The organism is Streptomyces sp. NPDC020379, assembly GCF_044387105.1.
In the GTDB taxonomy this organism is placed as follows: domain Bacteria; phylum Actinomycetota; class Actinomycetes; order Streptomycetales; family Streptomycetaceae; genus Streptomyces.
Map to the genome: position 1 here is coordinate 113,258 of NZ_JBIRVR010000013.1, position 56,071 is coordinate 169,328.

A 56,071-nucleotide genomic window follows, 5' to 3' on the forward strand; every position below is an offset into this window, starting at 1 on the left:
AGACCGTGCTGCTGGTCTCCATGCCCTACATGGAGCGCCGCGCGTTCGCCACTGCCCGCAAGGTCTGGCCCGAGGTGGAGGTGATCTGCGCCTCGGCGCCACTGGAGTTCGACGACTACCTGAAGACGATCGGCGACGAGAAGCTCGTCGTCGACCAGCTCGTCGGTGATCTGCAGCGGGTGATCGAGTATCCGAAGCTCGGCTTCGCCATCGAGCAGGACGTCCCGGAGGACGTACATGCCGCCTACCAATCCCTCCTCGAAGACGGCTTCGACAGCCGCCTACTCAAAGCCTGAACTGCCGCCGGGCGGGGTGTGTGCCATCCACCAGCCCAATTTCTTCCCCCGACTGGCCACGCTTGCCAAGCTGTTCGCGGCGGACTGCTGGATCGTCCTCGACGACGTCCAGTTCACCCGCCGCGACTACCAGCACCGAGCCCGCCTCGCTGCCCTGGACAATCCGGCCGACCGCCGGTGGCTGTCCATCCCCACCCACCTTCCCCAGGGCCGGAATACGCTGATTCGGGATGCTGTGATGGCTGAGCCCATCCGGTCCCGGCAAAGGTCCGCCCGTGCGCTCCAACAGCACTACGGGGCCAGCCCTCACTGGCCGACCCTCCAGCAAGCCCTCGTCCCCGTCCTGAACGCCTTCACGACCAGCGACCGAACCGCGGCCGTCGCTGAAGCATCCACCCGTGCCCTACTGGAGCTCCTCGGCTGGAAGGGCTGCGTCCTCCGCAGCAGCGGCCTTCCGGCCCGGCAGGGACGCTCCCAGCGGCTCGCCGACCTGGCCGCCGCCATCGGAGCTCAAACGTATCTGTGCGGAACCGGAGGAATGCACTACCTGTGCCCAGCCCCCTTCACGGCCCACAGCATCACCGTCATACCGTTCACCACACCGGACACCGGCGTGTGGGAAAGCGGTCGCACGATCAGCGCAGTGCGGGCCCTGATGCAGGTCGGCAGCCGCCGTCTGGCCAATGAATTACGCATGGCAACGATCTGACACGAGCGTGACGTGTCCGGACCAACGGCAGGCTGGCTGCTGGCATCGGGTCAAGGGGGCGGCTGGAGCCCATCGCATGGACGCCGATTCCGGCAATGTCTCACGAACACCCCACCGGCCACGCCAGACTCTCCCGCGAGCCCGGATTCATCGCCTTCCTGCTCGCCAAACGCACCCTCCCTGATATGCCGCGTCGAATGCGAGAGACCTGTATGACCACACCGACACTGACCGTGGTGAGCGGGCCACCAGGCACAGGAAAGACAACGCTCGCCCATGCGCTCGCTCAGGAACTCGGCTGTCCCGCGATCATCCGCGACGAGGTCAAGCAAGGGATGGTCCTGTCCACCCCGGGATACCAGGCCGGCGGCGAGGACCCACTCAATTACCCAACGCTCGACGCGTTCTTCGAGGTGGCGAGAACCCTCCTCCGCGCCGGGGTCACGATCGTCGCGGAAGCTGCGTTCCAGGACAAGCTATGGCGGCCACACCTGGAGCCCCTCATGGACTTGGCCCAGCTGCGCGTCATCCGCTGCACCACCTCTGCCGCCGTCGCCCACGATCGGATCGCTCACCGCGTGCAGCACAGCGGCCACCGCGCCGCCCACGCTGATCACGACCTTCTCGAAGCGATCGCTTCCGGAGAACACTCGCTCGAATCGTTCGTACCGATCTCCCTCGACGTACCCACACTCGTGGTGGACACCTCGGACGGCTACCACCCGGGCCTCGCGGACATCGCCTCCTTTGCCCGAGAGCCCGCAATGATGCAGCCTCGGCAGGAGTAGGGCACCACCGCAGCGATCGTCCTCAGCACGACGGAGGCGACCTGATCGACGCGCCCCGCAGCCAAGGACGCCACGGCGGGCTGGCTCAGAGAGAAGTGATCACATGGCAAGCGACGCCGACAGCATCCCTCTGTTCTGGAGCAAGGAGGGACGCACGGCCGAGGTCGTCCGGTGCCACTTTGGCCACCTGGGCTTCCGGGAGACCTTCGAGACGGTCGGCGGCTGCCCTTACTGCACCTACACACCGGGCGAACGTCAAGCAGCCCTACGAGCCCTCGGAGCACGTTCCTCCGCGCGGCGCAGAGCAGAGAAAGACGTCTGAGCAGGCAAAACAGGCGGCCCCTCTGGTTGCGGTTCTGGTTGCATTCGCCCCCGTCCAGCACCGTCCGGAGCCCGACGAGCCGGGCTCTCCGCCCCAGGTCAGGACCGCCCTGCATCCCTCCGGACCCCCAGACGAACAGTTGGAAAGCGTGTTGGGGGCAACCCCTCACGAGTTCGAATCTCGTATCCTCCGCCAGTGCCTCACCGGGCACGACTCGAAGGGCCCCACCGTTCGCGGTGGGGCCCTTCGACGTTCTCCGTCTCAGTTGGGTTCTGAGGAGCCTCCGCTCACAGGTCATGGGGCACCCCCGGTCGAAGGCTGGGGAAGGGTCGGGGTGATCTCGATGTCCGTGAATGCGGCGGCCTCCGGACCGCGTCGGTATCCGACGGAGGAAAGCGCCCCGGCGATGCAGCCGACGCGGTCGCCGCGCTCGGCCCGCTGCTCGGGGGTGGGGAGGCGTCAGCAACGGCCGCCGGTCCGGCCACCGGGGTCCAGCCCCACCGGAGATGACCTACAGAGCTCGGTCGCCTCCAGGGACCTGTGGGGTCGCCGGCGAGGCGGAAGGCCGCGTGGCGCGTCCCGTCGGGTCGGCCGGTGGCTGCTGAGGTGGGACCTGGTGGGCTTGCTGTTCAAGGGCCACGGCCTTGGCCTCCATCGGTCCCGCCATGTAGGCGAGGATGCAGGCCGAGAGGATGAAGGCCATGTGGATCGTCGTCCCCCAGATGAGCTCCTGCTGGGGGGTGTCGTGGATGCTGACGAACATTTGCAGCAGATGGATCGAGGAGATGCCCACGATCGCCATAGCGAGTTTGACCTTGAGCACGTTGGAGTTGACGTGTGACAGCCACTCCGGCTGGTCTTTGTGGCCGTGCAGGCCGATACGGGAGACGAACGTCTCGTAGCCGCCGACGATCACCATGATCAGGAGATTGGCGATCATCACCACGTCGACGAGCTTCAACACAGCGAGCATCACCATGTTCTCGTCCGAATGCCCGGCGACCACCCCGCGGACCAGGCTGCGGAGCTCACCGAAGAACTCGTAGACGTACACGGCCTGGGCGGCCACGAGCCCGAAATACAGAGGCGCCTGCAACCAACGGGTCGCAAACAGGGCGTAGCCCAGGGACGGCACGGCCTCACCAGCCCGGCCCGGAGTCCTGAACCCGTACCTACCGCGGACAGCCACTGCCTTTCCCCCCTCTTGCGGCCTTCAGCACAGCAATGCCCGCACAAGCACCACTTAGAGACCGACACCGAGGACTTCCCCCATGTGAGTGACCGGCCCCCGGCGTGGGCGAGTTCGGATCTCGTATCCTCCGCCAGTGCCTCACCGGGCACGAACCGAAGGCCCCGGCCGGGAAACCGGCCGGGGCCTTCGGCGTTCTGCGGCGCTGGCGCCCCGGAGGAGCCGGCCTCAAGCCGATCGTCGTCAAAAGGCCGGCGGCCCGCGCCCACCGCGCGGGCCCGGCAGCCTCGACGCACGGGCCCGCGCCTGGACCGCCTCGTACTCCCTTGCCCCCTACCCCTACTTCACCTCCACCCGCACCTTCCACGGCACGACGACGAGCGGGCACAGGTGTCCGCCGCCGGAGTGGCAGTGCTTGGTGGCGCTGATCGTGGCGATGCCGTCCTTCTCCACGCGGAAGCGCGCCGTGGCGCCGCCCGTCGGGGTCTTGCCGCCCGCCGTCCGGTGGAGCACGGCGGAGTCGCTCGCCGGGATGCTCCAGAAGTACGCGAGTCCGTTCTCACGGGAGCCGGTGAGGGCGACCTCGATGTCGTCACCGGTGTGCGCGGACACGGTCCGGCCGTTGTCCGCGTTGGTGAGCGTGACGCGCTCGGCACGTACGGGCTGGGCGGCCGCGGGCACCGGTGCGCAGACGGCCAGGGCCGTCAGTGCCAGTGCCGCGCTCAGGGGGACAGCCTTCATGAACACTCCCGACGAAGACGAAGAAAGAGAAGGAAGACAGAGAAGACGGAAGACAGTGGAAGTACCCCATGCTTCCCGGCAGTTCGCCCCGCCGGTGGCGAGAGTGCCCGGAACCACTCCTACGGGTCGCCGGTCGGAGTGGATTCCCGGTGCGGCCGGTGTCGCCGGAGCCTCAAGCCCGTTGTTCCAGAGGCTCTATACGGCGAGGCGCCTGGAGGAACAGCCATGGCAGACGGAACGGTCCTGTTCGCGGTACGGGAGTTGCCTGAGGGCGGAGGTGCCGCGGCCGAGCAGTTGCGCAGGATCCGCCGGGAGTTGGAGGCCCGCGGGTTCGAGGTGCGCTGGGCCGACACGAGTGACGACGCCCAGGCGGTGCTGCGCACCGAGGCGGGCCTGGCCGCCGCCGTCGTGGACTGGGATCTTCCGGGGCAGGGCAAGGGTGCCGGGGGGACGGGCGGCGGCGAGGTGCTGCGCCGGACCGGGCAGCGCTTCCAGGACCTGCCGGTCTTCCTGGTCACGGCCGGCGAGGACCTCGACAATCTGCCGCTGTGGGTCGCGGAGACGGTGATCGGCTACATCTGGCCGCTGGAGGACACGGCGCCCTTCATCGCCGGCCGGATCGCGAGCGCGGCCCGCGGCTATCAGGAGGGCCTGCTGCCGCCGTTCTTCAAGGCACTGCGCCGCTTCGACGACGCGCACGAATACTCCTGGCACACCCCGGCCCACTCCGGCGGTGTCGCGTTCCTGAAGTCCCCGGTCGGCCGGGCGTTCCACGACTACTTCGGGGAGCGGCTGCTGCGCAGCGACCTGTCGATCTCCGTCGAGGAGCTCGGCTCGCTGTTCGAGCACACCGGTCCGGTCGGTGACGCCGAGCGCAACGCGGCCCGTGTCTTCGGCGCCGACCGCACGTACTTCGTCCTGCACGGCGACTCGACCTGTGACCGCATGGTCGGCCACTTCAGCGTGACCCGGGACGAGATCGCGCTGGTGGACCGCAACTGCCACAAGTCGGTCCTGCACGGGCTCGTGCTCTCCGGCGCCCGGCCGGTCTATCTCGTTCCCACCCGCAACGGCTACGGCCTCGCGGGCCCGCTGCCGCCCGCGGGGACCGAGGCGGGCGCGGTCGCCGACCGGATCGCCCGCAACCCGCTGACGCGGGGCGCCGTGTCGCCGGAGGCGCAGTACGCGGTGCTCACCAACTCCACGTACGACGGCCTGTGTTACGACGCCGTCCAGGTGGCGCGGGCCTTCGCGCCCAGCACGCCCCGGCTGCACTTCGACGAGGCGTGGTTCGCGTACGCCCGCTTCCACCCCCTCTACGCCGGGCGCTACGGCATGGCGGTGGGCCCCGACACCTTCCCCGGGCCCGAGCGCCCCACCGTCTTCTCCACCCAGTCCACGCACAAGCTGCTGGCCGCGCTGTCGCAGAGCGCCATGGTGCATGTGAAGCCCGCGCCGCGCGCGCCGGTCGAACACGACCGGTTCAACGAGGCGTTCATGATGCACGGCACCACCTCGCCGCTGTATCCGATGATCGCGTCGCTGGACGTGGCCGCCGCGATGATGGACGGGCCGCAGGGCCGCTGGCTGATCGACGAGGCGGTGACGGAGGCGGTCCGCTTCCGGCAGACCGTCGTACGCGTCGGCCGGCGCGTCGCGGCCGCCGGTGACCGGCCGGGCTGGTTCTTCGGCGTCTGGCAGCCGGATACGGTGACCGACCCGGCCACCGGAGACCGGGTGCCGTTCGCCGACGCCCCCGCCGAGCTGCTGCGCACCGACCCGGCCTGCTGGCAGCTGGAGCCCGGTGCCGACTGGCACGGCTTCGCCGGCCTGGCGGAGGGCTACTGCCTGCTCGACCCCGTCAAGGTCACGCTCACCTGCCCGGGCATCGACGCCACCGGGCGGATGGACGAGTGGGGCATCCCGGCGCGCGTGCTCACCGCCTATCTGGCCACCCGGAACATCGTGGTGGAGAAGACCGACAGCTACACCACGCTCATCCTCTTCTCCATGGGGATCACCAAGGGCAAGTGGGGCACGCTGATGGACGCGTTGATGGACTTCAAGGCGCTCCACGACGAGGACGCGCCGCTGGACCGCGTGCTGCCCGAGCTGGTCGCCGCCCACCCGCGGCGCTACTCCGGAGGGACCCTGCGCGGGCTGTGCGAGGAGATGCACGACCATCTGCGCCAGGCGCGCCTGGTCGAGCTGCTGGACACCGCCTTCCAGGACCTGCCCGAGCCGGTGACCCCGCCGCAGCACTGCTATCAGCGCCTCATCCGGGGCGGCACCGAGCGCGTACGGCTGGCCGACGCCGCGGACCGGGTGGCCGCCGCGATGGTCACCGTCACCCCGCCCGGCATCCCGGTCCTGATGCCCGGCGAGAACACCGGCGCCCCGGACGGGCCCCTGCTGCGCTATCTGGCGGCGCTGGAGTCCTTCGACCGGCGCTTCCCCGGCTTCCACAGCGAGACGCACGGCGTCACCCTCGACGAGGACAGCGGCGACTATCTCATCGAGTGCGTACGCCGCATCCCGGCGCAGCAGGGCGGGGACGGGAGCAGCGCGCGGCAGGAGGCGCGTTCCTGAGGGAAACGGAGGGCCGGGCGGGGCCATGGGCTCCGTCCGGCCCGTACGTCAGGCCGCCGTCGTCTCGCGGTGCGGCGGTCCGATGGCCGCGCCCAGGACGGCGTTGTTGGGGATGAGTGTCCGGCCGTCGCCGGTGCGCAGCTCGACGAACAGCAGGGTCATGTCGGTGACTTCGCCCTCGATGCGGCCGCCGAGCGGTCCCGACTGCACGCTGATCCGCTCGCCGATCGTGAACGGGTGCGCGACCATCAGCACCAGGCCCGCGAAGATGTTGCCCAGCACCGGCTGCGCGGCGATGCCCAGCAGCACACCGGTCAGCGCGCCACCCAGCAGCAGCTTCCCCCACGGCACCCGCAGGAGGCTCAGGGCGCCCAGGATCACCAGCGCGTAACCGGACAGCAGGCATATCACCCGCAGCGCGGCGGAGCGGTTGTCGCTGATCCGGCCGGTGAGCAGCTTCACCAGGTCGTCCGTCGCCCCCCGGACCGCGATCAGGGCGCCCACCAGGAAGACCCCCGCGCTGACGCCGGCGATCACCCGGGAGGTCAGCGACTGGTGGCTGCCCGGGCTGCCCAGCAGTCCGCCGAAGGTGAGCGACACGACGAGCCCGCCGAGGGCGAGCGAGGTGATGACGACGGCCCGCCGCGTACGGATCACCCCGCGCCAGTGCAGCCGGTGCCCGAGGGCGACAGGGTCTGCGGTCATGCTGTCGTGGTCCACCGATGAGCCCCTTGTGGTGCGGATGTCGCGCAGCAGACTACCCACGGCCCCGGGGCCTGGAAGGCCGTGCTCCGCTCGCGCCGGTCCGGGCCGCGGGTCAAGCCTTGGCCAAACAGTTGCATGCTTGCGCAAGTAAGGGTCTATGCTTCTGGAGGTTCGAAATCAGCAGGCACCTCGTTCGGTGAGGCGTCTGCACGGACACAGGCCACTGACCCCACGACGTCGAGAGACGCCCAGGTTCAGGACAGGTCTCCCCGACTTAAGGGGTGACCCCAAGTGGCTTCCCCGCCAGCGGGGATCACGCCGTGCAGTGCCAAAGCTCTGACGAGTTGGGGTGAACCGGGCATGCCCGGTCCGCTCCTTGCCGAGTCGTCGACGCGCCCCGCGTCCCGGCCGGAAGGAGGCGAGAGACATGGATTGCGGTTGCAGTAGTCCGGGCCATAGTCGGCCCCCGTTCCGCATGCCCTCGCCCTTCTCCGGCACACGGTAACCACCTTCCCCGCGGGCACGACCGTGCCACCGCCCTCACCCGCTCGGCCACCGGCCGACCCGGGTCGCAGTGCTGCGCGCCCGCGGGTGGAACGTGGCCGCGCGCCACCGACTCCTCGCCTGCCCAGGCGCCCGGGAGGCTCCCCATGACCGATCTGATCACCGACACCACCATCCCGGCGCCGCGCAGCGCGGTGCTGGACGACGCCCACATCGGCGACATCCGCGGCGCGCTGGGCACCATCAGGCAGGACGACCACGGCGAACGCCGCGGCCTGTCCGCCAAGTTCAAGACGCTCCTCGCCATCGTCGGCCCGGGGCTGATCGTGATGGTCGGCGACAACGACGCGGGCGCCTTCGCCACGTACGGCCAGGCGGGCCAGAACTACGGCACCAGCCTGCTGTGGACCCTGCTCCTGCTGATCCCCGTGCTCTATGTGAACCAGGAGATGGTCCTGCGGCTGGGCGCGGTGACCGGGGTCGGGCACGCCCGGCTCATCCTGGAGCGGTTCGGGAAGTTCTGGGGAGCCTTCTCCGTCATCGACCTCTTCCTGCTCAACGCCCTGACGCTGGTGACCGAGTTCATCGGGATCACGCTGGCGACCGGCTATCTCGGGCTGCCCAAGGTGGCATCGGTGATCCTGGCCGCCGCGATCATCATCGCCTCGGCGTTCACCGGGTCCTTCCGCCGCTTCGAGCGCGTCGCCATCGCCCTGTGCGCGGGCAGCCTGCTGCTCGTCCCCGTCTATTTCCTGGTGCACCCGAAGTCCTCGCAGATGGGCCACGACTTCGTCGTCCCCGTCATCCCCGGCGGCTCCGGCGAGCTGGCCACCGTCATGCTGCTGATCATCGGCATCGTCGGCACGACCGTGGCGCCCTGGCAGCTGTTCTTCCAGCAGTCCTACGTCATCGACAAGCGCATCACCCCGCGCTTCATGAAGTACGAGAAGGCCGACCTGTGGCTCGGCATCGGCGTCGTGGTGATCGGCGCCGCCGCCATGATGGGCATCGCGTCCGCGGCCTTCGCCGGGACGGGGCGCTCCGGCGGCTTCACGGACGCCGGGGGCCTGGCCACCGGCATCGAGGCGCACGCCGGGAAGCTCGCCGGGGTGCTCTTCGCGATCGCCCTGCTGGACGCCTCCATCATCGGCGCGTTCGCGGTCTCGCTGTCCACCGCCTACGCCATCGGCGACGTCCTCGGCATGAAGCACTCGCTGCACCGCGGCATCAAGGGCGCCAAGGGCTTCTACGCGGTCTACGCCGGGCTGGTCGCCACGGCCGCGGCCATCGTGCTGATCCCCGGCTCCCCGCTGGGCCTGCTCACCGAGGGCGTCCAGACCCTCGCCGGGGTGCTGCTCCCGTCCGCCTCGGTCTTCCTGCTGCTGCTCTGCAACGACAAGCAGGTCCTGGGACCGTGGGCCAACGGTCCCAAGACCAACGCCTTCACCTCGGCGGTCGTCGGGGTCCTCGTGACCCTCTCGGTCATCCTGACCGCGTCCGTCCTGTTCCCCGGCATCAGCGCGGGCGCGATCCTCGACATCATGGCCGCCTGCGGCGTCGCCGGGGTGCTCGCCGCCGGTTACGCCTTCACCCGGCGGCGCACCGGGACGAAGGAGGACCCCATCGACCGCACCGGCAGGGACACCTGGCGGATGCCCCCGCTGGAGACCCTCACCCGCCCGGTCATGGCCACCGGCCGCAAGATCGGCATGGGGGCACTGCGGGCGTACCTCCTGGCGGCGATGGTCCTGGTCGTCGTCAAGCTCGTGCGGGTCGCGCTCGGTCAGTGAGCGCGGCCCCGGCGGGCGGTCACCACACCAGCGCGTCCGCCGGGTCGGACTGCCAGTAGGTGACCGCCGCCGAGTCGTCGATCCATGTGCCCTTGGGCAGGGTGAGCGTGGCGGACGAGTCGGAGGTGCCGTCCGCATCGGGGAGGAAGACCTCCAGCTTCTCGGCCGTACGGCCGTGCGCGGCGCTGCCGTCGCCGGCCGAGAGGCCGATGCCCGCGTACGCGGACCCGCCCGGGGCCAGGGTCACCACGGCCTGCGGCCGGCTGTCCTCGACGGCCTGGGTCACGGCCTGGTCCTCGTCGAAGCGCAGGAAGGGGTAGGCGTAGGCGTTGCAGGCGGTGCGGCCGGTGTTGGTGAGGGTCAGCAGGTCGTGGTTGACCGGCCTGCTGACCGTCCGCACCGACAGCTTGGTGTTGCCCGCGGTGCAGGCGGCGGTGGTCGCGCCGGACGACGGGGCGGCCTGGCCCGGGGTGGCCGCGAGGGCGACGGCCGCGGCGGCGAGCACGGCGGAGGCGGTGAGGCCGAGGGTACGCATGGTGGGCTCCCGTTCGATGTGGTGCGTGCGATGTGGTGACGTGGAACGTCAGATGAGGCCGGCGAGTAGCGCGAGCGTGGTGCTGACGGACGTGCAGAGCACGACCAGGGCCACGGCATCCGCGACTCCGAGGCAGGGGCGGATCCGGGTCCGCACGGCGACTCCTGTCCGACGGCGCGGCCCGGCCGTCCGCCGGGCGCCGCTTTCGTGTCCACAGCCTGCGAGCCGCTCCGTCCCCGCGGCAAGACCCACCGGGCGTCCGGGGACGCCGGAACGGCCCCGTATAGGCTGAGCTGGGGGGAAATCGCGCCCTGGAACGCGGTCCTGGGACGGGGAATTGCCGGTATGGCCGATGGAATACAAGAGTTCGCAGCCCGGCTCACCGAGCTGAAGGAGCGCTCGGGCCACAGCTACAGCACCCTGGGCAAGCGGCTGCACATGAGCACGTCCACGGTGCATCGCTACTGCAACGGTGCCGCGGTGCCCGCCGAGTACGCGCCGGTGGAGCGCTTCGCCCGGCTCTGCGGGGCGTCGCCGGAGGAGCTCGTCGACCTGCACCGCCGCTGGATCCTGGCGGACGACGCGCGCCGCCGGAAGACGCAGGGGGCGGGCGCCGGGACCCCGGCCGCCGGTACGACGGAGCCGGCCCGTACGACCGCGCCGCAGACCCCGGCCGGGCCCGTCGGCACGGCCGGAGCCGCGAGCGCGGACCGGGCTCCGGCCGAACCCACGCGCACGCCGCTCCCGGTCGCCGGACCCGCCCCCACGCCCCCTCCGGTCGCCGCCGAACCCGCCCGTACGGAGTCCGAGCCCGCCGGAACGGCCGGCCCCGCCCCCGCGGCCGGGCCCGGGCCCTCCGCAGGCACCGGCGGAGCGTCCCGCTCCCGCCGCCGTCTCGCGCTCATCTCCGCCGCCGTCGCCGTGCTCGTACCCAGCGCCGTCGTCGCCGGTTACGCGGCCACCACCGCTCCCCCGGCGCACCGCGCCGAGACGAACGCGACAGCGGCCGAGCCTGACTCCGACGTCACGCGCCGCGCGCCCGGCCGCGCGCCCGCCCCCTCCGGCAGCCCGTCGCCCGGCGGCACGCCTTCCACGACGCCGAGCACCTCTCCGAGCCCCGGCGGCGGGACGTCCGCGGCGCGGCGGGAGGAGACGAGGCCGGACGGCGAACAGACCACCGAACAGCCCACCGGCACGCCCCTGACCGTCAGCGTCCGCCCGTACGCCCTGCCCGATCGCTGCGACCAGTTGTACGTGTCGGGACGCCTGCCCGCCCAGGTCCCCGAGCCGCCCGCCGGGGACGACGCGCGCGACTGGGCGACCGCGCTGCGGGCCGTGCCGGGCGGCCGGATGCGGATCGAGGTGGCCGTGCAGGGAAAGACCGGCCAGGCGGTCGTGCTGCACGCGCTGCACATCCGCGTGCTGCGGCGCGCGGCGCCGCTCGCGTGGAACGCCTACACGATGGGCGACGCCTGCGGCAGCGGGATCGCCCCGTCCCACTTCGACGTCGACCTCGACCGCGACCGGCCCGAGACCCGGGCCGTGGCCGGCGAGCAGGGCGACATCACGATCCCCGCGACCGACTTCCCGTACCGGACGACCGCCACGGACCCCCAGGTGCTGGACGTCACCGCCCACACCGCCGGCCAGGACGTCACCTGGTATCTGGAGCTGGAGTGGAGCAGCGGCGACCGGCACGGGCGGCTGCGGGTCGACGACCACGGGCAGCCGTTCCGTACGAGCGCGGTCAAGACCCGCCCGCAGTACACGTACCGGTTCGACGAGAAGCGCTGGGACCTGCTCCCGGACTACGCGCGGCGGTGACGGGTCCGGCCGGCCCGGCCGGGGCTCGCGCCACAGCGGGGCCCGCTCAGGCCCTACGGCCCCGGCCCGCACGGCCGGGGACCGCTCCGGCCGTGCGGGCCTCGGGGCCGGTGCCTCACTTCTTGAGCGAGCAGGTGGCCCGGGCCGTCCTGTGCGGGTCGCTCTCGGAGCGGGCGGTGAGCGTGACCGTGCCCTTGTGCTCGGCGCCCGCCTTCGCCGCCACGGCGACGTCCACGGGAACCGGTGCGCCGGGCACGGCGGAGGTGAGCCGGCCGGGCAGCCACGCGGACCAGCCGCGGCCGGAGGCGGTGGCCGACAGGCGGTAGATGTCGGTGGACCGCGGCGAGCCGGTGTTCGCGAGGGCGAAGGTGCACAGGGCCCGCCCGTCCGCCGCCTTGCCCTTGGCCGTGCCCTTGCCGAGGCCCACTCCACGGGCCTGCGTCCCGGCGCCGTCGAGGGACTTCACGCCGACGCTGTAGGACAGCACGCCGCTCGCGTCGCGCCGCACGTCGAGGATGTAGAAGTGCAGCCGGTTGGCCTCGTCGACGTATTCGTACGAGCTGCCGCTGTCGGCGCCCGCGTGGAAGAGCGCGTCGCTGAGCTGGCGGTAGTCGCCCATGGTGATCTTCTGCGGGGTGCCGTCGGGGCGCCGGAAGTCGACCAGGCCGATGTCCTCGGGGTGCGCGTCGACCACCCAGGCGAAGGGCGCGTCGTCGGCGTTCTTGGTCTTGGTGAGCAGGACGCCGTGGTCGGGCGTGAAGGAGTCCATGCCCATGCGGTCGACGACCTCGACGGTGTAGTTGTCGTAACCGCCGCCGTCGCAGAGGGGGTCGGTGTTCCGGTCGCAGGACGGGGACAGGTCGCTGCCCATGGTGACGTTGATCCCGGAGAGCCCCTTCTCGCCGGGCGGCGCCGAGCGCGCGGTGACGCGGGCCACGACGGGGCCGGAGTCCTTGAGGGCGTCGCGGTCGAGCCGCAGGACGTTCTTGTCGTCGACGATGCCGAGCTTCATCTTGTCCCGCAGGACGTGCTCGGCGCCCATGGAGCCCCCGGCGGTGGCCGGTATCCGCCAGCGCGTGTGCGGGCCTCCCGGGCCGTTGAACGAGCCGCGCGACAGCATGCCCCAGATCCCCGTGTAGGAGCGGCTGAGCGGGGTGCCGTAGGGGTTGTTGTAGTTGTCCCCTATCCCCAGGATGTGGCTGAACTCGTGGGCGAAGGTGGCCATTCCGGAGCTCTCCGCCTGGGTGGACGAGCCGTTCCCGGCGTTGGGCCAGATGCGCGCGGCGGCCTGCCAGGAGGTCCAGGGCACATAGCGGGTCCGGGCGGTGTTCCCCCCACTCGCGACGGGCGACGGAGGCCCCCAGGCCGCCGGCACGTCCTCGGGTCCGCGGAACCTCATCTGCCCGAACTCCTGCCAGACGGAGGACTCGTCCACGCCGGCGGTGAGGTAGAAGACGAAGTCGAAGTCCGCCGTCCGGCTCTCCCCCACATCGGCGACCCAGGCGCGCCTGCCGTCGGCGCGGATGTCCTTGCCGCAGGTGTCCTGCCGCGGGCAGGCGCCGGGGTTCATCCCCTCGTCTATGCCGTACTGGTACGACTTCCCCGGCACGCGGTACGCGCCGAAGGCGGTGAGGTCCACGCCGATGCGCCCGCCGGAGTCCTCCATCCAGTATTCGTTGATGGTGTGGCCGTGGTTGAGCGGTCCGGGCTTGTTCAGGAAGTCCTGGTAGAAGGCGGGTACCCGCTCGCGGGGGACGCCGGACGCGGTGTTCTGCGGATTGCCGAACAGCGTGGAGCCCGCCGGTTTGCTGATGGAGAAGTCCTCGTCGGGGTAGTCCAGCAGCACCAGCGCGCCCTTGAACGTGCGCCGAGTGGGCTTGACCGCGGGATTCGCCCAGTCCGTGCCGGGCACCGAGCGGTATTCGGCCCACGTCATGTCATCGGGGTTGCGCCACCGCTGCGGGTCGACCGGCCGCACGAGCGGCGGCCGGTGCCCGGCGGCGCCGTCGGGCAGCGCCCGTGCGGTCCCGGAGGCCAGGGCGGCGACGACGCCGAGCAGCAGGGCGAGGATTCCGAGGCGGCGTAATCGCCGGGGACGCGTGCGACGGAAGTACATGACTCACCTCGTGTCTGAAGTCATCGGACGAGGACATGGCAAGTCGTGCGATGGATGTGCCCATCGGGGCCAAGGTAAGCCGAGGGGTCCGAAGAAGCCAGGGCGCCGGCAGAGCGGCGCGGGCCGGGCGTGCCCCAATCGACCCATGAGGGAGGGGACTTGGTCACTTTCGGGTGAGTCGCCGCATGCCCGCACGGCCCCCTGGGCATTCATCGTCACGAATCGGTCCAGCCGCCTGATTCACGCCAAGTCCCGTACGGACGAAGGGAGTCGCCCCACCCCGCGACGCCGCGGCCTCCGCCCGGCGCGCGGCACCCGTGACGCATGGCGACACGGCCCCCGGCCGATGTCCACCCATATGAAGGAAACCGGTCCGTTCTCTCTTCCCAGGGCCCCGCGGCACCAAGAATGCTCGCGCAGCAAGAGCACGGCTCCCGTGGCCGGGCAACGCCCACGGGGCCCATAGCAAGGAGAACGCATGTCTCGCGCATCGATGCGCCGTATCGCGGCCGTCACCGCCTCGGCCGCCCTGCTGTCCGGAATCGCCGCGGCGGCCGGCACCGCCGCCTACGCCGGCGAGAACCCCCAGCCGACCCCGGCCCACAGCGCCCCGGCCACGCACGGCCACAAGGGCGACCGCGACAAGGGCCACGAGCACGGCAAGGGCGGCGAGCACGGCAAGGGCCACGACCGCGACAAGGGCGGCGAGCACGGCAAGGACGACCGCGACAAGGCCGCGGGCGTCCACGCCGGCTGGGAGAAGGGCGTCGACAAGAAGAAGGACCGCTGGGACGCCAAGCACAAGTGCTGGCAGCGCTTCGACGCCGACTCCCGCACCTACGCCCAGTGGGACGACCGTGGGCACTGCTGGAAGCGCATGGTCAACGGCCGCTGGCAGAAGTGGGACAACGCCCACAAGGCGTGGAAGTAACCCCTGACGCCCGGCCGGCATGACGCCGGCCGCCGGGCGGGCCCTTCCGGCCCGCCCGGCATCCCGGGCACGGCGCCGGGACACGGGCCGCCGGGCACCGGGAAATCCGGTGGCGCGGCCATGAATGTTCCGTGATGATCCGGATATGTCGCGAACGTTCGAAGACCTGGTGGCCGAGGCCGAGGCCGTTTCCGTCGACGGCTGGGACTTCTCCTGGCTCGCCGGGCGAGCCACCGAGGCCAGGCCCTCCTGGGGCTATCAGCGCGCCATGGGCGAGCGGCTCGCGCGCGCGTCGGCCGCCCTGGACATCCAGACGGGCGGCGGGGAGGTCCTCGCGGGCGCCCCGGTCCTGCCCCCGCTGATGGCGGCCACGGAATCCTGGCCGCCGAACGTCGCGCACGCCACCGCGCTGCTGCACCCACGCGGCGCCGTCGTCGTCGCGGACGAGGACGAGCCCCCGCTGCCGTTCGCCGACGCGGCCTTCGACCTCGTGACCAGCCGCCACCCCGTGACCGTGTGGTGGGACGAGATCGCCCGCGTGCTCCGGCCCGGCGGCACGTATTTCTCCCAGCAGGTGGGCCCGGCCAGCGTCTTCGAGCTGGTCGAGTTCTTCCTCGGCCCGCAGCCCGCGGAGATCCGCGGCAAGCGGCACCCCGAGGACGCGCGGCGGGCCGCGGAGGCCGCCGGCCTCCAGGTCGAGGACCTGCGCTCCGAATCGCTGCGGATGGAGTTCCTCGACATCGGCGCGGTGATCTATTTCCTGCGCAAGGTGATCTGGATGGTGCCCGGGTTCACCGTGGAGCACTACCGCGACCGGCTCCGGGAGCTCCACGAACAGATCGGCGCCGAAGGCCCCTTCGTCGCCCACTCCACCCGGTTCCTGATCGAGGCGCGCAAGCCGGACCACAGGTGACACCGGTCGTACGGCGCGGTCTCAGGCCGCACCGTACGACCGGCCCGGACGCATCACGCGTCGGTGCCGTAGAACCGGTCCCCGAAGTCGCCGATGCCCGGCATCATGTACGCGTTCTCGTTCAGCCGCTCCTCGATCGCGGACGTCACGATCCGCACCTTCGGGAAGCGCTCGCAGACGGTGGCGATGCCTTCCGGCACGGTGATGAAGTTGACGAAGACGATGTTCTCCTCCCTCACCCCGTGGTCGAGCAGCAGCTGGATCGCGGCGAGTGCCGTGCCGCCGGTGGCCAGCATGGGCTCCAGCAGCAGCACGTGCCGCTCGGCGATGTCGTCCGGGAGATTCGAGTAGTAGAGCTTCGGCAGCTTGGTGACCTTGTCCCGCTGCATCAGGATCTTGCCGATGCGCACGCCCGGGCACACGGCGCGGAGTCCGCCCTCCATGCTCTCCCCGGCGCGGATGATCGGGACGCCGCAGAGCTTTCCGGTGAAACGCAGGCCGTGGTATTCGCGGCCCACGGGAGTCTCGACGATCCGCTCCTCGAAGGGCAGCAGGTCGAGACCGGCCTCGATGAGCATGCGGATGATCCGCTCCGCATGGAAGACGAAGTCCTCCCGGCGCGCGTGCCGGTCGCGGATGATCGTGTGCAGGGCCCGCAGCTGCTTCGTCTGCGGCAGCAGGTGCACGTTCTCGCCGAGGTACTTCTCGATCGACACGGTCGGCTCCGTCGCTGTGGTCGTGCTGGACATGATGGCTTTTCTCCCCGCAGTCGGATCTGATTTCCCGGCGCCTCTGACGGCGCCGTCCTGCCCTGTTCGCTATTCCGTCGGCGGCTGCTCGAAGGACGGGGGCAGGCCCGGGGTCACCGTGAACTGCCCGGCGGTGGCGCGGTAGACGGACCGGAATCCCGTGCGCTGCCACACCCGCCGCATCACATAGACCAGCTTCGGGTTGTGCTCCTCGTCCTCCTCGAAGGCGCGGAGGACCGTCCGCCGCCAGTCCTGGGCCCACACCTCGGGCACGTCCGCGTCGACGGCGTCCCGGAAGGCCGCGTGCAGGCCGGCCAGCTTCGCGCGGGCCGGGAAGTCGGCACCGGAGAAGATCACGCACAGCATGCCGATCCAGAAGCACTTGACCACGTGCTTGCGCTGCTCGGCGGGCAGCTTGCCCGCGATCTGCTCCATCGCGTGCAGGGAGGTGATCAGGTGCAGGAGCACGAAGTCGCCCGGTACGGCCAGATAGAGCAGGGACACGACGTAATAGAGCTGCTCCCAGCTCTCCTCGGCGTCCTGCTCGTCGATCCAGGCGGGCGTGCGGTGGATCAGCGGGTGTCCGGCGCCCAGCAGCCGTGCGATGCGGTACTGCAGGCCGGAGCGGGCGAGTTCGGGGTGGATGCCCTCGGCGATGCCGACGGCGGTGTCACCGACGAGCTCCCGGACCCAGTTCTGGAGCGCGTCGCGGTCGTCCTCCCAGGCGCCCGCGACGCGGAGCAGGGAATCCACGGCCCGCTCGCCCTCGGCACCGCCGTCCTCGGCCCTTTCCGGGTGGCACGAGACGTACGAGAAGGCCATGTACGCGAGGCCCTCGATGGTCATCCACCGGTTCCCGGCGTCGATCGCCCAGCCCAGGTGGATGGTGGCGTGCGTGAAGGCGCCGACCCAGCCGGGCAGCAGCGCGGGCACGTAACGGCGCAGGAGTTCGTCGGTGCCGAGCGTCTTCTCCTGCTGGTCGAAGAACGCGCAATAGGCGGAGAAGCTGGTGCGCTGCCCGAGGTGTTCCCGCCAATTGTCCTCGGTGATCTCGTACTTCGACTCCTTCGGCGGTTCCAGGCCGTAGCCGTACGTGGTGAGCCGCGCGTAGTTCTCGTAGTACGCCCTGATCTGCTCGGGGCTCGCGCCGAGGCCGTCGAGGGCGATGACCGCGTGCTTGACGTGGTTGCTGAGGTGACCGTTGAACTCGATGTGGTAGGTACGGTCGTTCAGCAGTTGCTCGACCACAGTGACGTCAGTCATTTCCCTTGCCTTTCTCCCGGGCCGCGCTTGTCACTCTCGACAAGTACATTCCGGCGATGACGATGACGACGCCCAGGACGCGCAGGGCGCCGGGCGTCTTGTTCTGGTTGTGGAAGTCGATGAGCACCGCGGTGACCATCTGGCCGCTGATCACCAGCAGCGCGGCGTTCATCGCGCCGAGCCTCGGGAACACATAGCTGTTCACGGCCACGAACAGCGCCCCGAAGAAGCCGCCGAGATAGGCGGCCGCGGGCGCGGAGCCGGCGTCGCCGAATTTCCAGTCGCCCAGGACGAGGAGCACGAGCGTGAGGAAGAGGAAGCCGACGACGTGATTCCACAGGGAGGCCCTGAAGGGGCCGATCCCCATGCTCAGACGGCCGTTGACCGCCCGGCTGGTGCCGATGACCATGCCGTTCAGCAGGGCCAGCAGGATGAAGGGGAGCACCGGTCACTCACCGCCGAAGATGATCAGCGCGCTGCCGGTGAGCACGGACAGCACCACAAGGAGATCGGCGAGCACCAGGCGGCGCCTGGGGGTGCCGAAGAGGCCGAAGGAGTCCGACACGATGCCGAAGAGCACCTGGCCCACGAGCATGAGCGCGATGGTGCCGGAGAGCTCCAGGCTGCTGTTCACCGCGATGGCGGCGAGCATCACGGTGAAGGCTCCGGGAATGCCGCCCAGATAGAACCGGAGCGGCATTTTCCCGCGCTTCTCCTCCGGCTTCGCGCCACCGGACCGGAACGCCTTGGTTGTCAGCAGGACGAGGACAAGAGCGGCCACGGCTCCGACACCGTGGGCGACCCACGATCCGAATGCCGACGACGTGTGCTTCGCCAGCAGGCTGTTGTAGTTGGTCATCAGCGCGAGGAGCACTCCTCCCGCGATGCCCAGGAGCCAGTCCTTCGACCGTCCGAGCACGATTACCGGCCCTCGCCCATGGCGGGGAATGCCGCGGCGACGCAGGTCAGGACGTCGGCGAAGGAGTCGGCGAGCCACGTCGGGCCGGCCGGGTTCAGCTCCTCGAGGCTGTGGATTCCGTAGGTGACGGCGATGGAGCGCATCCCGGCGGCCTTGGCCATCAGCAGGTCGTGGGTCGTGTCGCCCACCATGACCGTCTGCTCGGCGGCGACCTGGAGCTTTTCCATGACCGCGTGGCCGGACTCGGGGTCGGGCTTCGGCCTGCTCACCTGGTCGGCGCCGATCACGACGGCGAAGAGGTCGCGCAGACCCGCGGCGGTGAGCAGCGCGTCGGCGCTTGCGTAGAACTTGCTCGTCGCGACGGCGAGGACAAGTCCCTTTTCGCGCAGGGATCTCAGGCCCTCGTCGACACCGGGGAAAAGCAGTTCCCCGGCTCTGGGGAGGATGATTTCCCGGAACAGCCGCTGGTACTGCCGGACGCCCTCGGCGACCCGGTCGTCGTCCAGGGATATGCCCATGAGCTTGCTGAATGCCTGCTCCAGCGGCAGGCCGATGGTGGCGCGCACGGCCGACGGGTCGGGCGCCGCCAGATCCATGGCGGCGAACGCCGCCGTGAATGTCTCCACGATCGCGCGGGGGGTGTCGACGAGTGTGCCGTCCAGGTCGAAGACCACGACGTCTGTCATGTCAGTCAGTCCCTAAGAGTGTGAGGCGGTCCGGGTGCGGAGACGCGGGCGGTTCAGGCGCGCTCGCGCAGCAGTTCGGCGTGCGCGGCCGCGATGCGGCCGGCGGCTTCCGCCGTGCTGATGAGAACCGCCATGTTGGCCTTCGCGGACCGGCCCTCGGTGACCTTGTCGACGGCGTGCATCAGGTATTTGGTGAGGGCGTTCCCGCGCACGCCCTCCTTCTCCGCGGCGAGCACGGCGTCCTCGATGGCCTGCTCCACCTCGCGGCTGTCGATGGCGTCCTTCTCGTCGACCGGGCTGGTCACCAGGAATCCGCTGTCGTTGCCGAGGGCCCAATGCGCCTCGATGGCACGGGCGATGACCTTTTCGTCGTCGATCCGGTGCGGGCTGCGGTATCCGCTGGAAAGGCAGTAGAAGGCGGGGAAGTCGTCGGACCTGTAGGAGACCAGGGGCACGCAGTGCGTCTCCAGGAATTCCATGGTGAGTCCGAGGTCGAGGATGTTCTTCGCCCCGGCGCAGACGACGGCGACCTTGGAGCGGGTGAACTGGATCAGGTCCGAGGAGATGTCCATGGACCGCTCGGCGCCCCGGTGCACCCCGCCGATCCCCGCGGAGGCGAAGAAGGGAATGCCCGCGAGCTCCGCGGCCACGAGCGAGGAGGCGACCGTGGTGGCGCCCATGCCGCCCCGGGCTATCGCCACGGGCATGTCGCGGCTGCTGACCTTGGGAATGCCGGGGGTCGACGCGAAGCGCTCGATATCGGCGTCGGTCATCCCGACCAGGATGCGGCCGTCCTCGATGCCGATCGTCGCCGGGACCGAACCGCCGGCCCGCACCGCGGCCTCCACCTTGCGGGCGGTCTCCGCGTTGTGCGGATACGCCAGCCCGTGGGTGATGACATTCGACTCCAGGGCGACGACGGGCAGGCCGGAGCCGAGGGCGTCGGACACCTCTTCGGTGAAGACCAGCGGTACGTTCGCGTTGTTGTTGTGCACTGTCACTTCTCGTTTCGCGTCATGGGTCTGCGGTCCCGGGGGACGGCCGGGCCGGGCGTCCGGCCGTCCCCCGGGGAGGTTCGTCAGTAGTTCGGCGTCTTGCGCAGCAGGTCCTTGCGGCCCACGATCTCGGGGACGTAGACCTGCTCGTTCCAGTCCGCTTCCGCGACCGGTTCCAGGGCGATCGAGATCACCCCTTCGTCGCACCCGAAGGTGCGCCGTACGGCGGCGGTCAGATCCGCGACCAGCGCGTCCTGCTGCTGCTCGGTGAGCGGTGCGGGAAAGTGCTTGAGGTTAATGTGCGGCATAGTTCTCCTGCTCCCTCCCGGCGCGCAGCCGGTGGCCGACGCGGTCGGTGAGTTCGGCGATGTCGGGGTCCTTGAGCAGGCTGTAGTGATCGGCTTCGAGCTCGATCACGGTCGGCTCCGTCGCGGAATATCCGCTGCTGTTCTCGATGAACGAGTAGTCGTCGCCGCGCGCCTTGAAGATGGTGACCGGGGCGTCGAGGCGGCGCTCGGCCAGCTCGTGGAAGGCGTACTCGAAGGAGTACGTCCGGTGCACGATCCTGGTGACCCGGCGCACGAGTTCGGGGTCGAGACCCTCGAAGTTCTCGCTGATGAACGCCGCGAAACTCGCGTCGTCGTGCGCGACCTCCAGGCATTTCTCCAGCAGCGGCCCGGAGACGGCGGCCGCGAAGACGGAGAAGAGGATCGTCACATACGCCTTGTTGGCATAGGTGGCCTCCCTGCGGGGCTCGGCCGTCCGCACCTTCGGATTGCCGGGGGCGATGAGGAAGAGGTTCTCGACCCGCTCGCCCGCCTGCTCCAGCTGGTACGCGGTCTCAAAGGCGACGCGGGCCCCGAAGGAATATCCCCAGAGGGTGTACGGGCCTTCGGGCTGCTGCCGCCGGATCTCCTCGATGTCGGCGGCGGCCATCTCCCTGATCGTGTCGTACGGCCTCTCGCCGGGGTTGATGCCGTGTGCCTGCACGCCGTAGAAGGGCCGGCCGGTCTCCGCCCGGCCGGCCAGCAGCCGCAGGTTCATGGTGTAGCCGCCGAGACCGGGCCAGCAGAAGACGGGGCTGAGGGAGCCCTTGCGCCGCAGCCGCACCAGGCGGGAGGACGTCCCCGTGTGCGCGCCGTCGACCCTGCGCGCCAGCTTTTCGACGGTCGGGGACTCGAAGAGCACCTGGAGCGGCAGCGAGCAGCCGAATTCCCGGTTGATCCTGTTGATGAGCGCCACCGCGATGAGCGAATTGCCGCCGGCCTCGAAGAAGTCGTCCCGCACCGATACGGAGTCCCGCTTCATGCCCTTCTGCCAGAGCTCGCCGATCCGCTTCTCCGTCCCGGTGCGCGGGGCGATGAAGGGCCGGTCCGCGAGCTCCACGTCCCGCTCGGCCAGGGCTTTGAAGTCGACCTTGCCATTGGCGGTGTGCGGCATCCGGTCCAGGACCAGGACGCGGTTGGGCATCATGTAGTCCGGCAGGAAATTGCTCAGGTCGTCCCGGATCAGCTCGGCCGGGCCCTTCATGTGGACGGTGTCCTCCTTCATTCCCCGCCCGCGCAGCTGCTCCTCGCTCACGCGGCCGCCGACGAAGAAATAGGAGGGGCCCGATTCCTGGCCGCTCGCCTTCAGGATCGCGTCGATCCTCTTGGCCGACGGGAGGGGATTGCCGGTCTTGGAGCTGTAGCCGGAGGACATGAAGCCGAGGCCGGCGTCGTTCATCTCCAGCCGCTGGAGGACGCGGCCGAGGTCGATGTAGCTCCGCCAGTCCTCGGGGGTGCGGCCGATCAGGGTGAGGCCGATGCTCGCCCGCTCGTAGACCTGCTGGTTGATGGCGATGACGTGCTTCTTCAGCACCAGTTCACCGGAGATCCGCTCCAGGTCACCGTCGCGGTAGCGGTACTGCCCGGCCGGGAGGTCCGCGACCTTTCCGGGGTGGGCCTGCACATAGATGTCGAGGAGGTCGTCGGGGCGGGGCACGGCCCGCCCGGATATCTCGTACGTCCCCAGGTAGTAGTCCTCCTCCGCGCACTCCAGGTGCTCGCGGACGGAGGGCGTGAATTCCAGGTCCTGGATGTTCAGGCCGTGGGCGGGGAGGATCTCCTCGAAGAGGCCGACCATGTGGCCGGTCTCGATCTCCAGGACTTCCTGGATGTTGTTCTTGTAGACCGGCTCGACGGCCCGCTTCTTCCCCATGAAGTGGACCTTGATCCGGGGGGTGCCGCTCGTGGCGCCCGCGCGGATCAGCACCAGTCGGTGGTGCACGGGGTGGTAGTAGTGGAAACCGGGCTCGATCCCGGCGATTCCGGAGAGTTCGAGATACATCTGCGTCGCGTACAGCGAGCCCGGCGAGGCGTAGCCGTATTTCGGCAGCAGCCGCTCCTCGCTGGGGTACTGCCCGAAGTACCGCAGGATCTCCCCGAATTCGGCGAGGGAAAGGTCCTCCAGGTCGCGCGGGGCGCCTCCGGTGACCTTTCTGCCGAGCAGCCGGAGGATGTCGGCCTTCCCGACCGGGCCGCCCTCGTAGAAGCGGTAGGTCTTGCGGGCGAAGACCAGCTCCTGCTGTCCGGGGGTCGGGCTCGCGCCCGGCAGGGTGGCGGCCGGCTTGCCGTCGAGCTCTTCGGCATCCCGGCAACCCGCGTTCGAGAGCTGGGCCTTGACCTGGAGCTTGTTCTTCTTGGACTGATGGTGGGCACCGTGATTGCCCTGGTCCATCAGAGCGGCTTCCTTCGGGTTGAGCTCGATGAAGGAGATGAGGTTCTGGAAGCCGGTGCGGGGGTCCTTCTTCACGATGACCGCGGCGTTCTTCACCCAGTCGTGGGTCTCGATCGCCAGCTTGATCTCGTCCAGCTCGACGCGGAATCCCCGGAGCTTGACCTGGTTGTCGGTTCGCCCCGCGAACTGCACCGTGCCGTCGGCGTTCCAGTATGCGAGGTCACCCGTGCGGTAGAGCTTTCCGCCCGTGCCGCCGTTCGCCAGGGGGTGGTCGATGAAGCGGTCGGCGGTCAGGTCCGGCCGGTGCAGATATCCGCGCGCCAGCTGCACACCACCGATGTAGAGCTCGCCGATCTCCCCCGCGGCCACCGGCGAGCGCTGCTCGTCCAGGATGAAATAGTGCGTGCCGTGCACCGGCGCACCGATCGATATCGCGTGCGGCCCCTCCTTGACGGTGTCCCGGTCCACTGTGAACGCCGAGGAGTTGATGGTGCATTCGGTCGGCCCGTAGACGTTGATCAGGTCGCAGCCCGGCATGGTGTCCAGGCACTCCACCGCGAGGTTCCTGGTCAGCGCCTCGCCCCCGCTGAAGATCTGGGTCAGGGACGCGCAGGTGTGCAGCTCCTCGGTGTCGAGGAGGGCCTGGAGCAGGGTCGGGACGCACTGGAGCGTGGTGATCCCGTGCCGGACGACGGTCTCGACGATCCGCTCGGGGTCGCGGTAGACGCCGGGGTCGCCCATGACGACCTTGGCTCCGCAGGCCGGGGCGAGGATCTCCCACTGCGCCGCGTCGAAGCTCATGGGCGTCTTCTGCAGCACGGTCTTCGTCCGGTCGATGCCGTGCACCTCGCGCAGCCAGCGCATCTGGCTGACGATGCTGCGGTGCTCGATCATCACACCCTTGGGCTTTCCGGTGCTGCCGGAGGTGTAGATGACGTACGCCAGGTCGTCCGGGCGCGGGCCGCCGCCGGGCTCTTCGTGCTCGCTCTCCGGGCGCGGGGCCGCGGCCGACTCGACGTCCCGCAGGGTGACGATCCGGGTTCCGCCCGGGGCGAGTTCGGCCAGCCGGGCGGTGAGGTGTTCCTGACAGAAGATGACCTGGGTGCCGGTGTCCTCGATCATGTACCGCAGGCGCTCTTCGGGATACTCCGGCGAGAGCGGCAGATAGGCGCTCCCGGCGAACAGGACACCCCAGGCGCCGATCATCAGCTCCATCGACGGCTCGACGAACAGGCCGACGCACGTGTCCGCGGCCGCGCCCAGTCTTCGCAGGTGGTCCGCCAGGCCGGAGCCGCGTGTCACCAGCTCGCGATAGGTGAGGGTGTCGTCCGCCTGGACAACGGCGATGCCGTCGGGCTGCTGCTGCGCCTGTTCCCGGAGCAGGTCGGGGAGGCAGTCGGTGAGGCGACCGGCTCCGGTGAATGCGTGGTCCATTTCGCTGAACTCCTTAGTGACCGGGCTGTTCTCGCCGGTCAGGCCAGGCAGGATCAAGAGCTTCGGGCAGCCCGCCCCGCCGCGCCGGATCCGCGTACGGCCGTACGGGATCCGCGCGTGAAGGGAGCGCGCCCCGCCGGGCGCGGGGCGTGCCGGAGCCCGGCCGCGCCACGGCGCGCGGGCGAAGGCACGACGAAGGACGGCCCGAGGCGGGCACCGGACGTGCCGCACGACGGCACCCGGGGCCCCGGGGCCCGGCGGACACGGCACCTGCCGCCGTCGGCACCGATGGCGACGGCGCCCGGAGCGGGCTGGGCGGGCAACTACGTGGAATGAGACAGGAGTTGAACGAATGGAAGCCGGCAAAGGTCCCTCATGCCGTCCCCAGGCAACACCCTTGCGGTGACGATCGCGGGCACCCGGCATCCACTCCCGGAGCGACCCTCGTCAGAAATTGCGGCGCCGAACGCATTCATCGGAATCGGCGCTCGATCACCATGTTTTCCGAGCGTCATGAATGTGCGCGAATTAACGCTGCGGCGCCATCAGCGCGCGGCGACTCGTTTGCGATCCATAACGGATCCATCCCCCCATGTATAGAGCAACTGACCGGACGGACAGCTCAGCCGACGGGATCCTGGCCTCCGAACGGAGGGCCGGGTTCCGCTCGCTTCTCGTCGCGAACCGGTGTGCTGATCCTCTGGGTTGCCCGGCCGCGTGTCAAGAGTTGTCCACTACCACTCTTCCGGCCTTCGCGAAGCCGTAACAGCTGATCAAGCCGGTCGCGGGCGAGCCTCCACCGGACCACACGCGACCCGTGGTAACACCTGGGGCCGGAGTGGGGCGAGTGAGGTAAAGCCCGGCCGTATTCCAAGTGTCCTTAAAACATTTGACGGTCACTTGACGGCAATCTTTACGGTCGGATATCGCTCCGCCCCGGGCACCCCGACGCGAATCCGAATCACCACCCGCACCGGCCTCCGGCGGACCGTCGCGAACAACTCCCTTGATAAAGCGGAGGATTGATTATTGCTTGACCCCGCCAGCCGCTCATGAATTCCCGGGGCATGCGTCAACTCGCGGGCCCGGCAGGGCCGTCCGGCCCCTGACCCCCGCCACCCGCCGTCCCCGGCCCGCCTCAGGGTCGGCTCCGGGTCTTCTGGGGGCGATCCCGGATGATCAGGGCTCACGCGGCCGACAGCATGGAGCCATGAACTTCTCCCTGCCCCGCCGCGCCCTGGTCGGCGCCTGTGTCGCCGGCGCGCTGCTGACGACCGCCGTCCTTCCCGCGAGCGGCGCCGCGGCCGCCTCCCCCACGGTCCCGCCCCTCGACACCAAGGCCCTGCGCGCCGCGATCTCCGATCTTCAGCACCCGCAGGCCACCGCGGCCCAGCTGCGGGTGAGCGGCTCGGCCGGGCAGTGGTACGGCACGTCCGGCAAGGCCGACCTCCGCACCGGCCAGGCGGTCCGGGCGGACGACCGGTTCCGGATCGGCAGCATCACCAAGGTCTTCGTCGCCACCACCGTGCTCCAGCTGGCCGCCGAGCACCGCGTCGACCTCGACACCCCCGTCCAGCACTATCTGCCCGGCCTGCTGCCGAAGGACTACGCCCCGATCACCGTCGGCCAGCTGCTGAACCACACGAGCGGCCTCCCCGGCGCGACCGGCCCGGGGGTGCCGGACATGTCGACGCCGGAGGACGTCCTGAAGCACCGGGACGACCGGTGGACGCCCGAGCGGCTCGTCGCCGTGTCGACCCGCGCGCCGCTGAAGTTCACGCCGGGCACGCGGCAGGAGTACCGCGGGATCAACTACGTGCTGGCCGCGATGCTCGTCGAAAAGGTGACGGGCCACGCGTACGGCAAGGAGATCGACGCCCGCGTCCTGCGGCCGCTCGGGCTGCGGAACACCTCCGTCCCCGGCGACGACCCCAAGATTCACGGGCCGCATGTGCACGGCTACTTGGCGATGTCCGACGGCACCCTGAAGGACGCCACCGACTTCAACCAGTCGGAGGCGTGGGGCGAGGGCGAGATGATCTCCACCACCGGCGATCTGGACCGCTTCATCTCCGCGCTGTTCTCCGGCAAGCTGCTCCCCGAGCCCGCCCTGGACAAGATGTTCACCTTGCCGTCCCCGGATGTGCGGATGACGGACGGCTCCCCCGCCTCGTACAGCATGGGACTGCAATCGGTCACCGTGAACGGGATCACCTTCTGGGGCAAGACCGGTGAGCGGTGGGGCTACAACTCGGCGATGGTCTCCACCAAGGACGGCCGGCGCCGCGCGGAGTTCTCCTTCAACCCCACGCACCGCGACAAGAGCCAGACGCAGATGACGCTGCGGATAGCCGACGCGCTCACCAAGAAGGCGCCCGGGCGGCACTGATCCACAAGCGCCCCCGCCGCTCCCGGCGTCAACGGCCCGCCCGCAAGATCCGGCTCCCGGGGTCGGCGGCCGTCGGCGTGCCGGGGGGCGGCGGTGCGAGGTTGTGTGGGAAGACTGGGGCATGAGCAGCGCTGCCAGAGCATTCCTCGAAGGTGGGCCGGACGAACTGCCCGAGCGGGTGGTGCCGATCACGCCGCCGGGCTCCGAGCTGAAGATCCCGTTCCGTGGCGGGTACGAGCACTTCAAGGTCACGTCTCGGCACCGGGATTCCGAGCAGGGCCGCCTGGTCGTCTACGAGTGGTGGGAGCGCACGGAGATCGCGGAGTAGCCGCCTCCGCACACCCGCGGGACGGCCCCGGTGATCGAACACCGCAGCGATAGACTCGCGGAGCCCACCGGGGCCGTCCCGGGGTGAGGGAGGCCCGTGGTGACCGGTGGGAGCGAGAAGTGGCGTGAGAAGCAGGTCGCGCTGCGCGTCCTGGTCTACGTCTTCGTCTCCCATCTCTTCGCGGGCTTCATCATGCTGCTCTTCTACCTCGGCGGCCACGCCGACAAGTGAGCGTCCCCACGGGGCGTGGGAGCGCACCGCGCGCCCTCCCCGGGGTGATCATCGGGGCATGGACATCACCCTTCACCTCGCCCAGCGGCCCGAGGCCGACGAACTGCTCGGCCGGAGCCCGCTCGCCGCGCTGACCGGCATGCTGCTGGACCAGCAGATCCCCATGGAGTGGGCGTTCTCCGGTCCGTACACCATCGCCCGGCGCCTGGGCCGCGACGACCTGGACGCGTACGAGATCGCCGCCCACGACCCGGAGGCGTTCGTCGCGCTGCTCTCGGAGAAGCCGGCGGTGCACCGCTACCCGGGGTCGATGGCCAAGCGGATCCAGCAGCTCTGCCAGTACCTCGTCGAGCACTACGGCGGTGACGCGAGCGCCGTGTGGAGCGGTGTGGGCAGCGGCGCGGAGCTGCTGGAGCGGCTGAAGGAGCTGCCCGGCTTCGGCGAGCAGAAGGCCCGGATCTTCCTCGCGCTGCTCGGCAAGCGGCTGGGCGTGACGCCGGAGGGCTGGCGCGAGGCGGCCGGGGCCTACGGCGAGGAGGGCTCCTACCGCTCGGTGGCCGACATCACCGGGCCCGAGTCGCTCGCCAAGGTGCGGGCGCACAAGCAGGAGATGAAGCGGGCGGCCAAGGCGGCCGCCGCCAAGAAGCCCGCGAAGACGGCGCGGGCACCCAAGAAGTGATATCCGGCTTCATACCCGTCTGGGCCGTGACGGCGCTCGGCTGGGCCGCCGGCCGGTCCGGCGTCCTCGGCCCGCACGCCCAAGGCGTGCTCGGGCGCTTCGCGTTCACGTTCGCCATGCCCGCGCTGCTCTTCCTCACCCTCTCCGCGGCGCCGGTGGGCGCGGTCGCCGACCCGGGCGTGGCGGTGTTCGCGATCAGCCTGCTGACGGTGTTCGGCACGGGCCTGCTGCTCTCCCGTACGGCCTTCCGGACGCGCCCGGCCGACGGGGCCGTCAGCGCGATGGCGGCGTCCTATGTGAACTCGGCCAACCTCGGGATCCCGGTCGCGGTGAGCGTGCTGGGCGACACCACGTTCATCGCCACGGCGGCGGTGTTCCAGATGCTGTTCGTCACCCCGCTGATCATGGTGCTGATCGATCTGGACGTGCACCGGGGCGTACGCGGCCAGTGGCGCCGCCTCGCCCAACTGCCGCTGCGCAACCCGGTGGTGGGCGCCTCGGCGGCCGGTGTCGTGGTCGCCGCGCTCGGCCTGCGGCTGCCCGCCGAGGTGCTCCAGCCGATCCGTACGGTCGGCGGCGCGGGGGTGCCCGCGGCGCTGTTCGCGCTCGGGATGTCCCTGAACACCAGGGTGTCGCTGGACGCCAAGGGCGTCACCGAGCGGCTGACCCTCGTCTCGCTCAAGGTGGTGGCGCAGCCGCTGATCGCGTACACGGTCGGCCGCTGGGCGTTCGGGCTCGGCGGGCACGCGCTGTTCGCCGTGGTGCTCTGCGCCGGGCTGCCCACGGCGCAGAACGCCTTCGTCTACGCCGGTGAGTACCGGCTGCGCACCGACGTGCCCAGGGACGTGGTCCTGTGGTCGACCCTGCTGTCCGTGGTCACGCTCTCGCTGATCGCCTGGCTGCTGCGGTGAGGCGGCGGCTCAGCGCACGAGGCGGGTGACGGCCCGCAGCCCGGGGGCGCGCTCGCGCAGCCGCCCGAGGAGGTCGTCGGCCGCCGCGTCGAGCTCCTCGAAGGTCAGCGGGTCGAGCCGTTCGAACAGGAAGAGCGCGGAGGTCGTCGTCTCCGTGATCCGGGTGCGGACGCACTGGCGGTGGTTCCAGCGGCGGCAGGTGACGCCGAGGTCGTCGCACCACACGACCTCGCCGGGCTCCGGGTGTTCGACCGCGGGCCCGCCGCTCGCCACCGTGTCGAAGCGCTCCTCGCCCGAGGCGCGCACCAGGCGCGGTGCGCCCTCGTACGCGCCGAGGTCCTCGCCGCCGACCGGCAGGCGGTGGGTGACGGAGACGGCGTTGTAGACGTCGACGAGGAGGTTGACCTCGGGCAGCCCGGCGGGCGCCCGGCGGATCAGGGCCTCGGCGCTGTTGCGGGTGCGGCCGGGCTTGGCGCCGAACGCGGAGTACGCCTGCCGCCAGGCGGCGATGTGCGGCTCGGCCGTGGCCTCCAGGCCGCCGGCGGTCCCGGCGGCCTCTTCGAGGAGGCCGCGCGACCAGGCGTCGGTCGGGCCCGTCGGCAGCCCGTCCGCCGCGATCACCAGGACGGCGAAGTCGGGCCGCAGGGCGCGCACCGCGTCGTCCACCCGCACGCTCCCGGCCACCGCGTCGAGATCCACTGTCATGCCGCCCTCCCGTTGGTCATTTCACTGCACTCGACGGTAACACCGACCGACCGGAAGCCGAAGTTGCGGGAAGATGGGCGGCATGAGCCCCGACCGCACGCCCGCCGACGACCGCTCCGTCCGGGAGGACGACCGGTCCGTCATGGAGGCCGTCGCCGCCCGCGCCCGCGCGCTGCGCAAGGAACGGGGCTGGAGCCTCGACACCCTCGCCGGGCGCGCGCACGTCAGCAAGGGCATGCTCGTCGCGCTGGAGAACGCCCGCTCCAACCCCAACCTCGCCACCCTGATCCGGCTCTGCGACGCCTTCGGGGTGCCCCTGACCGAGCTGCTCCAGCAGCCCGCCGCGCCCCTGCTCCAGCCGTCGCCGCCCGACGACCAGCCCGTGCTGTGGAGCGGCCCGGACGGCGGCGCGGGCACCCTGGTCACCGGCGCCACGCAGCCGGTCGGCGGCGAGCTGTGGCACTGGCGGCTCGCGCCCGGCGAGGAGCACCACAGCGAGGCCCACCTCGCGGGGACGGTGGAGCTCCTGCACGTCCTCGACGGCACGCTGACCGTCACCGTCGGCGGCCAGGAGGCGGTCCTGCCCCCGGGCCACGGGCTGCGCATGGCCGGCGACCGCCCGCACTCCTACGCCAACCGGGGGACGGCCACCGTCGCGTACACAGGCGTCGTGCTCGTGCCACCGAACAGCTGACCACCGCCGGAACCGGTTATTTCCGGACGCCCGCACGGACTTCACTCCGGTATGCGGCCGATTGTCGCCTTCGCACTCCCGCGCCGTGGCTGCGCCGGGGACCGCTGGCCCGGTAGGCTTTCCGTGTGATCTTCAAGCGCATCGGAAACGGGCGGCCGTACCCCGACCACGGCCGGGAGAGCACCCGGCAGTGGGCGGACGTCGCCCCCCGCCCGGTGCGGCTCGACCAGTTGGTGACCACCAAGCAGCAGCTCGACCTGGAGACCCTCCTCGCGGAGGACTCCACCTTCTACGGCGATCTCTTCGCCCACGTCGTGAAGTGGCAGGGCGACCTCTATCTGGAGGACGGTCTGCACCGCGCCGTGCGCGCCGCGCTCCAGCAGCGCCAGGTGCTCCACGCGCGCGTGCTCGAACTGGGCTGAGGCCCCCGGCCCGACCGATCAGGCGACAGGTCAACACCCGTACGGGCGGCCCCGAATGGCGCCTGTGTCCGGCCGTTGTTCGGCCTTTCGGGTTGGCGTGCGCGAACCCGTTGATCATCTAGTAGGCAGCGGCTCCGCCCCGCACTACGCTGCGCCCATGAGCATGCTGACGCCTCCCGGCATGGGCGGAAAGTACCGCATCACGGGCCATCGCTTCCCGCACATGCGCCGCCCCAGAAATCGCCGCAGGATCGTGCTCGCCGCCGTCTCCGTCGCCGCCGCGCTCGCACTGGCCGGCTGGGGGACGCTCCAGCTCGTGGACGTCTTCTCCGGTGGGGGCGACACCACGACCCAGGCGGCACACGGCAAGGGCGGCCAGAGCACCAAGCACGGGAAGGGCGACTGCAAGGCGGCCCCGGCCGAGGAGGCGGACGCCCCCAAGCCACTGCCCAGGCCCGACGAGATCACCGTCAACGTCTACAACGCCACGCCGCGCGGCGGACTCGCCAAGATCACCGCGGATGAGCTCAAGAGGCGCGGCTTCAAGATCGGCAAGGTGGGGAACGCCCCCGAGCTCTATGACAAGAAGGTCGGCGGTGTGGGGCTGCTGCTGGGTGCCCCGGAGATCGCCGACGGCTCGCTCAAGGTGCTCGGCACTCAGCTGGGCGGCACGGAGGTCAAGAACGACCAGCGCACGGGCGAGGACGTCGACCTGATCCTCGGCGCCGAGTACAAGGAGCTCGCCTCGAAGCAGGACGCGGACCGGGCGCTCACCGAGATGGGCGGCGAGCCGGCCTCGGAGGCTCCGTCGCAGGAGGCGTCGCCGTCACCTTCGCGGCCCCCGTCCTCGAAGGCGGCGGCACCGGCACCCGCCAAGTGCTGACCGCTCACCGCCCGGCGCGGTGAACGGCCGGGGCCGTCCGCCGCCTGCGGCGGGCGGCCCTTTTGGGCCCCGGACGGCGGCAGGGGCCCGGGGGAACGTCCTCGGGCTCCGCGGACGGGCCGGAAGGCAGCCTCTCGTCCGCCGGACCAAGCCCGTCCGGCGTTCGAGGATGACCGCTCCGCTCACCGGGGAGAAACACCTGAGGCCGGCCGGTCCCGAAGGACCGGCCGGCCTCAGTGCGTCACGGGCGCCCTCGCGGGGCCCTTCGTTCTTCGCCGGGGGCGTCAGCCCGCCGTGCCGTACATGCGGTCGCCCGCGTCGCCCAGGCCCGGGACGATGTAGCCGTCCTCGTTCAGCCGCTCGTCGACGGAGGCGGTGACCACGGTCACCGGCGCACCGGCGAGCTCGCGCTCCATGACCTCGACGCCCTCGGGGGCGGCCAGCAGGGTGATCGCGGTGACGTCGTCCGCACCGCGCTCGATCAGCTCGTTGATCGCCGCGACCAGCGTGCCGCCGGTGGCGAGCATCGGGTCCAGCACATAGACCTGGCGGCCCGAGAGGTCGTCCGGCATCCGGGTCGCGTACGTCTCCGCCTTGAGGGTCTCCTCGTTGCGGATCATGCCGAGGAAGCCGACCTCGGCCGTCGGCAGCAGCCGGACCATGCCGTCGAGCATGCCCAGCCCGGCCCGCAGGATCGGCACCACCAGGGGGCGGGGGTGGGACAGCTTGACGCCGGTGGTCGCCGTGACCGGGGACTCGATCGCCACCTGCTCCGTGCGCACGTCGCGCGTGGCCTCGTACGCGAGCAGGGTGACCAGCTCGTCGGCGAGACGCCGGAAGGTGGGAGAGTCCGTGCGCTTGTCGCGCAGCGTGGTGAGTTTGTGCGCCACCAGCGGGTGGTCGACGACGTGGATCCGCATGACATCGACATTAACCGAGCTTTCGGGCGCCAGCTCCCGCGCGGTCGGCGGCAGCGCCCGCGCGGAGCCCTCCGGCAGTCTGTCGCAGCACTGGCATCAAACCACCACTTAGGGGGAAAGTGGGCACGTACGCCCGGTCTGCCACACCGGGCGAGACCCTCGGCGCGAGGTGGTGCTGCCCATGGCTGACCGCGAGATCCGCGAGAATCCAGACACCACGGACACGGCGGGCACGGCGGGCGACCCGGACACCCCGGGCGCACCGTACGGCCCCGAGACGAAGGGGAGCGGCCCCGGCGGTCGCCCCGGGGATCCGGGTCCACCGGAGGACGAGAGCGACACGGAGCGCCGGCGCAGACGGGCGCAGTTCCTCCGCGAGCTCAACGAGGCGAAGGAACTGCGCGACCGGGTGCAGCCGCGCCGGGCGCGGGCCGCCCGGATGCGCCAGCAGATGCGGATGCGGACCTTCCGCTGGTGAGCCGCCCGCGGGCCGCCAGGGCCCCGCCCCGCCGGTGCCGGGCGCGACACGCCCGTACCCGGGACGCCCGTACGGAGCCCACGTGAGGCACATCTCTTCGGACTGCTGCACGACGCAGCGCGGAAGACCTCTCGCAACGGCCGGGTTTCTGCCACGATTCCGAGTGGGCGGGGTGGTCCCCGTCCGGCCCGGCACCGCCTATGACCAGTGGGAGAGTCACGGTGTACTTCGCCGCACTGCTCGCGCGCACCGAAGACGGGTGGCAAGCGAGCGACACAGAACTCGACAACGTGGAAAGCCTGTCCGACCTCGCCGACCTGGCCCGTGAGTCCTCGGTCGACGACGACACGGTCCTGGTGCTCATCGAGCAGGAGGACTCCTGGTTCGGTGTCGTCCGGGTGGACGGCGAGGACGACCCCCGGGTCTACCTCTCCGACGCCGCGGCCGCCCGCCGCAACGCCTACGGCTCGATGCTCACCGACGAGCTGCTCGGCCGCGACGACGCCGAGGGCGACCTGGGCAGCCTCCCGGACCTCGACGGCACGGAGGACGGCGAGCCCGAGCCGGAGGAGGACGAGGCCGACGCCCCGGACGCCGCCCGCCCGGTGCCCGCCGGACCGCTGGGCGACCACCTGATCCTCGACGACCTCGGGGTGGGCTCGAAGGAGCTGCGCTCCTTCGACGGGGACGCGCTGAGCGGCATCGCGGACGCCCTCGGCTGCACCGAGGTCCTGGAGGCCGTGCGCTGACGCACACTGGTGCGATGAACGAAGCCGTCGCCGGCCGGTCCGGCCACCGGAGCGATTCCGTACCCGCCCCCGACCCCGTACGGGATCCCTGGCTGCTCCCGATGCGGGCCGCCCTGGCGGAGGCCGCGCTGGCCCCCGGCACCGGTGACGTGCCGGTGGGCGCCGTCGTCCTGGCCCCGGACGGCTCCGTCATCGGCCGCGGCCGCAACGAGCGCGAGGCCACCGGCGACCCGACGGGCCACGCCGAGGTGCTCGCCATCCGCGACGCCGCGCGGGCCGTCGGCGAGTGGCGGCTGTCCGGCTGCACCCTCGTGGTGACCCTCGAACCGTGCACGATGTGCGCGGGCGCGATCGTCCTCTCCCGCCTGGACCGCGTCGTCTACGGCGCGGTCGACGAGAAGGCGGGCGCGGCCGGCTCCCTCTGGGACGTCGTCCGCGACCGCCGTCTCAACCACCGCCCGGAGGTCGTCACGGGTGTCCTCGCGGAGGACTGCGCGGCCCTCCTCACGGACTTCTTCCGCACCCGCTGACCCGCGGCGGAGCCCCTCCCGGGCCCTCGGACGGCAGGCGATTTCAGAGCACGGCCCCACGTCCGCTAAGCTCTCTCTCGGTAGCGTGTCCGAGCGGCCTAAGGAGCACGCCTCGAAAGCGTGTGTGGGGGCAACTCCACCGTGGGTTCAAATCCCACCGCTACCGCTTCAGGGAAACCGCCTCTGACCTGCAAAAACAGGTCAGAGGCGGTTTTTCGTTGCCCATCTTTGCAACACGTTTTGCAACACGGAACCCTCCTACGCTGGTTGGCATGGCATCGATACGGCATCGTCAGACCGCCAGCGGCGAGGACAGATATCGGGTCCTCTGGCGTGAGGGCGGCACACGCAACGGCAAGGGGCAGGGCGAAGACTTCTACGACCGCACCAGCGCCGAGAGGTTCCGCGACCTCGTCAACGGTCACGGACAGCAATGGCCGACCGGGTGGGTCAAAGGCGTGGGGTTCGCGGCACCCGAACCCGAGGAAGAGGCGCCCGCCATCCCCGCGGAGCACATGTTCCGGCCGTTCGCCCGCCACTACATCGAGCACTTGACTGGCATATCAGACCAAACGCGTAGCAACTACTACAAGTTCGTAGACAGCCACATGGTCCCGTGGTTCCGGGACCTCACCGTCCAGGGAGACACCGAGGTCTCGATCGGGCGCGACCACATCAGCCAGTGGGTCAACGACCTGAGCAAGGGCAGGAGTGGGCCACACCACGACACCGGCGTGAAGCGCCGGAAGTACGCGGCCAAGACGGTACGGAATCAGCACGGCTTGTTGTTCGGCATCCTTCAGTCAGCGGTCGACGCGGACAAGCCGCTACGCGCGTCGAACCCGTGCATCCACACCCGTCTACCCGAAGACGATCACACGGCCGACGACAAGGTGTTCCTGGAACGCGAGGAATACGCGATCATCCGCAGGCATCTCGCAGCGGACGCCGTGGACCTTGTCCACGCCAAGGTCACCACCGGCCTGCGCTGGGGTGAGATCGCGGCCCTACAGGTCCGGGACATCGTTCTCGTGGGTGAGCGGCCCAGGCTGTCTGTACAGCGCGCCTGGAAGCGCGGGGACCACGGCAAGTTCCTCGGCCCTCCCAAGACGAAGAAGAGCCGCCGCACGATCATCCTCAGCCCCGAACAGGTCCGGCTGTTCCGCCGGGCCTGCGCCGGGAAGAAGACCACGGACTTCCTGTTCACCGCCCCCGAGGGCGGCGCCTGGGACTCCGGGGGCTTCTGGAACCAGCGATGGGCCCCCGCCCTCAAGGCCGCCGCCGACGACGGACTCACCAAACGGCCGCGCCTCCACGACCTGCGCCACACCCACGCATCATGGCTGATCGCCCGTAAGGTCCCGCTTCCCGCCATCCAGGCGAGATTGGGACACGAGAGCATCACCACCACAGTGGACCGCTACGGTCACCTGCTCGCGGTCCTAGACGAGGAGATCATCGCCGCCGTCGAGTGGAGCATGGAAGAACACTCCCTCGCCGCATAGGCGAATCCGGCCCGGGATGGGCAGTCCGCAGTGTGACGTCCTCCCCGGGCGCAGGTACACCGATGCCCCCACGACCTCGCGGCCATGGGGGCATCGGCGCATGCCGTCAGGCAGCTCGCCCGAAGCCCGGGGCGTCGACGTAGCGCTCGCACTCATCGGCCGGCACCACAGCCATGAGGCGGTAACTGGTATCACGCAGGAGCGGGAAGGCAAGGAAGATGACTTCAAATTCCCGGTCATGGTGGTGCGGAAGGTAGACGCGCCGACGTGATCCGTCGGGGTGGATGTTGCGCAGCCCCTCTTCCTCGTAGATGCGCCGCGCGTCGTCGTCCTCCCGAACTTTGGCCCCACGACTTCCCGCAGCCGCTCGTGATCGGGGTTGTTGTGCATGGCCAGGTGAAGCTGGGCCGCCATCGGGATGGCCCAGGACGTTTCCCAGTCGATGAGCTGAAGGCGCGCCTCCGGCTGGGTCAGGGCCCAGAGCATGACGTTGACGCCGTGCGCCATCCACCGCCACTGTTCGGCCGCCGCCTTGTTGTAGATAGGGATGTCCCAGCCCTGGTCGGACACGTAGCAGGGGTAAGGCTGCATATGGATGAACCGCGCGAGCGCGGGGTCGATGATGCTCGTGTCCACTCGCGGCCCGGCCGGCGGGTTGCGCTTCACGGTGTACGTGTAGAGGGTGTGCCGCTCATCGTCGCTGAGCTCAAGCACTCGCGCGATACCGTCCAGGAAGGCGTCACTGTACGGCGTTGGGACACCCCGCTCCAGGTTGCTGTACCAGCGCGAGGAAAAGCCGATGAGCCGACTGACGTCGTCCTGAGTCAGGCTGCGCCGACTCCTGCGTCCGTACCGCGCGGTGAACCCAGGCAACCCCTCGGGGTCCACTCGGCCGCGCCACCGACGCACCATACGGCCAACAGTTACAAGGTCCCGCTCACTCACATCCGCCACGCACCTTTCATGATCGGCCACAAGTCCCAGGGGTCGCCATGCGCGCCGACGGTACACCCGTTCGACGCATCCAGAAACCGATTACCTCGCAACCCCCCGGAGGGTTCCAGGTGAGGTTATTCCGGAAGTTCCACATTCCGGAACAGTTAACTTCCGGAATAGATATGTTCCAACACAGGATCGATAAAATCAGGCAAAGTACGGACTGTCTGCACAGCACACTGACCCGCGAGGAGAAGGTCTGCATGAGCCGTTCCGTGTTCGTTACCGGTGGCAACAGAGGTATCGGTCTGGCGATAGCCAGAGCTTTCGCCGAGGCTGGCGACAGGGTCGCCATCACCTATCGGTCAGGGGAACCGCCCGCCGGGTTTCTGGCAGTGAAATGTGACATCACCGATCCGGAGCAGATTGAGCTTGCCTACAAGGAGATTGAAGAGAAGCACGGGCCCGTAGAAGTCCTCATTGCCAACGCCGGCGTGACGCGTGACCAGCTCCTGCTTCGGATGTCGGAGACAGACTTCACGGCAGTGATCGACGCCAACTTGACGGGCACCTTCCGTGTGGTGAAACGCGCATCCAAGGGGATGCTCCGGGCCCGTAAGGGGCGCATCGTCGCCGTCTCCTCCGCCGTCGCGCTGCGGGGCGAGGCGGGACAGGCGAACTACGCGGCCTCGAAGGCCGGGCTCATCGGATTCGCCCGGTCCGTCGCCCGTGAGCTGGGATCTCGGAACATCACGGTCAACGTGGTCGCCCCGGGTCTCACTGAGACGGACATGACCGGTGTACTCAGCGACGAGAGGCACGCCGAGGTGGTCGCACAGGTCCCGCTGGGGCGTGCGGCGCAGCCGAAGGAGATCGCGGCCGCGGCATGTTTCCTTGCCTCTGACGATGCCGCGTACATCACGGGCGCCGTGGTGCCCGTCGATGGCGGCGTGAGCATGGGGCACTAGCCCCAGTACGTACCAGGGCGAGGCGTGGAGCCTCTGAGGAACACAGTGCCAGGCCGCATTTCGGGCGTAGGAACCTTCACGACCCGGCACCGTGACGCGACGCGGAGTCTGCAAACCCCGCTGCCGCCAACAGGTCCGAGGCTATGCCCGGACCACACGAGAGGTGATTGTGCCATGAGGTCCCCAGCGGACCCGCCCCCCACAGATTGCACGTCCGGCAGCAGTACGGGCGAAAAAGACTTGCAACAAGCGCTGATGCGTGCGCTGAACCAGGTCGGCGCACAGCTCCATGTCGACTACACCGAAGCTGCCCGACGCCTCGGAGTCCCTGAACTCTGGTTGCGTCGAAGGATTCACGAACTTCCCCATCGCAAGATGGGCAAGCATGTGCGCTTCACTCAGGCGGACCTTGAATTGATCTCTGACATGCATTCCATCCGTCCTAGTAATGGGTCAGTAATGCACATCGTCGAGGCTCGGTCCGAGTCGCTGGCCGATCTGAAGCCGGTCGCGCATGCGCGCCGCCGCGCCGCGTAGCGCCCTTCCCTTCCTCCTTCCCTTGCCATACCGCACGCCTACCGTGCCGCAGCACAGCCCATTAGACCTGCCCGGGGAGATTTGGCATGACCGATTGCCCACCCATACCAGTTACTTGCCCTGACGGCGGTGCCGCATGAGTGCGTGGATCACCGTCGGATTCCTTCTCACTGGCGGCGTGGCGGTGGCGTGGCTGGTCCACACCGACGGCGTACCCGGTAGCCGTCGGCGCGGCCGTCACCGTGGCGGTGACTCCCGATGAACGCACCCGAGATCCCCGCCGCCCGCTTGCTCGGCGTGTTCACCCCTGGCACCCCGGAGTGGGAGCACGCCCGGTCGGGCCTGGTCATCACTGCGACCGACGCGGTCGCGGTCGCGGGGCTGTCGCCCTGGCGCTCACCGTTCTCTCTGTGGCACCGCAAAGCGGGCACCGTTCCGCGCGAGACCGCCGCGCCGACAGCGGCCATGAAGTGGGGCACCCGCCTGGAACCCGTGATCGCCGACGTGTTCGCGGAGGCGCACCCGGACCTCGTGGTCCAGGAGACGGGCACGTGGGCGCACCGTGGGCGGGAGTGGCAGCGTGCTACCCCGGACCGGATCGTCACCCCCGCCGGCGGGGGACCTGCGTCCCTGTTGGAGATCAAGACGAGCCGCCTGGGCGAGGGCTTCGGGGAACCGGGGACGGATGAGGTCCCGGCCCACTACAGGTGCCAAGTGCTCTGGCAGCTCGACACGTTGGGTCTTGGCTCGGCGACGCTGGCGGTCCTCGTCGCCGGGCAGGACTACCGGGAGTACGTCATTGCGTATGACGCGGCGGAGGCGGCGTTGCTCCGGGACCAGGCCGCGGAGTTCCTCGGGAGCGTCGCCGCCGGTGAGCCGCCGCCGCTCGACGGGCACGCGGCGACCTACCGGACCGTGCAGCGGCTCCCGGACGGGGTGGAGGACGTGGTGGCCGACATCGACCCCGGCATCGCCGAGTCGTACCGGGCCGCAGTTCTGGACGTCCAGAGGGCGGAGGAGCGGAAGGTGGCGCACGCTGCCGCGGTCCTGGCCGCCATGGGCACGGCCCGCCGTTGCGCGGCATCCGGCCGGACGGTCGCCACGCGCAGTGTTCGGCCGGACGGCACCACCCGCTCGCTCATCCCCAACCGCACCTATATGAAGGCAGAGGAAGCCGCATGACCTCCCTTGTCCGGACCATGCCCGGCCGTCGCTCGGGCGGTGCGGCCGCGCGGATGGCCGTCCGCGTGGCCCAGGTTCGTGCCGAGCAGCGCGCCAACAGTCTCCTGGAGCGCATCCGTGCGGCGGCCGGCGCCGACCAGCTCGCCCTGGTCCAGGCGCTCATTCTCAACCACGCCCAGGTGCAGGCCGAGTTCTCCGCGAACGACTTCCGCGACCAGCTCGCCGACCTGCCCCACGGGGTGCTCGGCGCAGCGGTGCGCGGCCTCGCCGCCTCCCGCTCGATCACCAACACCGGCCGGACCGTGCCGTCCACGTCGCCGGACACGCACGGGCACCGCATCGCCGTCTACCGCCTCCCCGTCGGGGCGGAGGAGACGCAGGCCGCCGCGTAAGCGCGCCCACCCGCGGGCCCGGACCACCGGGCCCGCGCAGTCATCGTCACCAGGGGAGGGAAAGATCATGTGGGCGAAGCTGGACGACGGGTTCCACTCGCATCCGAAGATCATCAAGGCGGGCAACGCTGCCGCCGGACTGCTGGCGCGGGTGATCTCGTATGCGGGACAGCACCTGACGGACGGCGTCGTGCCGGGCGCGGTCGTGCGGGAGTACGGGACCGCGCCGCAGATACGCAAGCTCGCCGCCGTCGGGCTGCTGCACGCCCCCGGGCATGAGTGCGCACGCTGCCCGCAGCCGGACGCCGGGGACTTCCTTGTCCACGACTTCCTCGCCTCCAACCCGTCCCGGGCCCGTGTCAACACCGACCGTGAACGTGCCGCCGGCCGCCAGCGGGACGCACGGGCCGCGCGGAACGCCGCCGATCCGGCCTCGAATCGCCGCCGTTCCGCACCGGGTCCGCGCCCGAACCGCCCCCGGAACGAGGACGATCCGGCCCTGCGTTTCCCGGACGAACCGCAGGTCAGGGCCGGTCGTCACGCCGCACGCCTCGCGGGCGCGCACGCTGACCCGACCCGGCCCGACCCGAGTTCTCTCCCTGACGGGAGAGAACCGTCCCCCCTCCACCCCCCGCAGCACACAGCACCGGCCACAACAGCGCCAACAGGAGCGGCGGGAGTGCCCGAGTTCGCCCGGACGCTGGCCGACATGCTCACTGCCGCCGGCTGTGTTGTCGGCTGGCGGACCGACAGCGGCGACCGTGACGCCCTCCGGCGGCACCTGGAGCGCATGCCCGCAGCACGGCTTGTCGACGCCGCCTGCCGTGCCTGGAACCCCAGCGACCCGCCGCGCACCATCCGCTACCTGATCAAGGTGTGGGATGCCCTGCCCGACATCCCGGCCGACGCCCCCGCCGCACCCGCGCCCGTGCGCGCCGCCGACCGCCAGCAGCAGACGAGCGACGACATGTTCGCCCGCGCCCTGGAACGCGCCCGCGCCCGCTCGGCCGCCGAGGAGGGCGCCGGCCACGACGCACAGAAAGCGCTGATCGCGTGACCCCCGAAGAGACCGTTGCCCTGACCCGCTACGTCCGCGCGATCTGCCCGCAGCAGCGATTCGACGAGTACACCCCCGACGCGTGGCACGACGTCCTCGCCCCCTACAGCCTGGCCGACGCCCGCGCCGCCGTCGTCGCCCTCGTGGACGGCGGCAAAGCGTTCGTCGCGGTCGGCGAGATCACCGCCAAGGTGCGCCAGATGCGCGCCGGCCGGTCCCGCCACATCCACGGCCCCGGCCAGTCCCCGGAGATCCCCGACGCCGACCCCGACGACGTCGCCGCCTACCTTGCCGCCGTCCGCGCCCAGCGCATCCGCGCCGCCGACCCCACCACCCGACGCCGCCCCCTGGCCGAACTCCTCGCCTCCACCGGCCGCCATGTCCCGAAGGAACCCCGCTGATGGCCACCACACGCAACCCGCCGTCCTCGCCCCATGCCCCACCCAGGCCACTAGCAGCCACAACGGGCCCTCTCGCAGCGCAGCGCACCCGCCGGGGATCTCCGGCCGGCCGACGCCCGCGAACGCCCCACACGGGGCCGCACGGCCGTTCGGCACCCCGGGTCCGCTTCCGCCCACCGACCACCTCGGAAAGCCACGTGCTCCCTATCCAGATCACGCCCCCGCCCTACGTCCCGCGAACCGAGGACTACCGCCTTCCCTGTACGGCGGCCCCCGACCTCTTCTTTCCGCCCGACGGGCAGGAGCAGTCGGACGAGCACGCCGACCGCGTCGAAGCGGCCAGACACCTCTGCTCCGGCTGCGTCATGCGCACCGAATGCGCCGCGTGGGCCCGCGACCACCTCGAACCGGGCATCTGGGGCGGCCGCACCGAGGACGAACACGGCTACCGCCCCACCACCCGACGGCTCACCGCCCGGCGGCCCACACCAACGGAGGGCGCGGCAGCATGATCCGGGACACCGCGGACACCATCACCGACGACCGCTTGGACGACCTTTACGAGCGGCTCGCCACCGCGGCCCACATTGTCGACACCCTCGTGTGCACTCCGCGTCGACAAGGAGAGATTGCCGCCGCCCTCCAGGCCCTGTGCGTCGGCGACATCACCCCCGAACACGCCATTGCCCAGGCCGCAGGCTGACCCGCTGCCATCGCCGACACGAAAGCGCACCATGACCAGCACAGACCGCCCCACGTGCACCATCTGCCACCGCGCCCTGTGGGCCGACGAGTGGCACCGGTACGCGTGCCGCCCCTGCGAACGGCGCATCACCGACCAACTCGACCAGCTCCCCGACCTCATCCGCGATCTCCACGGGTTGCTGACCCCGGGTTCCGGCCGCGCGCCCTACGGGCTCCGCGTCAGCGCCAGCACCGAGCCGCCGGCCCCGCTCCGCCTCGACGTCCTCGACCGCATCACCGCCGCCACGGCCGCCCTCGACAGCTGGCTCGCCGACTGGCACGACCGCCTCCAATGGTCGGCGCCCACCTACCGCTCCGACCCGCTCACCGAGGCCGCCACCGCCCTCCGCGCGAACGTGCCCTGGGCTGTCGAGCACCACCCCGCGGTCGATGATTTCGCGCGGGAGATCGGCGAGTTGCACAGCGACGCGACCGGACTCCTCGACCCCGCCACCCGTGCCCGGCGTATCGGGCACTGCCCCGCACCCTCGCCCGACGACGCCACCCAGGCGTGCGGCGCCGTCCTACGCTACGTCCCCGGCGCGGCCACCGTCACGTGCCGGTGGTGCCGGACCACCTGGGACGCCCTGGACCTGGGCGCAGCCCTGGCCCTGGCCGTCTGATCAGCAGGGGTCTTTGGGGTTTTCCCCGGACCGTGTCACACTCGATTGCAGCACCCCCCGTATGTCCGCATACTGGGGTGAACAGATCCGAAAGCCCCACCAGCCTCTCCCCCCTGGCCGGTGGGGCTTTCGTCGTACCTGGGCGGGAGGCAGACGCACGTGTCCCCAACTCCCTTTATCTGCGACACCGTCGCCGCCGCCCACTACGTCCACGTAACACCCGCCACCGTCCGCCAGTGGATACGCCGCGGACACGTCCAGCGCACCGGCTACGACCGCGCCGGCCGCGCGCTGGTCGACCTGCGCGAGGTTCGCGCCTATCTGGCCCAGCGGGGCGACAAGGCCGCGTGAGCACCACTTCGGAAGGGCGCGTCCCATGTCGCAACTCGCTCTGATCGACGCAGCCCCTGCGACCTGCGGTCCCGCGGGTCTTCCGGGTATCCAGCCGTTCTCGGTCCTGCGGTCCGACCTGGGCCCGTGGCGCGACCGCCGACGCGTCTGGGAGGAACTTGGGCTCCACAGCCGCCGCGGCCGCAAACACGTCACGACGTACAACACAGACGGCACGTTCGGACAGAAGCTTGCCGAGGTCAACGGGGGACTCTCCACCTTCGATCCCGTGCTCGCCGAAGCGTCCTACTCCTGGTACTGCCCCGAGGGCGGCCGAATCCTCGACCCGTTCGCCGGCGGCTCCGTGCGCGGTCTCGTCGCCGCCAATGGCGGCTACCGCTACACCGGGATTGACCTGTCCCCTTCGCAGATCGATGCGAATGAGGAGGCGGCCGCCGACTGGCGTGCACGGGACCTACTTGCCGCCGAACCGTCCTGGATTCTGGGTGACGCTGCCGAAGAGCTCCCCGAACTCCCCCCAGAGCGCGCAGACTACGTCTTTACCTGCCCGCCCTACTACGACCTGGAGCGGTATAGCGATCACCCGGCGGACCTGTCCGCGATGCGTTGGCAAGAGTTCGCCGAGGCGTACAGCGCGATCATCACGGAGTCCGTGCGCTGCCTCGCCAACCACCGGTTCGCCACATGGGTTGTGGGCGAGGTCCGCAACAGCACCGGAGTCCTCCGCGGGCTCGTCCCTCTCACCATCGCCGCTCACGAAGCGGCCGGCGCCCGCTTCTACAACGACGCCATCTTGGTCAACAGCCTTGGCAGCATGCCGTTGCGGCTCGGCGCCCAGTGGCGCGCATCGCGCAAGCACGGGCGGCACCATCAGTATGTGCTCACCTTCGTGAAGGGCGACCCGCGAAAGGCCGCGGCCGCGCTCACTCAGTCGTAGACCTACCGCCCCCGCCCACGCAGGGGCGAGCCGAACGGGGTCGCAAGCCCGTGCAGCCCCCTCTACTCCAACGGCTTCCGTGTGTGGTGTGAGGCAAGCACCCCGGCCCCAGTAGCTCACCCCGGCGGGGTGACCGAACCGGCCGGTGGAGAGGGTTCGAACCCCTCCACGCGGACCCCCTGACCGGCCCTACGCCGGCGGCGACGGAGGATTGACCACCCCGGCATCAGTGACCACGCCCCGGTGCCGGGGCGCCAGCACCCGGGCGGAGGTGGTCGGCGATGGCTTGGCAGAGCAGCAACCGCAAGGCGCGGCTACCGTCGACCTGGTCCACTATCCGGGCGCGTGTCCTGGCCCGTGATCCGGTATGCCGTCTCTGCGGCGTGCGTCGGTCGACGCAGGTCGACCACGTCCAGGCTATGACCGACGACCACCGGGACCGGGCTCTACAGGGCGTCTGCGGCCCCTGCCACGCTCAGAAGAGCTCGGCTGAGGGGGCCGCCGGCCGTGCCCTCCGGCCTGGCCGGCGCCGCCCCGACGACCCTCACCCTGGCCGACTCGATCACCCTCCGTAGTGATCTTGGGCGGCCCTGGTCGGCCGGCCCCTGGGGGGTGTCCCCCTCCCCGGGTTTCTCCCCGGGCGATGGGCAATGCACCTCTGGATCTGTACGGGTTTCAAAGCCGCGAATGCCCTCTCAACGGGATATCGGTCAAGCTCGGAGCGATGCGGAGTCCGAACGTCCACCGCCATGAGTTGGTCTGGCCCAAAATGGGTCTGTCCCGTGCCCCTCACTTCGTAATACTGTCCGCCCCGATCGCCGACAGAACGGAGGAGTTCCAAGGTTCGCCGCACTGTCCGAACCGCTCGTCATCAGAGGTGAAAGGCAAGGTGTAGCCGTGGCTCTTTCCCGCGTGCAGAGTGCCGCTCTTACGACAGGGGCGCTCCTGACACTCACCATGTCGGTGGGCACGATCTCGCAGGCATCCGCACAGGCATCCTCCTCAGCTTCCGTAACAGCAGCCCCACCTGACTGCCCGAAGCATTACTTCTGTGGGTACAAGTACGCGAACTTCAAGAAGCTGGCATTCAAGTTCCAGGACTGCGGCTACATGCAGGAGATACCGAACGGCCTGAACAGCGGCGGGTCCTGGTACAACAACCAGACCAAGGGTCTTATGGCGGCCATGTTCAACAAGAACAGAGACTGGATCTTCTCAACGGACCCGGCACCTTCCAATGACGCCCATGGTGACTGGGCTCCGGTGTGGTACGTCCAAGCCTGCTAAAACTGGCTTACGTTCCACAAAAGCTTGTGGCTGACGGGCTACGCATCTTGATCGTATTCCGTCAGCCTTTGCAGTCGAAGAGAGCAGCAGACCGTCAACCAGGTACGCGTGACGCCTCTCGCTCTGAACTCCAAAGTGATCGCCCGCAGGGAGGTGGCACATGGGTGCCCGTGGGCCCGTGCCGAAACGTACGTCGGAGCGTCGGCGGCGCAACAAGGACGGTGTCGGTCTGGTGCACGCAGCGTCAGTCCCTGGCATGGTCGACTGGCCGGAGCCGGAGGCAAGTTGGCATGCGATCGCCCGTGGCTGGTACCTCTCTCTGGCTGCCTCCGGGCAGTCGCAGTTCTACGAGCCGTCGGATGTGGCAACCGCTCGCTACGTCGCCGAGGCCATGTCCCGGAACCTGGACTCCGGCGCCCGGTTCTCCGCCCAGCTCTTCGCCGCAGTCAACAGCGCCATGACGGAACTGCTGACCACTGAGGGCGCCCGCCGCCGCGTGCGGATCGAGCTGGAGCGGAGCCCTGCCGAGGCGGAGACACCGGCGGGGGTGACCGCCATCGCGGACTACCGGGCGGCGCTCGGCTCCTGACTCGCGCGCGGACGGGGGTGACAACCTCTGTCCCCCTCCGCCCCGGTCACCGACGAGGACTCACCGCCCGACGTCATCGAACCGGTGGCCCTCGGTCCGACGTGGCGCCGTGGCCCCGACGGGCGGTTCGTCCTCCCGGAGTTCTCGTTGGGATGGCACGTCCTGTCGTGGACGGCCCAGTACCTCCAGCACTCGACCGACCGCCCCTGGCGCTACACCCCCGAGCAGGCCCGGTTCACGCTCTGGTACTTTGCGATCGACCCGGCCACCGGGCGGTTCCTGTACCGGGACGCGGTGTTCCAGCGGCTGAAGGGGCACGGCAAAGACCCGCTCGGCGCGACGTATGCCGCGGTCGAGTTCGTGGGCCCGTGCCGTCCTTCGGGACGGGTCGCGGGCCCCGGCGATCCGTCGGGCGTGCCGGAGGGCCAGCCGCTCGGCCGGCCGCACCCTGACGCCTGGGTCCAACTCGCCGCCGTCACGCAGAGCCAGACGCGGAACACGATGGTGATCTTCCCCGGGCTCTTCAGCCCGAGGGCCGTTGACGAGTACGGCATCGATCTGGGCAAGGAGATCATCTACGCCCGTAAGGGGCGTGCCCGGATCGAGGCGGTCACCTCCTCGCCGCGCGCTCTGGAGGGCGCACGGGCGACCTGGAGCCTGATCAACGAACCGCATCACTGGCTGTCGTCCAACGGTGGTCACGCGATGGCCGCCGTCATCGAGCGCAACGCCACCAAGTCCGCGGACGGCAGTGCCCGGACGCTGGCGATCACCAACGCCTATGAACCGGGCGAGGACAGTGTTGCCGAGCGGACCCGGGAGGCGTGGGAGGCCGCGCAGGCCGGCCGCGCCGTCGACACCGGACTCCTCTACGACTCCCTCGAAGCACCGCCCCACGCGAAGCTGAACGCCGCGTGGGCGCCCGCGGTCATCCGGGCCGTGCGCGGGGATGCGACCTGGCTGGACATTGACCGCATCGTCGCCTCGATCCTCGACGTCCGGAATCCCGCGTCACGCTCCCGACGGTTCTGGTACAACCAGATCACCGCGTCCGAGGACGCGTGGATGGCCCCCTACGAATGGGACGCCTGCGCCCGCCCTGACCTGGCCCTGTCCGACGGGGAAGAGATCGTTCTCTTTCTCGACGGTTCCAAATCCGACGACGCCACGGGGCTCGTGGCCTGCCGTATGTCCGACGGGCACGTGACCACACTGGGTGTGTGGCAGCGGCCCCCGCAGGCCGACGTGTGGAACGTCCCGCGCGAGGAAGTCGACGGCGTCGTGGACAACGCGTTCGCCCGTTTCCGGGTGCTGGCGTTCTTCGCCGACCCCGGCACCGGCCAGGACCAGGCCGACGGCGCCCGCTACTGGGACCGCTTCATCGACGCCTGGGCGGAACGTTACGGCGCCCGCCTCCTGGTCCACGCGACGACGACCGGCACCCGCCGTCACGCCGTCGAATGGGACATGGGCGACCGCCGCCGCCAGGAGGAATTCACCGCCGCCGTGGAACGCGCCCGGGTGGACATCCTGGAGCGCCAGTTGACGCACGACGGGCACAAGATCATGCGCACGCACGTCGCCAACGCCCGCCGCCGCACGAACGCGTGGGGCATCACGATCGGCAAGGAACACCGCGAGTCGTCCCGGAAAGTCGACCTCGCCGTCTGCATGGTCGGCGCCCGGATGCTGCGCCGCCTGGTCATCAACAGCAGTAAGTACGGATCGCGCCCCCGGGCGCGCGGCAAGGGACGCGTGATCGTCCTCGGATGAGCTGAGGAGAACACGTTGACCGCCCCTGCCCTGCCCACCCTGGCCCTCTCGGAGGAGGAAGCCGGCGCGCTGGCCCTGCTGTCCGGGACCGCGGCCGAGGACATGTGGCGTCTGCGGACGCTGGATGACTACTACGCCGGGCTGTCCCGCATGGCGAACCTCGGGATCGCGGTCCCGCCGCAGCTCCAGGCCGTCCGGACGGTCACGGGCTGGCCGCGCATCGTCGTGGACGCCCTGGACGAGCGGCTTGACGTCGACGGCCTCCGGTGCCCGGATGACCCCGTGGCCGAACAGGCCCTGTCCCACATCTGGACGGCCAACGACCTCGGGAACGAGTCGCAGTTGGCGCATCATGACGCGCTGGTCTACGGCCGGTCGTATCTGGCGGTCGGCGTCGACGAGTACGGCGACCCGTTGCTGTCGGTGGAGTCGCCGCAGCACATGAGCGTGGACTACGACGCCAGGACGCGCACGATCCGTGCCGCGCTGCGTCTGATCACCGCCGGGTCGATGCGCTCCGCCACGCTCTACCTCCCCGACCAGACCGTCTACCTGGAAGGCTCCGGGACGGGCTGGACGGTGACCGACCGGCACCCCCACGACCTCGGCGTGGTGCCGGTGGTGCGGCTGGCCAACCGCGAGCGGATCGCCGACCGGCGCGGGTCCTCGGAGATCACCGAGGAGGTGCGCGCCCTCACCGACGCCGCGTGCCGGACACTCCTCGGCCAAGAGGTCGCGCGGGAGTTCTTCGCCGCGCCGCAGCGGTACATCCTCGGCGCCTCGGAGTCCAGCTTTCAGGGCCCCGACGGCGCCCAGCGGAGCGCGTGGGAGACCTACATCGGCCGCTACCTCGCGCTGGAGCGCGACGAGGACGGCGCGGTGCCCGAGGTCGGGCAGTTCCCCGCCTACGATCCGGCCGTCTACGACCGGATCGTGAACACCTACGCCCGCCTCGTCGCCGGCGTGACCGCGCTGCCTGCCCACATGCTCGGCTACACCACCGACAACCCCGCCTCCGCCGAGGCGATCCGCAGCGCGGAAGCCCGGCTGATCAAGAAAGCCGAGCGGAGACAAAGATCGTTTTCCGGCCCGTGGTCGCGCGCCATGCGCCTCGCCCTGACGCTCACGGGCGCCACCGGCACGGTGCCGGTGGTCGATGTCCAGTGGCGGGACGCCTCCACCCCGACGGTGGCCGCCCAGGCCGACGCCACCACGAAACTGGTGTCCGCCGGGGTGCTGCCCGCGGACTCGGAGGTGACGTTGGAGCGGGCCGGTATCGACCGTGCCCAGCGCGAACGCATCGCCGCCGAACGCCTCCGCACCGCAGGCCGTGACGTCCTCGACAACCTCGCCACCACCTTCGACGCGGCCCCGGAGGGCGCCGGCCTCCGGGATGCGGCATGACGTCCCTGCGGGCGCTGGCCCTGGTCCACCGGCGCCGCCAGGCCGCGCTGCTCCGGGTCATGAACGTCGAGTTCGAGTCCGGGTGGCGCCGGTACGAAGCGGCCCCCGCCGGACCAGAGACCGAACAGGCGTGGACGGCCGTCGTCGCCCGCCTGGTCCGTAAGTACGGGACGGCGTCGGCGACGCTGGCCGCGGACTACTACGACCAGGCCCGCCGCACCGCCGGCCACCACACTCCGTTCACCGTCCCGGTGGCCGAGCCCCCGCCCCTGGAGCAGATCACAGCCTCCCGCCGCTGGTCGGCCAACCAGGCCCACAAGGCCGCCGACCGCGCCGCAGCCAAAGTCCTCGCCGACGGCGGGACCGAGGCCGCAGCCCAACAGGCCCGCGACAACCCAGCACTTCGGCGTCAGGCCCGGGACCGGGAAGCCGCCTCCGCCCAGCGTCTCGCCGCTCTTCCCGGCCGCCGCACCATCGAATCCGCTACCCGCCACGACCCGTCCGCCCTCGGGTGGGCACGCGTCACTGAGGGACCGTGTTGCTCGTTCTGCGCCGTGCTGATCATCCGCGGGCCGGTGTACGCAGAACAGAAGAGCGCGGAGACCAAGGACGGCGGAGATCCGTACCACGATCGGTGCGACTGCACCGCAGAGGCCGTCTTCCGGGGCCAGAAATGGGCACCGATGCCCGAGGCCGCCGAGTGGGAAGCGCTCTACAACGAAGCCACCAAAGGCACTTACGGTGACGACACGTTGAGGGTGTTCCGGAGCGCTTTCGATGCGCGTTACCGCAGCGGTGACCGCGTGTCGAACTCCTCGCAGTTGGGCGTGTAGTGCTGACCCCGTGGAGGCTCTCAACCCCTTGCCTTGGGCTTGTCGTCACAAATCGTAACGCCGCATGAATTCAGCCATGTGTTCGATGAGTGCTTACGCTCACCCCTAGCCCCCTTTAGGGTTCTGTGCCTGGACCATCAACTTCCCTCTGTGGAAACGATGTTAAGGAGGCTTGAGTATGCAGCGTGCAAGACGAGTTGGGTCCACGCTCGGCGTCTTAGGTGTGGCTGGACTTCTGAGTGCCAGCATGCTGGCCACGCCCGCGAGTGCCGACCCCCACAAGGGAAACGAGCCGAAGCAACAGATCAAATCCATCAGGCCACAGGCAACCCCTGGTTCGGACCGTCCCGCCCTAAAGCCAGGGAACAGCAAGCGGGCAGGCATGGCCGTCGCCGACTGCCCCACACCTGCCGAGGGCAGTTCAGTGGCGTGTTTGGAGTTGACGCAACCGCGCGCTCTGACCGCTCCCAAGGGGAACAGTCCGCGCTCCGCGCAGGACATCGTCCCGATTCCCGACTGGTGTCTAGATGCCGCCGACGGGACCCCGCGCGCCATACGGACCGAGGTCTGCCAGCTCAGCGGCGGCACCTACTCGACGTGGAAGACAGTCAACGGGAAAAAGACGCTCACCGGTGAAGCCAACCTGAACGAGATCAATTACAGCTACTCGGACACCAGTATCGAATCGTGGGTGCACCAGATCGAGGTCTCCGCCTACAAAGGCTGGGGAGACGCGCTCAAGGCCAAGGTGTCCGGGAAGGCCACAAGCAACGGCGCCTGCACCACGGGAAATTCCGACTTCCCTGAGAAGCCGATCACGATCGGTTCATGGGCTCAGGGTGACTCACTGTTCACCACAACCGCCAAAGCGCCGGGCGCGGTCGGAAACTGCACCACGACGTGGAACCTAACCTTCACCAACGGTGCGTACAACCCGACCGTCATCACGTTCAGCATGGACGACATCCGCTGTGACAACGCGACCCTCGGGAGCACCAAGGTCGGGTGCGTCGTGGCGTGGTACCCCTCGGCCGTGCAGTACAGCAAGAGCCGAAACCCCGCACTCGCGTCCCACGTCGAGCGTGCCCAGGCATCCGGCCTCCCGGGAGGGAGCTTCGCAGCACCGCTGCGGCGTACGACAAACGAGGCAATCGCCAACGACAACCGGAACAAGGCATGCGGAGACGCCCCGAGCACGCCGGGCAAGACCTGCGATGAATACCCCCTCGCCAGCACGTACCAGGGGCTTAGCTCAGGCGGGGAACGCCGTACCTTCGAAGGCTGCGCGTTCGACCTTCCTCAGCAGACCGGCCCAGTCGGCGTGAGCGTATGCATGATCGATGAGCGCGACAACAATGCCCAGGGCGGCCTGCAATCCCAGTTCTACAAGCGCGAGCGCGTCCTTGACCATGACCCCTTCCGCGTCGAGGTCGTTTCCTGACAGTCTCTACTGAAGGCAGGGCGGGCACCTGTGCGCTCGCCCTGGATACCTGGTCCAGGAGGCGCCGTGACTATCCAGTGGGTGAGTATCCGTGTTGATGACGGTTCTTTTGTGATCACCGATGACGGAGAGATCGCTGCTGAAACCCTCGACTTCGGCACTGGATTGGTCGGGACGATGGACGTCGGGGCGATGGTCTCCACCGGCATCCACACCGGACAGGTAAAGGTGTGCGCAGCGACCACTGCGGGCCCCCCTCAGACCGGCGACTTCTGCGACTGGGACGACGTCGTGGAAGCCAGCGTCTACGCCCCTCACGGCGACCTCCGCGTCTCCACCCTCTACTTCGGCCCCGTGGTCGAGCTGCCCGCACTGAGCCACGAGGGACCAGGCTGGTACCGCCTCCGAGTGTGCGCGCGAGGCCGCGATACAGCCCCCTCCAACACCGTGCAAAGCAACGACGCCGAACGATACTCACTCGTCTGCTGGCCCGCTCCCCGGGCCACACCGCTGATCATTCGTGCCACTGACCGCACCGGACAAGGATTGCGAGCGGGCGCAGTCCACGAGATCGATGCGCCGGACCCCCCCGTACCCAACACTCCAGACCCGCAAGCGGAGCTTCGGAGACAGAACATCCTTAAAGCGATGCGGAAGCCGGATTAACCCGACGCGGAAGCACGTGCAGAAGGTATTTCCTTAGAGTCCCACGCCAGCGTCAGCCCAGCCCCGCCATCACCTTGGGCGGGGCTTTCGCATGCCCGGAGAGCCAAAAACCATTGATCCGTCCTGACCCCACATCCGCACAGAACAACACCGAGCCGCAGGGTGAAGACGCCTGCCCCTGGGACGATCCGGCCGCCGCCCGCGCGGAGATCGAACGACTCGCCGCCGAGCTGGCCAGCCACGCCGCGCGCGTCGCCGAGCTGGAGCCCGCCGCCGCCGAGCTGCACCAGCTCCAGGAAGCGGGCAAGACCGAGGCCCAACGGCTCACCGAACGCGCGGAGACCGCCGAGCGGCAGGCCGAGCAGACCCGCGCCGAACTGGTCCGCGCCCAGGTCGCGCACTCGCACGGACTCACCGAACGGCAGGCCGCCCGTCTCGTCGGCACCACCCGGGAAGAGCTGGAAGCCGACGCCGACGAACTCCTTGCCGACATCGCCCCCGCTGCCGGGCACCGCCTAATGCAGCCCGACCCCACACAGGGCTCATCCGGCCGGCACACCGCCGCCGACCCCGCCGCCATGTTCGCCGGACTTCTCCAGAACTCCCTGCACCGCTAAGGAACTCGCACCATCGCTACCGTCACCCCGATACAGACCCGCGGCGTCCCCTCGACACTGCTCCCGCCGGAGATCACCGCCCCGATCTTCGACCAGGCCGTGGAGTCCTCGGCGGTCATGCAGCTCGCGCGCCGGGTTCCGCTCTCCCTGACCGCCGGGGCCGCCATCCCTGTCTCCGGGGATGTGCCGCTGGCCGACTGGGTCGATGAGGCGGGCACCAAGCCCCTCGGTTCCAGCAACCTCAGCGTGCGGACGATGCGCGGCAAGAAGGTCGCCGTCCTGGTCCCAGTCTCAGCTGAGGTCGCTATGACGAACCCGGCCGGCCTCTTCACGCAGCTCCAGCGTGACCTTCCCACCGCCCTCGGCCGCGCTTTCGACTACGCCGCGATCCACGGCAAGACCATGACCGGCGGGAAGGGCCCGTTCGAGGACTACCTGACCGCCACCCCCAACTCCATGGCGCTCGGCACGACCGCGCAGTCCAAGGGCGGCCTTTACGCCGATGTGGTCACCGGCCTGAAGTCCGTTGCCGAGTCGGGCTATGACACCACGGGATTCGCGGCCGACCCGCTCCTGAAGCCGGAACTGCTGTTGTCCACGGACACCACCGGACGACCGATCTTTGTACCCGATCCAGCTGGGCAGGGCACCGTCTCCCGTGGCTCCCTGATCGGCTACCCGATCGCCTACAGCAGGGGCATCGGCGGCAAGTTGAACCGGCAGTCGACCACCACCGACACCGGCCTGCGTGCCGTCGCCGGTGACTTCGACCAGGCCGTCTACGGCGTCGGCATGGACATCACCATCAAGACCACCGACGTCGGTACTTACGTCGACTCGGACGGCCACATCCACTCGGCGTTCCAGGAAAACCTGGTCTTGATGCTGTGCGAAGCGCACTACGGGTTCGCGATCGGCGACAAGCACGCGTTCGTGACCTACACCGCCCCCACCACCCCGCCTGCCCCGAAGAGCTAGCCCAGCCCGCAGGTCCCGCCGAACTCGACAGTCCGAGAGGCGGTGACCGGCCGTGCCTCTCGTAGCGCCACAAGCACTCGCCGACTTCCTTGGCCAGGATGTCCAGGAAGAGCGTGCGGCGCTGATCATCGCCCAGGCCGAATCCCTGTGCCGGGCCGTGGTGAGTCCGCTCCCCGAGGGCGCCGGCGCCGTCGTGCTGTCCGTGGCCGCCCGCGCCTACGCCAACCCCCAAGGGATTGTGGCGGAGACGGTCGGGCCGTACAGCGTGCAGCGCCCGCAGTCGCAGGCCGGGTTGTACATGACCCGCGACGAACGCCGGTCGTTGAAGTTGATGGCAGGGCGCGGCGGTGCGTTCTCCGTCGACCCCACACCGAAGGGCGCGGGGGCACCTCCCGCGCGTCCGCCGTCGTGGGATCTGCCGTGGTGGTACGGACAATGACCGTCTCCCCGATCCCCATGTTCGGCGAGACGGTCACCGTCCTGCGCCCTGGCCCGCCCGTGCGGGACGTCTACGGCAACGACACCGGCGGCCCCGACACGGAGCACCCGGTGCACGGGTGCACGGTCGCCCCAGGCAGCTCCGGCGCCGGAGCAGGGCCCGGCGGGGAAATCCTGGGCGGCCAGGACACCGTCACCGTACATCTGGTGATCTACGCCCCGCCGACCACCGACGTCCGCCCCACCGACCGCCTCCGCGTCCGCGGCCTGGCTTACACCGTCCACGGCCCCGTGGAGCTCTACCGGTCCCCGCTCACCGGTACCACCGCCGGCGTGCAGATCACCGCCCGCCGCGTCACCGGCTGACCCGCCCCGCACCACACGAAAGGGGGTGCGACGCCGATGCCACCCAAGGTCAAGGTCCGGCGGTCGGGCCTGCGGCAACTCCTCAACTCACCCATGGTCACGGCCTATCTGCTCCAGACGGCCGACCGGATCCAGGCCGTTGCCGAGGCCACCGCCCCGACTAGCGTCGGGCAGTACCGCTCCTCATTCTCGACCGGCACGCGCCGTCGCATGGGTGCGGCCCACGACCGCACCGGCGCGGTGGTGACCAACAGTTCGCCGCACGCGCGGTTCGTGGAGTACGGCGGGCAAAACACCCCTGCCCGCCACACCCTCATGCGGGCGGCTACCAGCGTCCGCGTCCCATGACATGGCCGGACGCCGAAGCGGCGCTTGTCGCCTGGCTCACGCCGCGGCTCGGGGTACGGGTGTGCACCGATGCCCCGGCTGATCTGGACGCGTCCCTGCCGCTGGTACGGCTGCGCCGGATCGGCGGTACGGACGACGGGTTCCGCCTCGACCTCGCGGTGGTGGACATCGACGTGTTCGCGGGCACCCGCGCCTCCGCCGCTGGGCTGGCCTCCTTCATTCGGGAGGCGGTGTTGTCCGCACTTCCCGGGTCGGCCGACCCCGGGGTGGTCTTCACCGCCACGTCGACGGTGGCCGCGCCGGCATGGCGCCCATGGGAGAACCCGGCCGTGACCCGCATTGGCGCGACGTACGCCGTCCACCTCCACACCGCTCCCTGAACTCCCCCTGAACTCAACGGGTCCGCACGCCCGCTCCGTGCGCGGCCTTCCCACGAGGAGACATTCCCTTTTGATACAGATCACCCGTGCCGCCGACCTGGCCATGGTCGGCGCGAACGGCGGTGGCTGGGTCGCCCCGCTCGGCACCCCCGGCCCCACAGCTCTGGGCACACCTCCCTCCCCCTGGACCGGGCTCGGCGCGATCTCCGACGACGGCCTGAAGTACGGCATTGACGAGGACCACAAGGAGTTCACGCCCTGGGGCGTGACCTCCGCGTTCCGCACCCAGATCACGAAGAGCGTGCGAACCTTCGGCCTGACGATGTGGGAAACGAACTCCCCGATCGTCAAGAGTCTGATGTTCCGCCTGCCGGTGGCCGACCTGGCACCGGGCAGCGACGGATTGTCGAAGTTCGCCGAATCGGCCAGTCCGTCACCGGACCGGCGCTCGTGGTTCTTCCTCGTCGCCGACGGCGACAGCATGGAAGGGTTCTACGTGCCCTCCGGTGAGATCACCAACCGTTCCGATGTCGCCTATAAGTCGGAGGACATGGCGGGTTACGACATCAAGGTGACCGCCTACCCGGATGCCGCGAACAACACCGTCTATCACCTCTTCACCACAAAGGCACCGGTGATCCCGCCCGTGCCTCCGGCCCCGAAGAGCTGACCACCGCCCGCTC

61 protein-coding genes, 1 tRNA gene and 1 riboswitch (1 of these 63 only partly in view) are annotated in these 56,071 nt (G+C 70.0%); of the genes, 46 read left to right on the forward strand and 16 right to left on the reverse strand.

Annotated features, from left to right (window positions below; all coding sequences use genetic code 11):
* From ACH427_RS18815 to ACH427_RS18825, 3 genes are all read left to right on the forward strand, one after another.
* Positions 1–296, forward strand: the 3' portion of a protein-coding gene (locus ACH427_RS18815) for a YdcF family protein (RefSeq protein WP_398870616.1). Its footprint begins 376 nt before the window's first position; 296 of the gene's 672 nt are visible here — the last part of the coding sequence; the start codon falls outside the window, past its left edge; the stop codon is at positions 294–296.
* A gap of 16 nt (positions 297–312) precedes the next feature.
* A complete protein-coding gene (locus tag ACH427_RS18820) occupies positions 313–1,005 on the forward strand; it encodes a WbqC family protein (protein WP_398870617.1) in 693 nt (230 codons plus the stop codon).
* 212 nt (positions 1,006–1,217) lie between these two features.
* Complete coding sequence (locus ACH427_RS18825; protein WP_398870618.1) at positions 1,218–1,793, forward strand: AAA family ATPase; 576 nt, start codon at positions 1,218–1,220, stop codon at positions 1,791–1,793.
* An 833-nt stretch (positions 1,794–2,626) separates the two neighbouring features.
* On the opposite strand, the gene ACH427_RS18830 is transcribed toward ACH427_RS18825, so the two are convergent.
* Together ACH427_RS18830 and ACH427_RS18835 are read right to left on the reverse strand one after the other, a co-directional pair.
* Positions 2,627–3,211: a TIGR00645 family protein gene (locus ACH427_RS18830; protein WP_398870619.1), complete on the reverse strand. Its 585-nt coding sequence runs from the start codon at positions 3,209–3,211 to the stop codon at positions 2,627–2,629.
* 432 nt (positions 3,212–3,643) lie between these two features.
* On the reverse strand, positions 3,644–4,045 hold the full coding sequence (locus ACH427_RS18835; protein ID WP_398870620.1) for a hypothetical protein: 402 nt from the start codon (positions 4,043–4,045) through the stop codon (positions 3,644–3,646).
* Between the two features lie 225 nt (positions 4,046–4,270).
* Here ACH427_RS18835 and ACH427_RS18840 point away from each other — a divergent pair, with 225 nt between their 5' ends.
* Entirely contained in the window at positions 4,271–6,634 is a 2,364-nt protein-coding gene (locus tag ACH427_RS18840; protein ID WP_398870621.1) for an Orn/Lys/Arg decarboxylase N-terminal domain-containing protein, read from the forward strand.
* Between the two features lie 48 nt (positions 6,635–6,682).
* Here ACH427_RS18840 and ACH427_RS18845 read toward each other — a convergent pair whose 3' ends face one another.
* Positions 6,683–7,339: a mechanosensitive ion channel domain-containing protein gene (locus ACH427_RS18845; RefSeq protein WP_398870622.1), complete on the reverse strand. Its 657-nt coding sequence runs from the start codon at positions 7,337–7,339 to the stop codon at positions 6,683–6,685.
* A gap of 181 nt (positions 7,340–7,520) precedes the next feature.
* Positions 7,521–7,695, forward strand: a riboswitch (M-box (ykoK) riboswitch).
* A gap of 294 nt (positions 7,696–7,989) precedes the next feature.
* Between ACH427_RS18845 and ACH427_RS18850 the strand changes: the two genes are divergently transcribed.
* Entirely contained in the window at positions 7,990–9,633 is a 1,644-nt protein-coding gene (locus ACH427_RS18850; protein WP_398870623.1) for an NRAMP family divalent metal transporter, read from the forward strand.
* Between the two features lie 19 nt (positions 9,634–9,652).
* Here the strand turns inward: ACH427_RS18850 and ACH427_RS18855 are convergent, their stop codons facing one another.
* Entirely contained in the window at positions 9,653–10,168 is a 516-nt protein-coding gene (locus ACH427_RS18855) for a DUF4232 domain-containing protein (protein WP_398870624.1), read from the reverse strand.
* A gap of 345 nt (positions 10,169–10,513) precedes the next feature.
* Between ACH427_RS18855 and ACH427_RS18860 the strand changes: the two genes are divergently transcribed.
* On the forward strand, positions 10,514–11,992 hold the full coding sequence (locus tag ACH427_RS18860) for a helix-turn-helix domain-containing protein (protein ID WP_398870625.1): 1,479 nt from the start codon (positions 10,514–10,516) through the stop codon (positions 11,990–11,992).
* Positions 11,993–12,107: 115 nt separating this feature from the next.
* Here ACH427_RS18860 and ACH427_RS18865 read toward each other — a convergent pair whose 3' ends face one another.
* Entirely contained in the window at positions 12,108–14,108 is a 2,001-nt protein-coding gene (locus ACH427_RS18865; RefSeq protein ID WP_398870626.1) for a M6 family metalloprotease domain-containing protein, read from the reverse strand.
* A 478-nt stretch (positions 14,109–14,586) separates the two neighbouring features.
* On the opposite strand from ACH427_RS18865, the gene ACH427_RS18870 reads away from it, so the two are divergent.
* Both ACH427_RS18870 and ACH427_RS18875 read left to right on the forward strand, forming a co-directional pair.
* Positions 14,587–15,039, forward strand: coding sequence for a hypothetical protein (locus ACH427_RS18870; protein WP_398870627.1), 453 nt, complete (start codon positions 14,587–14,589; stop codon positions 15,037–15,039).
* 145 nt (positions 15,040–15,184) lie between these two features.
* Positions 15,185–15,952, forward strand: a complete 768-nt coding sequence (locus ACH427_RS18875; protein WP_398870628.1) for a class I SAM-dependent methyltransferase — start codon at positions 15,185–15,187, stop codon at positions 15,950–15,952.
* A 53-nt stretch (positions 15,953–16,005) separates the two neighbouring features.
* On the opposite strand, the gene upp (ACH427_RS18880) is transcribed toward ACH427_RS18875, so the two are convergent.
* From upp (ACH427_RS18880) to ACH427_RS18915, 8 genes are all read right to left on the reverse strand, one after another.
* Entirely contained in the window at positions 16,006–16,701 is a 696-nt protein-coding gene (gene upp, locus ACH427_RS18880; protein ID WP_398870629.1) for a uracil phosphoribosyltransferase, read from the reverse strand.
* 69 nt (positions 16,702–16,770) lie between these two features.
* Entirely contained in the window at positions 16,771–17,964 is a 1,194-nt protein-coding gene (locus ACH427_RS18885) for a questin oxidase family protein (RefSeq protein WP_398870630.1), read from the reverse strand.
* On the reverse strand, positions 17,957–18,409 hold the full coding sequence (locus tag ACH427_RS18890) for a DMT family transporter (protein WP_398870631.1): 453 nt from the start codon (positions 18,407–18,409) through the stop codon (positions 17,957–17,959). Before ACH427_RS18890 ends, ACH427_RS18885 begins: the two co-directional genes overlap by 8 nt.
* Positions 18,410–18,412: 3 nt before the next feature.
* Positions 18,413–18,883: a DMT family transporter gene (locus ACH427_RS18895; protein WP_398870632.1), complete on the reverse strand. Its 471-nt coding sequence runs from the start codon at positions 18,881–18,883 to the stop codon at positions 18,413–18,415.
* A 2-nt stretch (positions 18,884–18,885) separates the two neighbouring features.
* On the reverse strand, positions 18,886–19,569 hold the full coding sequence (locus ACH427_RS18900; RefSeq protein ID WP_398870633.1) for an HAD family hydrolase: 684 nt from the start codon (positions 19,567–19,569) through the stop codon (positions 18,886–18,888).
* A gap of 53 nt (positions 19,570–19,622) precedes the next feature.
* The gene (locus ACH427_RS18905) at positions 19,623–20,564 is read right to left on the reverse strand and encodes a pseudouridine-5'-phosphate glycosidase (protein WP_398870634.1); all 942 of its coding nucleotides are present in this window, start codon (positions 20,562–20,564) and stop codon (positions 19,623–19,625) included.
* A gap of 83 nt (positions 20,565–20,647) precedes the next feature.
* Positions 20,648–20,872 carry a tautomerase PptA gene (pptA, locus tag ACH427_RS18910; RefSeq protein ID WP_398870635.1) on the reverse strand — a complete coding sequence of 75 codons (225 nt, stop codon included), beginning with the start codon at positions 20,870–20,872 and terminating at the stop codon, positions 20,648–20,650.
* Positions 20,859–24,716, reverse strand: a complete 3,858-nt coding sequence (locus ACH427_RS18915) for an amino acid adenylation domain-containing protein (protein WP_398870636.1) — start codon at positions 24,714–24,716, stop codon at positions 20,859–20,861. The genes pptA and ACH427_RS18915 overlap by 14 nt, the downstream gene beginning before the upstream one ends.
* 1,210 nt (positions 24,717–25,926) lie before the next feature.
* On the opposite strand from ACH427_RS18915, the gene ACH427_RS18920 reads away from it, so the two are divergent.
* From ACH427_RS18920 to ACH427_RS18940, 5 genes are all read left to right on the forward strand, one after another.
* On the forward strand, positions 25,927–27,105 hold the full coding sequence (locus tag ACH427_RS18920; RefSeq protein ID WP_398870637.1) for a serine hydrolase domain-containing protein: 1,179 nt from the start codon (positions 25,927–25,929) through the stop codon (positions 27,103–27,105).
* A gap of 121 nt (positions 27,106–27,226) precedes the next feature.
* Positions 27,227–27,433, forward strand: a complete 207-nt coding sequence (locus ACH427_RS18925; protein ID WP_398870638.1) for a DUF5988 family protein — start codon at positions 27,227–27,229, stop codon at positions 27,431–27,433.
* 99 nt (positions 27,434–27,532) lie between these two features.
* Positions 27,533–27,664 carry a DUF6126 family protein gene (locus ACH427_RS18930; RefSeq protein ID WP_398870639.1) on the forward strand — a complete coding sequence of 44 codons (132 nt, stop codon included), beginning with the start codon at positions 27,533–27,535 and terminating at the stop codon, positions 27,662–27,664.
* A 58-nt stretch (positions 27,665–27,722) separates the two neighbouring features.
* Entirely contained in the window at positions 27,723–28,343 is a 621-nt protein-coding gene (locus ACH427_RS18935; RefSeq protein WP_398870640.1) for an HhH-GPD-type base excision DNA repair protein, read from the forward strand.
* Positions 28,340–29,254, forward strand: coding sequence for an AEC family transporter (locus tag ACH427_RS18940; protein WP_398870641.1), 915 nt, complete (start codon positions 28,340–28,342; stop codon positions 29,252–29,254). Before ACH427_RS18935 ends, ACH427_RS18940 begins: the two co-directional genes overlap by 4 nt.
* A 9-nt stretch (positions 29,255–29,263) precedes the next feature.
* Here the strand turns inward: ACH427_RS18940 and ACH427_RS18945 are convergent, their stop codons facing one another.
* A complete protein-coding gene (locus ACH427_RS18945; RefSeq protein ID WP_398870642.1) occupies positions 29,264–29,959 on the reverse strand; it encodes a B3/4 domain-containing protein in 696 nt (231 codons plus the stop codon).
* A gap of 82 nt (positions 29,960–30,041) precedes the next feature.
* On the opposite strand from ACH427_RS18945, the gene ACH427_RS18950 reads away from it, so the two are divergent.
* The 3 genes from ACH427_RS18950 to ACH427_RS18960 all read left to right on the forward strand — a co-directional run bounded on the left by ACH427_RS18950 (position 30,042) and on the right by ACH427_RS18960 (position 31,958).
* Complete coding sequence (locus ACH427_RS18950; RefSeq protein ID WP_398870643.1) at positions 30,042–30,653, forward strand: helix-turn-helix domain-containing protein; 612 nt, start codon at positions 30,042–30,044, stop codon at positions 30,651–30,653.
* 125 nt (positions 30,654–30,778) lie between these two features.
* A complete protein-coding gene (locus ACH427_RS18955) occupies positions 30,779–31,075 on the forward strand; it encodes a type II toxin-antitoxin system VapB family antitoxin (RefSeq protein ID WP_003986294.1) in 297 nt (98 codons plus the stop codon).
* 157 nt (positions 31,076–31,232) lie between these two features.
* Positions 31,233–31,958 carry a LytR C-terminal domain-containing protein gene (locus tag ACH427_RS18960; RefSeq protein WP_398870644.1) on the forward strand — a complete coding sequence of 242 codons (726 nt, stop codon included), beginning with the start codon at positions 31,233–31,235 and terminating at the stop codon, positions 31,956–31,958.
* 284 nt (positions 31,959–32,242) lie between these two features.
* Here the strand turns inward: ACH427_RS18960 and upp (ACH427_RS18965) are convergent, their stop codons facing one another.
* Entirely contained in the window at positions 32,243–32,878 is a 636-nt protein-coding gene (gene upp, locus ACH427_RS18965) for a uracil phosphoribosyltransferase (protein WP_361533952.1), read from the reverse strand.
* A 181-nt stretch (positions 32,879–33,059) separates the two neighbouring features.
* Between upp (ACH427_RS18965) and ACH427_RS18970 the strand changes: the two genes are divergently transcribed.
* The 5 genes from ACH427_RS18970 to ACH427_RS18990 all read left to right on the forward strand — a co-directional run bounded on the left by ACH427_RS18970 (position 33,060) and on the right by ACH427_RS18990 (position 36,140).
* The gene (locus ACH427_RS18970; protein WP_398870645.1) at positions 33,060–33,356 is read left to right on the forward strand and encodes a hypothetical protein; all 297 of its coding nucleotides are present in this window, start codon (positions 33,060–33,062) and stop codon (positions 33,354–33,356) included.
* Positions 33,357–33,577: 221 nt separating this feature from the next.
* Positions 33,578–34,105, forward strand: coding sequence for a hypothetical protein (locus tag ACH427_RS18975; protein ID WP_398870646.1), 528 nt, complete (start codon positions 33,578–33,580; stop codon positions 34,103–34,105).
* A gap of 14 nt (positions 34,106–34,119) precedes the next feature.
* Entirely contained in the window at positions 34,120–34,635 is a 516-nt protein-coding gene (tadA, locus tag ACH427_RS18980) for a tRNA adenosine(34) deaminase TadA (RefSeq protein WP_398870647.1), read from the forward strand.
* A gap of 79 nt (positions 34,636–34,714) precedes the next feature.
* Positions 34,715–34,801: transfer RNA gene (locus tag ACH427_RS18985), tRNA-Ser, on the forward strand.
* A 106-nt stretch (positions 34,802–34,907) separates the two neighbouring features.
* Positions 34,908–36,140: a tyrosine-type recombinase/integrase gene (locus tag ACH427_RS18990; protein ID WP_398870648.1), complete on the forward strand. Its 1,233-nt coding sequence runs from the start codon at positions 34,908–34,910 to the stop codon at positions 36,138–36,140.
* Here the strand turns inward: ACH427_RS18990 and ACH427_RS18995 are convergent.
* Entirely contained in the window at positions 36,078–37,028 is a 951-nt protein-coding gene (locus tag ACH427_RS18995; RefSeq protein ID WP_398870649.1) for a helix-turn-helix domain-containing protein, read from the reverse strand. The two genes, ACH427_RS18990 and ACH427_RS18995, sit on opposite strands and share 63 nt — an antisense overlap.
* 311 nt (positions 37,029–37,339) lie before the next feature.
* On the opposite strand from ACH427_RS18995, the gene ACH427_RS19000 reads away from it, so the two are divergent.
* From ACH427_RS19000 to ACH427_RS19120, 25 genes are all read left to right on the forward strand, one after another.
* The gene (locus ACH427_RS19000) at positions 37,340–38,044 is read left to right on the forward strand and encodes a beta-ketoacyl-ACP reductase (RefSeq protein ID WP_398870705.1); all 705 of its coding nucleotides are present in this window, start codon (positions 37,340–37,342) and stop codon (positions 38,042–38,044) included.
* A gap of 255 nt (positions 38,045–38,299) precedes the next feature.
* On the forward strand, positions 38,300–38,581 hold the full coding sequence (locus tag ACH427_RS19005; protein WP_398870650.1) for a DNA-binding protein: 282 nt from the start codon (positions 38,300–38,302) through the stop codon (positions 38,579–38,581).
* Between the two features lie 258 nt (positions 38,582–38,839).
* Entirely contained in the window at positions 38,840–39,763 is a 924-nt protein-coding gene (locus ACH427_RS19010) for a YqaJ viral recombinase family protein (protein ID WP_398870651.1), read from the forward strand.
* Positions 39,760–40,155, forward strand: a complete 396-nt coding sequence (locus tag ACH427_RS19015; protein ID WP_398870652.1) for a hypothetical protein — start codon at positions 39,760–39,762, stop codon at positions 40,153–40,155. Before ACH427_RS19010 ends, ACH427_RS19015 begins: the two co-directional genes overlap by 4 nt.
* A gap of 67 nt (positions 40,156–40,222) precedes the next feature.
* Positions 40,223–41,212, forward strand: coding sequence for a mucin-2 (locus ACH427_RS19020; protein ID WP_398870653.1), 990 nt, complete (start codon positions 40,223–40,225; stop codon positions 41,210–41,212).
* Positions 41,209–41,613, forward strand: coding sequence for a hypothetical protein (locus ACH427_RS19025; RefSeq protein WP_398870654.1), 405 nt, complete (start codon positions 41,209–41,211; stop codon positions 41,611–41,613). Before ACH427_RS19020 ends, ACH427_RS19025 begins: the two co-directional genes overlap by 4 nt.
* A 197-nt stretch (positions 41,614–41,810) precedes the next feature.
* Entirely contained in the window at positions 41,811–42,125 is a 315-nt protein-coding gene (locus ACH427_RS19030) for a WhiB family transcriptional regulator (RefSeq protein WP_398870655.1), read from the forward strand.
* Positions 42,122–42,316: a hypothetical protein gene (locus ACH427_RS19035; RefSeq protein ID WP_398870656.1), complete on the forward strand. Its 195-nt coding sequence runs from the start codon at positions 42,122–42,124 to the stop codon at positions 42,314–42,316. Before ACH427_RS19030 ends, ACH427_RS19035 begins: the two co-directional genes overlap by 4 nt.
* Before the next feature lie 31 nt (positions 42,317–42,347).
* Positions 42,348–42,980 carry a hypothetical protein gene (locus tag ACH427_RS19040; protein WP_398870657.1) on the forward strand — a complete coding sequence of 211 codons (633 nt, stop codon included), beginning with the start codon at positions 42,348–42,350 and terminating at the stop codon, positions 42,978–42,980.
* Between the two features lie 159 nt (positions 42,981–43,139).
* A complete protein-coding gene (locus ACH427_RS19045; protein WP_398870658.1) occupies positions 43,140–43,331 on the forward strand; it encodes a hypothetical protein in 192 nt (63 codons plus the stop codon).
* 25 nt (positions 43,332–43,356) lie between these two features.
* Positions 43,357–44,268, forward strand: coding sequence for a class I SAM-dependent methyltransferase (locus tag ACH427_RS19050; protein ID WP_398870659.1), 912 nt, complete (start codon positions 43,357–43,359; stop codon positions 44,266–44,268).
* 897 nt (positions 44,269–45,165) lie between these two features.
* On the forward strand, positions 45,166–45,555 hold the full coding sequence (locus tag ACH427_RS19055) for a hypothetical protein (RefSeq protein WP_398870660.1): 390 nt from the start codon (positions 45,166–45,168) through the stop codon (positions 45,553–45,555).
* Positions 45,556–45,811: 256 nt separating this feature from the next.
* Positions 45,812–46,144, forward strand: a complete 333-nt coding sequence (locus ACH427_RS19060; protein ID WP_398870661.1) for a hypothetical protein — start codon at positions 45,812–45,814, stop codon at positions 46,142–46,144.
* Positions 46,145–46,291: 147 nt separating this feature from the next.
* The gene (locus ACH427_RS19065) at positions 46,292–47,917 is read left to right on the forward strand and encodes a terminase (protein WP_398870662.1); all 1,626 of its coding nucleotides are present in this window, start codon (positions 46,292–46,294) and stop codon (positions 47,915–47,917) included.
* Between the two features lie 15 nt (positions 47,918–47,932).
* Entirely contained in the window at positions 47,933–49,321 is a 1,389-nt protein-coding gene (locus ACH427_RS19070; RefSeq protein WP_398870663.1) for a phage portal protein, read from the forward strand.
* The gene (locus ACH427_RS19075) at positions 49,318–50,154 is read left to right on the forward strand and encodes a hypothetical protein (protein ID WP_398870664.1); all 837 of its coding nucleotides are present in this window, start codon (positions 49,318–49,320) and stop codon (positions 50,152–50,154) included. The genes ACH427_RS19070 and ACH427_RS19075 overlap by 4 nt, the downstream gene beginning before the upstream one ends.
* Before the next feature lie 382 nt (positions 50,155–50,536).
* A complete protein-coding gene (locus tag ACH427_RS19080; RefSeq protein WP_398870665.1) occupies positions 50,537–51,595 on the forward strand; it encodes a hypothetical protein in 1,059 nt (352 codons plus the stop codon).
* Between the two features lie 66 nt (positions 51,596–51,661).
* Complete coding sequence (locus ACH427_RS19085; protein ID WP_398870666.1) at positions 51,662–52,261, forward strand: hypothetical protein; 600 nt, start codon at positions 51,662–51,664, stop codon at positions 52,259–52,261.
* 113 nt (positions 52,262–52,374) lie between these two features.
* Positions 52,375–52,878 (forward strand): hypothetical protein, encoded by a 504-nt coding sequence (locus ACH427_RS19090; protein WP_398870667.1) that lies wholly within the window; start codon positions 52,375–52,377, stop codon positions 52,876–52,878.
* A gap of 57 nt (positions 52,879–52,935) precedes the next feature.
* Positions 52,936–53,856 carry a phage major capsid protein gene (locus ACH427_RS19095; RefSeq protein WP_398870706.1) on the forward strand — a complete coding sequence of 307 codons (921 nt, stop codon included), beginning with the start codon at positions 52,936–52,938 and terminating at the stop codon, positions 53,854–53,856.
* A 52-nt stretch (positions 53,857–53,908) separates the two neighbouring features.
* Positions 53,909–54,295, forward strand: coding sequence for a hypothetical protein (locus tag ACH427_RS19100; RefSeq protein WP_398870668.1), 387 nt, complete (start codon positions 53,909–53,911; stop codon positions 54,293–54,295).
* Complete coding sequence (locus ACH427_RS19105) at positions 54,292–54,660, forward strand: hypothetical protein (protein ID WP_398870669.1); 369 nt, start codon at positions 54,292–54,294, stop codon at positions 54,658–54,660. Before ACH427_RS19100 ends, ACH427_RS19105 begins: the two co-directional genes overlap by 4 nt.
* A gap of 36 nt (positions 54,661–54,696) precedes the next feature.
* Positions 54,697–55,008, forward strand: a complete 312-nt coding sequence (locus tag ACH427_RS19110) for an HK97 gp10 family phage protein (protein WP_398870670.1) — start codon at positions 54,697–54,699, stop codon at positions 55,006–55,008.
* Entirely contained in the window at positions 55,005–55,388 is a 384-nt protein-coding gene (locus ACH427_RS19115) for a hypothetical protein (RefSeq protein ID WP_398870671.1), read from the forward strand. Before ACH427_RS19110 ends, ACH427_RS19115 begins: the two co-directional genes overlap by 4 nt.
* A gap of 70 nt (positions 55,389–55,458) precedes the next feature.
* Positions 55,459–56,058, forward strand: a complete 600-nt coding sequence (locus ACH427_RS19120; protein WP_398870672.1) for a phage tail protein — start codon at positions 55,459–55,461, stop codon at positions 56,056–56,058.
* The last annotated feature ends 13 nt before the right edge of the window (positions 56,059–56,071 follow it).

Coding starts and splice junctions, on each gene's coding strand:
- ACH427_RS18825 (WP_398870618.1), top strand. CDS start 1,218: ATGACCACACCGACACTGACCGTGGTGAGCGGGCCACCAGGCACAGGA.
- ACH427_RS18835 (WP_398870620.1), bottom strand. CDS start 4,045: ATGAAGGCTGTCCCCCTGAGCGCGGCACTGGCACTGACGGCCCTGGCC.
- ACH427_RS18840 (WP_398870621.1), top strand. CDS start 4,271: ATGGCAGACGGAACGGTCCTGTTCGCGGTACGGGAGTTGCCTGAGGGC.
- ACH427_RS18845 (WP_398870622.1), bottom strand. CDS start 7,339: ATGACCGCAGACCCTGTCGCCCTCGGGCACCGGCTGCACTGGCGCGGG.
- ACH427_RS18850 (WP_398870623.1), top strand. CDS start 7,990: ATGACCGATCTGATCACCGACACCACCATCCCGGCGCCGCGCAGCGCG.
- ACH427_RS18855 (WP_398870624.1), bottom strand. CDS start 10,168: ATGCGTACCCTCGGCCTCACCGCCTCCGCCGTGCTCGCCGCCGCGGCC.
- ACH427_RS18860 (WP_398870625.1), top strand. CDS start 10,514: ATGGCCGATGGAATACAAGAGTTCGCAGCCCGGCTCACCGAGCTGAAG.
- ACH427_RS18865 (WP_398870626.1), bottom strand. CDS start 14,108: ATGTACTTCCGTCGCACGCGTCCCCGGCGATTACGCCGCCTCGGAATC.
- ACH427_RS18870 (WP_398870627.1), top strand. CDS start 14,587: ATGTCTCGCGCATCGATGCGCCGTATCGCGGCCGTCACCGCCTCGGCC.
- ACH427_RS18875 (WP_398870628.1), top strand. CDS start 15,185: ATGTCGCGAACGTTCGAAGACCTGGTGGCCGAGGCCGAGGCCGTTTCC.
- upp (WP_398870629.1), bottom strand. CDS start 16,701: ATGTCCAGCACGACCACAGCGACGGAGCCGACCGTGTCGATCGAGAAG.
- ACH427_RS18885 (WP_398870630.1), bottom strand. CDS start 17,964: ATGACTGACGTCACTGTGGTCGAGCAACTGCTGAACGACCGTACCTAC.
- ACH427_RS18900 (WP_398870633.1), bottom strand. CDS start 19,569: ATGACAGACGTCGTGGTCTTCGACCTGGACGGCACACTCGTCGACACC.
- pptA (WP_398870635.1), bottom strand. CDS start 20,872: ATGCCGCACATTAACCTCAAGCACTTTCCCGCACCGCTCACCGAGCAG.
- ACH427_RS18915 (WP_398870636.1), bottom strand. CDS start 24,716: ATGGACCACGCATTCACCGGAGCCGGTCGCCTCACCGACTGCCTCCCC.
- ACH427_RS18920 (WP_398870637.1), top strand. CDS start 25,927: ATGAACTTCTCCCTGCCCCGCCGCGCCCTGGTCGGCGCCTGTGTCGCC.
- ACH427_RS18925 (WP_398870638.1), top strand. CDS start 27,227: ATGAGCAGCGCTGCCAGAGCATTCCTCGAAGGTGGGCCGGACGAACTG.
- ACH427_RS18935 (WP_398870640.1), top strand. CDS start 27,723: ATGGACATCACCCTTCACCTCGCCCAGCGGCCCGAGGCCGACGAACTG.
- ACH427_RS18945 (WP_398870642.1), bottom strand. CDS start 29,959: ATGACAGTGGATCTCGACGCGGTGGCCGGGAGCGTGCGGGTGGACGAC.
- ACH427_RS18950 (WP_398870643.1), top strand. CDS start 30,042: ATGAGCCCCGACCGCACGCCCGCCGACGACCGCTCCGTCCGGGAGGAC.
- ACH427_RS18960 (WP_398870644.1), top strand. CDS start 31,233: ATGAGCATGCTGACGCCTCCCGGCATGGGCGGAAAGTACCGCATCACG.
- upp (WP_361533952.1), bottom strand. CDS start 32,878: ATGCGGATCCACGTCGTCGACCACCCGCTGGTGGCGCACAAACTCACC.
- ACH427_RS18970 (WP_398870645.1), top strand. CDS start 33,060: ATGGCTGACCGCGAGATCCGCGAGAATCCAGACACCACGGACACGGCG.
- tadA (WP_398870647.1), top strand. CDS start 34,120: ATGAACGAAGCCGTCGCCGGCCGGTCCGGCCACCGGAGCGATTCCGTA.
- ACH427_RS18990 (WP_398870648.1), top strand. CDS start 34,908: ATGGCATCGATACGGCATCGTCAGACCGCCAGCGGCGAGGACAGATAT.
- ACH427_RS19000 (WP_398870705.1), top strand. CDS start 37,340: ATGAGCCGTTCCGTGTTCGTTACCGGTGGCAACAGAGGTATCGGTCTG.
- ACH427_RS19005 (WP_398870650.1), top strand. CDS start 38,300: ATGCGTGCGCTGAACCAGGTCGGCGCACAGCTCCATGTCGACTACACC.
- ACH427_RS19010 (WP_398870651.1), top strand. CDS start 38,840: ATGAACGCACCCGAGATCCCCGCCGCCCGCTTGCTCGGCGTGTTCACC.
- ACH427_RS19015 (WP_398870652.1), top strand. CDS start 39,760: ATGACCTCCCTTGTCCGGACCATGCCCGGCCGTCGCTCGGGCGGTGCG.
- ACH427_RS19020 (WP_398870653.1), top strand. CDS start 40,223: ATGTGGGCGAAGCTGGACGACGGGTTCCACTCGCATCCGAAGATCATC.
- ACH427_RS19035 (WP_398870656.1), top strand. CDS start 42,122: ATGATCCGGGACACCGCGGACACCATCACCGACGACCGCTTGGACGAC.
- ACH427_RS19040 (WP_398870657.1), top strand. CDS start 42,348: ATGACCAGCACAGACCGCCCCACGTGCACCATCTGCCACCGCGCCCTG.
- ACH427_RS19050 (WP_398870659.1), top strand. CDS start 43,357: ATGTCGCAACTCGCTCTGATCGACGCAGCCCCTGCGACCTGCGGTCCC.
- ACH427_RS19060 (WP_398870661.1), top strand. CDS start 45,812: ATGGTCGACTGGCCGGAGCCGGAGGCAAGTTGGCATGCGATCGCCCGT.
- ACH427_RS19075 (WP_398870664.1), top strand. CDS start 49,318: ATGACGTCCCTGCGGGCGCTGGCCCTGGTCCACCGGCGCCGCCAGGCC.
- ACH427_RS19080 (WP_398870665.1), top strand. CDS start 50,537: ATGGCCGTCGCCGACTGCCCCACACCTGCCGAGGGCAGTTCAGTGGCG.
- ACH427_RS19105 (WP_398870669.1), top strand. CDS start 54,292: ATGACCGTCTCCCCGATCCCCATGTTCGGCGAGACGGTCACCGTCCTG.
- ACH427_RS19110 (WP_398870670.1), top strand. CDS start 54,697: ATGCCACCCAAGGTCAAGGTCCGGCGGTCGGGCCTGCGGCAACTCCTC.
- ACH427_RS19115 (WP_398870671.1), top strand. CDS start 55,005: ATGACATGGCCGGACGCCGAAGCGGCGCTTGTCGCCTGGCTCACGCCG.